At 47.4% G+C, this 53,235-nt stretch carries 54 protein-coding genes, 1 rRNA gene and 1 riboswitch (1 of these 56 cut by a window edge); of the genes, 41 read left to right on the top strand and 14 right to left on the bottom strand.

Features of this window, described 5'->3' with window-relative positions:
* The 4 genes from rrf to HFE01_RS23570 form a co-directional block, all read left to right on the top strand.
* Positions 1 to 75 (top strand): 5S ribosomal RNA (gene rrf / locus HFE01_RS27785); the annotation flags it as partial.
* Between the two features lie 215 nt (positions 76 to 290).
* Complete coding sequence (locus tag HFE01_RS23580; protein WP_107735063.1) at positions 291 to 1,283, top strand: ketoacyl-ACP synthase III; 993 nt, start codon at positions 291 to 293, stop codon at positions 1,281 to 1,283.
* 132 nt (positions 1,284 to 1,415) lie between these two features.
* Complete coding sequence (locus HFE01_RS23575; RefSeq protein ID WP_107735064.1) at positions 1,416 to 3,551, top strand: DNA topoisomerase III; 2,136 nt, start codon at positions 1,416 to 1,418, stop codon at positions 3,549 to 3,551.
* Between the two features lie 98 nt (positions 3,552 to 3,649).
* The gene (locus HFE01_RS23570) at positions 3,650 to 3,787 is read left to right on the top strand and encodes a hypothetical protein (RefSeq protein ID WP_167438489.1); all 138 of its coding nucleotides are present in this window, start codon (positions 3,650 to 3,652) and stop codon (positions 3,785 to 3,787) included.
* Positions 3,788 to 3,969: 182 nt separating this feature from the next.
* Here HFE01_RS23570 and HFE01_RS23565 read toward each other — a convergent pair whose 3' ends face one another.
* Together HFE01_RS23565 and HFE01_RS23560 are read right to left on the bottom strand one after the other, a co-directional pair.
* A complete protein-coding gene (locus HFE01_RS23565; protein WP_019686167.1) occupies positions 3,970 to 5,130 on the bottom strand; it encodes a type II asparaginase in 1,161 nt (386 codons plus the stop codon).
* Between the two features lie 361 nt (positions 5,131 to 5,491).
* Complete coding sequence (locus tag HFE01_RS23560) at positions 5,492 to 5,620, bottom strand: DUF4023 family protein (RefSeq protein WP_013369463.1); 129 nt, start codon at positions 5,618 to 5,620, stop codon at positions 5,492 to 5,494.
* A 194-nt stretch (positions 5,621 to 5,814) separates the two neighbouring features.
* Here HFE01_RS23560 and HFE01_RS23555 point away from each other — a divergent pair, with 194 nt between their 5' ends.
* The 5 genes from HFE01_RS23555 (at position 5,815) to purB (ending at position 10,219) form a co-directional block, all read left to right on the top strand.
* Positions 5,815 to 6,078, top strand: a complete 264-nt coding sequence (locus HFE01_RS23555) for a DUF1294 domain-containing protein (protein ID WP_013369464.1) — start codon at positions 5,815 to 5,817, stop codon at positions 6,076 to 6,078.
* Positions 6,079 to 6,226: 148 nt separating this feature from the next.
* Complete coding sequence (locus HFE01_RS23550) at positions 6,227 to 6,661, top strand: universal stress protein (RefSeq protein WP_013369465.1); 435 nt, start codon at positions 6,227 to 6,229, stop codon at positions 6,659 to 6,661.
* Positions 6,662 to 7,010: 349 nt separating this feature from the next.
* Positions 7,011 to 7,112, top strand: a riboswitch (purine riboswitch).
* A gap of 148 nt (positions 7,113 to 7,260) precedes the next feature.
* The gene (gene purE / locus HFE01_RS23545; protein WP_013369467.1) at positions 7,261 to 7,746 is read left to right on the top strand and encodes a 5-(carboxyamino)imidazole ribonucleotide mutase; all 486 of its coding nucleotides are present in this window, start codon (positions 7,261 to 7,263) and stop codon (positions 7,744 to 7,746) included.
* The gene (gene purK, locus HFE01_RS23540) at positions 7,743 to 8,918 is read left to right on the top strand and encodes a 5-(carboxyamino)imidazole ribonucleotide synthase (RefSeq protein WP_017426166.1); all 1,176 of its coding nucleotides are present in this window, start codon (positions 7,743 to 7,745) and stop codon (positions 8,916 to 8,918) included. The genes purE and purK overlap by 4 nt, the downstream gene beginning before the upstream one ends.
* A 2-nt stretch (positions 8,919 to 8,920) precedes the next feature.
* A complete protein-coding gene (gene purB, locus HFE01_RS23535) occupies positions 8,921 to 10,219 on the top strand; it encodes an adenylosuccinate lyase (RefSeq protein WP_031462891.1) in 1,299 nt (432 codons plus the stop codon).
* 280 nt (positions 10,220 to 10,499) lie between these two features.
* Here the strand turns inward: purB and HFE01_RS23530 are convergent, their stop codons facing one another.
* Positions 10,500 to 10,652: a hypothetical protein gene (locus HFE01_RS23530; RefSeq protein ID WP_167438490.1), complete on the bottom strand. Its 153-nt coding sequence runs from the start codon at positions 10,650 to 10,652 to the stop codon at positions 10,500 to 10,502.
* 189 nt (positions 10,653 to 10,841) lie between these two features.
* On the opposite strand from HFE01_RS23530, the gene HFE01_RS23525 reads away from it, so the two are divergent.
* The 14 genes from HFE01_RS23525 to HFE01_RS23455 all read left to right on the top strand — a co-directional run bounded on the left by HFE01_RS23525 (position 10,842) and on the right by HFE01_RS23455 (position 25,516).
* Positions 10,842 to 11,723: a phosphoribosylaminoimidazolesuccinocarboxamide synthase gene (locus HFE01_RS23525; protein ID WP_016819767.1), complete on the top strand. Its 882-nt coding sequence runs from the start codon at positions 10,842 to 10,844 to the stop codon at positions 11,721 to 11,723.
* 58 nt (positions 11,724 to 11,781) lie between these two features.
* Complete coding sequence (gene purS, locus HFE01_RS23520) at positions 11,782 to 12,027, top strand: phosphoribosylformylglycinamidine synthase subunit PurS (RefSeq protein ID WP_013308797.1); 246 nt, start codon at positions 11,782 to 11,784, stop codon at positions 12,025 to 12,027.
* 4 nt (positions 12,028 to 12,031) lie between these two features.
* Positions 12,032 to 12,721, top strand: a complete 690-nt coding sequence (gene purQ / locus HFE01_RS23515; protein ID WP_016819768.1) for a phosphoribosylformylglycinamidine synthase subunit PurQ — start codon at positions 12,032 to 12,034, stop codon at positions 12,719 to 12,721.
* A complete protein-coding gene (purL, locus tag HFE01_RS23510; RefSeq protein ID WP_107735066.1) occupies positions 12,699 to 14,942 on the top strand; it encodes a phosphoribosylformylglycinamidine synthase subunit PurL in 2,244 nt (747 codons plus the stop codon). Before purQ ends, purL begins: the two co-directional genes overlap by 23 nt.
* Complete coding sequence (gene purF, locus HFE01_RS23505; protein WP_017426172.1) at positions 14,927 to 16,408, top strand: amidophosphoribosyltransferase; 1,482 nt, start codon at positions 14,927 to 14,929, stop codon at positions 16,406 to 16,408. Before purL ends, purF begins: the two co-directional genes overlap by 16 nt.
* Positions 16,409 to 17,122: 714 nt before the next feature.
* Positions 17,123 to 18,163 (top strand): phosphoribosylformylglycinamidine cyclo-ligase, encoded by a 1,041-nt coding sequence (purM, locus tag HFE01_RS23495; protein WP_019686171.1) that lies wholly within the window; start codon positions 17,123 to 17,125, stop codon positions 18,161 to 18,163.
* The gene (purN, locus tag HFE01_RS23490; RefSeq protein ID WP_107735067.1) at positions 18,163 to 18,777 is read left to right on the top strand and encodes a phosphoribosylglycinamide formyltransferase; all 615 of its coding nucleotides are present in this window, start codon (positions 18,163 to 18,165) and stop codon (positions 18,775 to 18,777) included. Before purM ends, purN begins: the two co-directional genes overlap by 1 nt.
* Before the next feature lie 130 nt (positions 18,778 to 18,907).
* Positions 18,908 to 20,452, top strand: a complete 1,545-nt coding sequence (purH, locus tag HFE01_RS23485) for a bifunctional phosphoribosylaminoimidazolecarboxamide formyltransferase/IMP cyclohydrolase (RefSeq protein ID WP_016819773.1) — start codon at positions 18,908 to 18,910, stop codon at positions 20,450 to 20,452.
* A gap of 63 nt (positions 20,453 to 20,515) precedes the next feature.
* Positions 20,516 to 21,781, top strand: coding sequence for a phosphoribosylamine--glycine ligase (gene purD / locus HFE01_RS23480; protein ID WP_016819774.1), 1,266 nt, complete (start codon positions 20,516 to 20,518; stop codon positions 21,779 to 21,781).
* Positions 21,782 to 21,905: 124 nt separating this feature from the next.
* A complete protein-coding gene (locus HFE01_RS23475; RefSeq protein WP_016819775.1) occupies positions 21,906 to 22,583 on the top strand; it encodes a TetR/AcrR family transcriptional regulator in 678 nt (225 codons plus the stop codon).
* 99 nt (positions 22,584 to 22,682) lie between these two features.
* Complete coding sequence (locus HFE01_RS23470; RefSeq protein ID WP_016819778.1) at positions 22,683 to 23,540, top strand: transporter substrate-binding domain-containing protein; 858 nt, start codon at positions 22,683 to 22,685, stop codon at positions 23,538 to 23,540.
* A gap of 85 nt (positions 23,541 to 23,625) precedes the next feature.
* Positions 23,626 to 24,273, top strand: coding sequence for an amino acid ABC transporter permease (locus tag HFE01_RS23465; RefSeq protein ID WP_016819779.1), 648 nt, complete (start codon positions 23,626 to 23,628; stop codon positions 24,271 to 24,273).
* A 14-nt stretch (positions 24,274 to 24,287) separates the two neighbouring features.
* Positions 24,288 to 25,037 (top strand): amino acid ABC transporter ATP-binding protein, encoded by a 750-nt coding sequence (locus HFE01_RS23460; protein WP_016819780.1) that lies wholly within the window; start codon positions 24,288 to 24,290, stop codon positions 25,035 to 25,037.
* A 53-nt stretch (positions 25,038 to 25,090) separates the two neighbouring features.
* Entirely contained in the window at positions 25,091 to 25,516 is a 426-nt protein-coding gene (locus HFE01_RS23455; protein ID WP_044787193.1) for an OsmC family protein, read from the top strand.
* Positions 25,517 to 25,690: 174 nt separating this feature from the next.
* Here HFE01_RS23455 and HFE01_RS23450 read toward each other — a convergent pair whose 3' ends face one another.
* The 5 genes from HFE01_RS23450 to HFE01_RS23430 form a co-directional block, all read right to left on the bottom strand.
* Entirely contained in the window at positions 25,691 to 26,668 is a 978-nt protein-coding gene (locus HFE01_RS23450) for a FecCD family ABC transporter permease (RefSeq protein ID WP_107735068.1), read from the bottom strand.
* On the bottom strand, positions 26,665 to 27,669 hold the full coding sequence (locus HFE01_RS23445; RefSeq protein ID WP_107735069.1) for a FecCD family ABC transporter permease: 1,005 nt from the start codon (positions 27,667 to 27,669) through the stop codon (positions 26,665 to 26,667). Before HFE01_RS23445 ends, HFE01_RS23450 begins: the two co-directional genes overlap by 4 nt.
* Positions 27,666 to 28,646, bottom strand: a complete 981-nt coding sequence (locus tag HFE01_RS23440) for an ABC transporter substrate-binding protein (protein ID WP_016819783.1) — start codon at positions 28,644 to 28,646, stop codon at positions 27,666 to 27,668. The genes HFE01_RS23445 and HFE01_RS23440 overlap by 4 nt, the downstream gene beginning before the upstream one ends.
* 204 nt (positions 28,647 to 28,850) lie before the next feature.
* Entirely contained in the window at positions 28,851 to 29,579 is a 729-nt protein-coding gene (locus tag HFE01_RS23435) for a response regulator (protein WP_107735070.1), read from the bottom strand.
* Positions 29,572 to 31,224 (bottom strand): ATP-binding protein, encoded by a 1,653-nt coding sequence (locus HFE01_RS23430; protein ID WP_243208245.1) that lies wholly within the window; start codon positions 31,222 to 31,224, stop codon positions 29,572 to 29,574. Before HFE01_RS23430 ends, HFE01_RS23435 begins: the two co-directional genes overlap by 8 nt.
* Before the next feature lie 182 nt (positions 31,225 to 31,406).
* Between HFE01_RS23430 and HFE01_RS23425 the strand changes: the two genes are divergently transcribed.
* Positions 31,407 to 31,700, top strand: a complete 294-nt coding sequence (locus HFE01_RS23425) for a putative quinol monooxygenase (RefSeq protein ID WP_017426184.1) — start codon at positions 31,407 to 31,409, stop codon at positions 31,698 to 31,700.
* A 45-nt stretch (positions 31,701 to 31,745) separates the two neighbouring features.
* Complete coding sequence (locus HFE01_RS23420; protein ID WP_107735072.1) at positions 31,746 to 32,570, top strand: aldo/keto reductase; 825 nt, start codon at positions 31,746 to 31,748, stop codon at positions 32,568 to 32,570.
* 71 nt (positions 32,571 to 32,641) lie between these two features.
* Here the strand turns inward: HFE01_RS23420 and HFE01_RS23415 are convergent, their stop codons facing one another.
* Together HFE01_RS23415 and HFE01_RS23410 are read right to left on the bottom strand one after the other, a co-directional pair.
* Positions 32,642 to 33,298 carry an SdpI family protein gene (locus tag HFE01_RS23415; RefSeq protein ID WP_017426186.1) on the bottom strand — a complete coding sequence of 219 codons (657 nt, stop codon included), beginning with the start codon at positions 33,296 to 33,298 and terminating at the stop codon, positions 32,642 to 32,644.
* Complete coding sequence (locus HFE01_RS23410; RefSeq protein WP_107735073.1) at positions 33,295 to 33,606, bottom strand: autorepressor SdpR family transcription factor; 312 nt, start codon at positions 33,604 to 33,606, stop codon at positions 33,295 to 33,297. The genes HFE01_RS23415 and HFE01_RS23410 overlap by 4 nt, the downstream gene beginning before the upstream one ends.
* 213 nt (positions 33,607 to 33,819) lie before the next feature.
* Between HFE01_RS23410 and HFE01_RS23405 the strand changes: the two genes are divergently transcribed.
* The 7 genes from HFE01_RS23405 to HFE01_RS23375 all read left to right on the top strand — a co-directional run bounded on the left by HFE01_RS23405 (position 33,820) and on the right by HFE01_RS23375 (position 41,268).
* A complete protein-coding gene (locus tag HFE01_RS23405; protein ID WP_107735074.1) occupies positions 33,820 to 34,431 on the top strand; it encodes an alpha/beta hydrolase in 612 nt (203 codons plus the stop codon).
* Positions 34,432 to 34,504: 73 nt separating this feature from the next.
* On the top strand, positions 34,505 to 34,729 hold the full coding sequence (tlp, locus tag HFE01_RS23400) for a small acid-soluble spore protein Tlp (RefSeq protein WP_016819791.1): 225 nt from the start codon (positions 34,505 to 34,507) through the stop codon (positions 34,727 to 34,729).
* Positions 34,730 to 34,966: 237 nt separating this feature from the next.
* Positions 34,967 to 36,259: an ABC transporter substrate-binding protein gene (locus HFE01_RS23395; RefSeq protein WP_016819792.1), complete on the top strand. Its 1,293-nt coding sequence runs from the start codon at positions 34,967 to 34,969 to the stop codon at positions 36,257 to 36,259.
* A 27-nt stretch (positions 36,260 to 36,286) separates the two neighbouring features.
* Entirely contained in the window at positions 36,287 to 37,249 is a 963-nt protein-coding gene (locus tag HFE01_RS23390) for a carbohydrate ABC transporter permease (RefSeq protein WP_016819793.1), read from the top strand.
* Positions 37,250 to 37,252: 3 nt separating this feature from the next.
* The gene (locus tag HFE01_RS23385) at positions 37,253 to 38,092 is read left to right on the top strand and encodes a carbohydrate ABC transporter permease (RefSeq protein WP_016819794.1); all 840 of its coding nucleotides are present in this window, start codon (positions 37,253 to 37,255) and stop codon (positions 38,090 to 38,092) included.
* 332 nt (positions 38,093 to 38,424) lie between these two features.
* Positions 38,425 to 39,711, top strand: a complete 1,287-nt coding sequence (gene ilvA, locus HFE01_RS23380; protein ID WP_031462902.1) for a threonine ammonia-lyase IlvA — start codon at positions 38,425 to 38,427, stop codon at positions 39,709 to 39,711.
* A 357-nt stretch (positions 39,712 to 40,068) separates the two neighbouring features.
* On the top strand, positions 40,069 to 41,268 hold the full coding sequence (locus HFE01_RS23375; RefSeq protein ID WP_107735076.1) for an MFS transporter: 1,200 nt from the start codon (positions 40,069 to 40,071) through the stop codon (positions 41,266 to 41,268).
* An 86-nt stretch (positions 41,269 to 41,354) separates the two neighbouring features.
* Here the strand turns inward: HFE01_RS23375 and HFE01_RS23370 are convergent, their stop codons facing one another.
* Positions 41,355 to 41,798 carry an Lrp/AsnC family transcriptional regulator gene (locus HFE01_RS23370; protein ID WP_017426192.1) on the bottom strand — a complete coding sequence of 148 codons (444 nt, stop codon included), beginning with the start codon at positions 41,796 to 41,798 and terminating at the stop codon, positions 41,355 to 41,357.
* 170 nt (positions 41,799 to 41,968) lie between these two features.
* On the opposite strand from HFE01_RS23370, the gene HFE01_RS23365 reads away from it, so the two are divergent.
* The 5 genes from HFE01_RS23365 to HFE01_RS23345 all read left to right on the top strand — a co-directional run bounded on the left by HFE01_RS23365 (position 41,969) and on the right by HFE01_RS23345 (position 47,730).
* Positions 41,969 to 43,135 (top strand): serine hydrolase domain-containing protein, encoded by a 1,167-nt coding sequence (locus HFE01_RS23365; protein WP_107735077.1) that lies wholly within the window; start codon positions 41,969 to 41,971, stop codon positions 43,133 to 43,135.
* 234 nt (positions 43,136 to 43,369) lie between these two features.
* Positions 43,370 to 44,344: an arabinan endo-1,5-alpha-L-arabinosidase AbnA gene (gene abnA / locus HFE01_RS23360; protein WP_016819796.1), complete on the top strand. Its 975-nt coding sequence runs from the start codon at positions 43,370 to 43,372 to the stop codon at positions 44,342 to 44,344.
* Between the two features lie 217 nt (positions 44,345 to 44,561).
* Positions 44,562 to 45,629 carry a FecCD family ABC transporter permease gene (locus HFE01_RS23355; RefSeq protein WP_374984059.1) on the top strand — a complete coding sequence of 356 codons (1,068 nt, stop codon included), beginning with the start codon at positions 44,562 to 44,564 and terminating at the stop codon, positions 45,627 to 45,629.
* On the top strand, positions 45,629 to 46,654 hold the full coding sequence (locus HFE01_RS23350) for a FecCD family ABC transporter permease (protein WP_019686184.1): 1,026 nt from the start codon (positions 45,629 to 45,631) through the stop codon (positions 46,652 to 46,654). Before HFE01_RS23355 ends, HFE01_RS23350 begins: the two co-directional genes overlap by 1 nt.
* 128 nt (positions 46,655 to 46,782) lie before the next feature.
* Positions 46,783 to 47,730, top strand: a complete 948-nt coding sequence (locus HFE01_RS23345) for an ABC transporter substrate-binding protein (RefSeq protein WP_017426197.1) — start codon at positions 46,783 to 46,785, stop codon at positions 47,728 to 47,730.
* 162 nt (positions 47,731 to 47,892) lie between these two features.
* Here HFE01_RS23345 and HFE01_RS23340 read toward each other — a convergent pair whose 3' ends face one another.
* Complete coding sequence (locus tag HFE01_RS23340; RefSeq protein ID WP_029514841.1) at positions 47,893 to 48,324, bottom strand: hypothetical protein; 432 nt, start codon at positions 48,322 to 48,324, stop codon at positions 47,893 to 47,895.
* A gap of 195 nt (positions 48,325 to 48,519) precedes the next feature.
* On the opposite strand from HFE01_RS23340, the gene HFE01_RS23335 reads away from it, so the two are divergent.
* The 3 genes from HFE01_RS23335 (at position 48,520) to HFE01_RS23325 (ending at position 50,802) form a co-directional block, all read left to right on the top strand.
* On the top strand, positions 48,520 to 48,819 hold the full coding sequence (locus HFE01_RS23335) for a hypothetical protein (protein WP_025364061.1): 300 nt from the start codon (positions 48,520 to 48,522) through the stop codon (positions 48,817 to 48,819).
* 274 nt (positions 48,820 to 49,093) lie between these two features.
* A complete protein-coding gene (locus HFE01_RS23330; RefSeq protein ID WP_016819801.1) occupies positions 49,094 to 49,918 on the top strand; it encodes an alpha/beta hydrolase in 825 nt (274 codons plus the stop codon).
* A 92-nt stretch (positions 49,919 to 50,010) separates the two neighbouring features.
* The gene (locus tag HFE01_RS23325) at positions 50,011 to 50,802 is read left to right on the top strand and encodes a dioxygenase family protein (protein WP_019686186.1); all 792 of its coding nucleotides are present in this window, start codon (positions 50,011 to 50,013) and stop codon (positions 50,800 to 50,802) included.
* Between the two features lie 72 nt (positions 50,803 to 50,874).
* On the opposite strand, the gene HFE01_RS23320 is transcribed toward HFE01_RS23325, so the two are convergent.
* On the bottom strand, positions 50,875 to 51,798 hold the full coding sequence (locus tag HFE01_RS23320; protein WP_019686187.1) for a hypothetical protein: 924 nt from the start codon (positions 51,796 to 51,798) through the stop codon (positions 50,875 to 50,877).
* Positions 51,799 to 52,151: 353 nt separating this feature from the next.
* Positions 52,152 to 52,670 carry a DoxX family membrane protein gene (locus HFE01_RS23315; protein ID WP_013369513.1) on the bottom strand — a complete coding sequence of 173 codons (519 nt, stop codon included), beginning with the start codon at positions 52,668 to 52,670 and terminating at the stop codon, positions 52,152 to 52,154.
* A 250-nt stretch (positions 52,671 to 52,920) separates the two neighbouring features.
* Between HFE01_RS23315 and HFE01_RS23310 the strand changes: the two genes are divergently transcribed.
* Positions 52,921 to 53,235, top strand: the 5' portion of a protein-coding gene (locus HFE01_RS23310) for a DUF3048 domain-containing protein (protein WP_107735083.1). Its footprint extends 780 nt past the window's final position; only the first 315 of its 1,095 coding nucleotides appear in the window; the start codon lies at positions 52,921 to 52,923; the stop codon falls past the right edge of the window.

Here is a 53,235-nt window from a genome sequence, read left to right as displayed (position 1 = left end):
AACACGACCGTTAAGCCCTCCAGCGCCGATGGTACTTGGACCGCAGGGTCCTGGGAGAGTAGGACGTTGCCAAGCAATAAGTAAAAAGGACCATGATCTTTTTGAGATCATGGTCCTTTTTTGTGTTAAATATCAGTAGAATTTTTAATTAGTTTAAGTTAGTTATAAGTTCGACTGAATCTGTGGATATTAGCTAGTAAATAGATAGACATTTTTTAAAGAAAATTAGTACCAGGTATTAGTATCTGGTGTTATAATATGAATAAGGATTATAAAGGAGAGTGATCAGATTGTTGAATTCAAAAGCAAAGTTAACGGCCCTTGGCACTTATGTACCTGAACGGATTTTGACGAACGCCGACTTGGAGAAGCTTGTGGAGACTAGTGACGAGTGGATTGTACAGCGAACGGGTATGCGGGAACGACGAATCGCGGCCGAAGATCAGTATGTATCTGATTTATGTATACAAGCTATTAAACGTATGGTTAACCTTTATAACGTAAATGTGGACGATGTTGACATGATCATTGTAGCGACGAGTACACCTGATTACTATTTTCCAAGTACGGCTTCCCGTATTCAGGCTTATTTTAATATTCCCAATACAGGGTCAATGGATGTTAGTGCTGCATGCGCAGGTTTTGCCTATGGACTTCATTTGGCAAATGGTCTGATTACGGGTGGTCTACATCGCAAGGTTCTAGTGATTGGAGCCGAAACATTATCAAAAATTACAGATTATACGGACCGGACGACATGTGTTCTTTTTGGAGATGGAGCAGGGGTTGCACTTGTTGAATATGACGAGGATGAAGGGTCGTTTTTGACTTCAGATATAGGAACCTTTGGGCAAGGAGGAGCACATCTTTATCGTGCAGGATTATCTAACTATTTGGATGGAGAGAAGCTGCAAGATAATGGTTTTATCGCTCAAAATGGACGTGAGGTTTATAAATGGGCTGTACGTTCTGTCCCAGCAGGAATCGAGCGATTAATGGATAAGGCAAATATGGGGAAAGAGGATCTTGACTGGTTTGTACCTCATAGTGCTAATCTGAGAATGATTGAGTCCATATGTGAAAAGAGTGCAGTACCTTTAGAAAAGACGCTGACGAGTGTAGAGTTTTATGGCAACACTTCGGCGGCGTCCATTCCGTTGGCTTTACAGTGTGGATTGGATGATGGGCGTTTAAGATATGGACAACATGTAGTGTTATATGGATTCGGGGGAGGCCTGACGTATGCGGGTCTGTTAATAAAATGGAGTGTGCCTGATTTGTAAGCTGCTAACTAATGCATGAGCAATAGTAATAGTGTGTAAAGATCGTGTTAATAAAGAGACGTTGGTTGGCATTAGATTTATCGTAAGATGGCAGGATGGTATAATTAACATTATGAGAGAAAGGAGCGTAACATGAAGGTATTGGTATTGGCAGAAAAACCATCCGTGGCCAGAGAGATTGCACGTGTGATGGGCAGCCGTGAGAAGCATAAAAGTTATATAGAAGGACCTAAGTATGTAGTGACATGGGCTTTGGGTCATTTGGTCGGATTAGCAGAGCCTGAGGATTACGATTCTAAGTATGCGAATTGGAACTTAGAGGACTTGCCCATTCTTCCGAAGAACTCCAAGTTAAAGGTATTGCGGGAGAGCAATCATCAGTTCAAAGCTGTACAGCAGCTGATGAAACGACAGGACATTGGAGAACTTATCGTGGCAACAGATGCTGCTCGTGAAGGAGAATTGTTGGCGCGTTGGATTATACAAATGGCAAACTGGAGGAAGCCTTTCCGGCGTTTATGGATTTCCTCGCAGACGGATAAGGCAATTAAGGCAGGTTTCGCGAAATTATTGCCTGGCCAGCAGTTTGATCGTTTATATGAATCGGCTCGCTGTAGGGCTGAAGCAGACTGGATGATTGGTCTCAATGTAACCCGCGCGTTAACGGTTCGTTATAACGCCCAGCTTTCGGCTGGAAGAGTACAGACACCGACACTGGGGATGATTATGGAACGTGAGAAAGAGATCACCCAGTTTCGTTCTCAAGAATATGATACGTTGACGGCGGATTTTGGTCATTTTCAGGCAACATGGCGTGCAGAAAATGGGGATTCACGTATGTTTGACCGTACTCAGGCAGAGACTTTGCGCCGCAGGCTTGAGGGGGCCAAAGGTACAGTTGTGAGTGTTAAAAAAAGTGAAAAAAGCGAGCCTCACCCGCTCGCATATGACCTAACTGAGCTGCAAAGAGATGCTAACCAGCGCTACGGCTTCTCGGCCAAGCAGACGTCTAATGTTCTTCAGCGTCTATATGAGCAGCATAAGCTGGTGACTTATCCACGTACAGACAGTCGTTATCTTACCTCCGATATGGTGGATTCCCTTAAGGAAAGGCTCAGTAGCGTAGCCGTGGGTCCGTATACTTCTTTAGCACGTCCGCTATTGCGTAACAAATTGCCAATCACAAAACGAGTTGTAGATGACAGTAAAGTCACAGATCACCATGCGATTATTCCTACTGAGCAGACGTTATTGCTTAATCAGTTAAGCCCAGAGGAGCGTAAGCTGTATGATCTCATTGCACGCCGTTTTATCAGTCTGTTCTACCCACCTGCACGTTATGATGCTGTAGCTGTATCGGTCATGGTGGGGCAGGAAACATTTCAGGTAAAAGGTACAACCATAAAAGATAGCGGTTGGCGTGCTGTGTATGACGAAAGTCATTATGAATTGGACGAGGAAGAGACAGATGATCGTGAAAGTAATGGACGGGTCGTTATTTTGCCTGAACTGAGAAAAGGAGACTCCGTCCAATTGCAGCGTTGTATTGTACGTGCTGGAAGAACGATGCCACCGAAGCGCTATACAGAAGCAGCCCTGCTGGCTCAGATGGAAAAGCATGGCCTGGGTACTCCAGCCACCCGTGCAGATCTGATCGAGAAACTCGTCAGCTCGGATACGATAGAGCGCCAGGGGAACGTGATGCATCCAACTGGCAAAGGCAAGCAACTGATCGAGCTGGCGGCTCCACAGCTGCGAACGCCCGAATTGACGGCACAATGGGAAGCGGAGTTAGAACGGATCGCCCGTGGTCAAGGACAACCTGAGCCATTTTTGAATTCTATCCGTGCTATGGCGAAAGAATTGGTTTCTACTGTGAAAAATAGCAGCGCGGAGTACAAGCCACATAACATAACGAATAGCCATTGTCCGGATTGTGGTACAAAGTTGTTGGAGAAAAAAGGTAAGAAAGGGAAGTTTCTTGTATGTCCAAGTGCGGATTGCGGTTACCGTCGTTCAGGCGAAAAACGTTTGTCCAATCGACGTTGTCCACAGTGTCATAAAAAAATGGAAATGAAAGAGGGCAAGGCAGGTTTGTATGTAAGATGCTTATCCTGTGGCATTACGGAGACGCTGGATAAGGACAAGCAACGGGTAAACAAGCGGGAACAGCAAAAGCTGGTAAAACAGTTTGAAAAGAAGGAATCTTTTGGCTCCAGCTTGGGTGATTTGCTAAAAGCAGCAATGGAGCAAAAGCAGGGCGAATAAAGATTCCCAGAGCGTGCTTCAAGCTACACAATTAGCAGGCGTATGTCGGTATAAAAAAGCTTACTCCTTGGCATGGTAATCCGAGGAGGTGAGTATTTATGCCCAAACATAAACCGCTTAAAATAAAAAATCAGCAAAATAAATCAAGTATACTGGAGGAAGAAATCGCTGCTCATCCAGAGAAGCAAGCTAAATATCCTCCAAGCTTGAATGGGATTCCCAAACAGCAGTCTTAATGCTACCTGTAAGGGAAAACGAATGGCTGTATAAGACCAAGACGTTTGGATACCAGATGTAATCGTTATGGGTGCCAGACATTGTCTTGCATAAAAGAAGCAGCAGTACGGTGGTTAACCGTAACTGCTGCTTCTTTTTTATAATAATGAAGTTATATTTATTTGGTTTGGAATAACTGCCCTTAGTATTCATTAAAGAAAGATTGAATTTGATTAACATCATGCGTCTGGGTCAAAGCGAGCATGAGTAAAATCCGTGCTTTTTGCGGATTGAGCGAATCGGTGGACACAAAGTTCGATGCTGCGTCTTTTGTCGATGGGGACACAACTCCACTTCCTACGCGGCTGGAGCGGGCAATAATAACTCCTTTTTTGCCTGCGGCCTCTGCGCCTTCTGAGGAGGTCTTGGATAAGGAACCATTACCGGAACCAGCGACCACTATGCCCTTGGCGCCAGCTGCTACGGCAGCATCATACAGGTAGCGACCGTTGTTTTGATACTCGTATAAAATATCTACTTGCGGCAGCTGGGTGAGATTAGAGACGTCGAATACAGAAGAAGTCGTATGCTTATGAGTGGATTTGTTGTAGTAGTATACTTGATCACCCACTACAGCTCCAAGGTAGCCCTGCTCCACAGACTTGAACGTATCGACTGCAGTTGTGTTCGTTTTTGTGATGTATCTTGCTGCACCGATGCGATCGTTCAGCAATACGAGTACACCTTGGCCTTTGGAGGCCGAAGCTCCGGCAACTTTTACAGCATTATAAAGGTTGAATGGACCATCGGCACTGATGGCAGTAGCTGGGCGCATAGAGCCAACAACAACTACAGGCTTATCGCTCTTAACGACAAGGTTAAGGAAGTATGCCGTTTCTTCCAATGTATCTGTACCATGGGTAATGACAATACCGTCTACATCGTCTCTGGCAAGCAGCTCGTTGGTGCGTTTGGCAAGTTTTAAGAGGATTTCATTATTAACATCGGGGCTACCCACGTTAACCACTTGCTCACCACTGACATTTGCAATACTTTTCATCTCAGGAACGGCATTGATTAAGGTTTCAACACCTAATGCGCCTGCTTTGTAGCCAGTTGTATCCGTGTTGACGGAGGATGACCCTGCAATGGTCCCTCCTGTGGCTAGTATTTTAATATTGGGTAAATGATTAGTTTGTGGATTTTCAGATTTGTCTGAAGTTGTAGTGTTAGAAGTAGATACCGTTGTGCTGGTTGTAGCTGCTGCCGCAGCGTTAGCAGTAAATCCACCACTCCATAAGGTACTTCCGAGAATAAAGCCGGCCAACAGGGGAATCATTGTCATTTTTTTCATGTTAGTCATATAAAGCTCCTCTCCAATCTTAAACCTTGAAATATTAATGATAGATTAACTGACAAATATTTTGTCGAATTACGTTAATATCACGCATTATAGGGTGTAAAATCGTTTTTAGTCAATATATATGTTAGAAAATATAACTTTAAAACTCGTTTTTATATATGTAATCGCTTTAAATACAGCTAAATGAAAAATGTTTATAAAAGAAAGCAACAAGCAGAAATCTCATAAGGAGTCTGCTTGTTGCTTTTGATAAAAGGTGAACAACTGAGTATACCTTTAATTTCATTTAATGAGAGTGACAAGGTGAAGTTGATGTTTTACGGTATTTACATGGTTCTACAGTTGAATACAGATCCCATGATCAGGGGTTTTTGCTATGCTGTTTTGTTGGCAAGCTAGCGCTGGGAGTTCCTTTTCCTTGTTTACGGTTACGTTCTGCCTTTTTTGCATTTTCTCGTAGCTTTTCAACGTATTCATGGGTGCTTTCCATCGTAGTTCCTCCTTTAAGACAAAATAAATGCACTCGGGAATTGCCCTCATACACCGTTACTATTTCCGCAAAAACGTTTTCCCAGTCAGAGAAGGCGTTGTTTCTATAAAAGGGGTGAGGTTATAATGAAGAAGAGAGCCCTATATAAGTCCTAATACCTGAAACTGGTACGGTGTGCAAAAGGAGGAGAGACATTGCAGACAGGCTTGTTGGTATGGCTACTGTTCATTAATGCAGTAGGCTATCTGGTAATGTCGGAAGATAAAAAGAGAGCACGTAAACACCGTGATCGTGTACCTGAACGGACGTTGTTTTTGCTGGCCCTGATCGGGGGCGCATTGGGTGTACTCATTGCGATGTACCGCAAACGCCATAAAACACGGCATATGACCTTCAGATTAGGTATTCCTGCGTTGCTATTCATTAACGCATTGCTCTATGGGTATTTTTTACGCTAAGGCTGGGAGTTTAGCTTCTCATAGGGAAGTTTAATGATGATTGAGAAGGCTATTCTCAGCCATTACATGATGTATGAAGTGAACAACCACAGGAATACATAATTTCAGGCTTTGATTTAACAAACTGAATTCGGAAGAGGTGCGTATTATGCTATTTTCAAAAGTATTGCTTGCTTATGACGGTTCGGATGCTTCCAACAAAGCTTTATTGAAGGCGGCTGAATTGGTGAAGGCATCACCCTCCTCGAAGCTTGAGGTAGTGACAGCATTCGATTTCCCGCGGATTTTTATGGGCGAAGGTTTGGCTCCAATTCCAGCTTCGGTGAATAAAGAGTATTATGATTTGGCTGAGCAAACTACGGATGAAGTTAAAAAGCGGCTTGCTGAGCAAGGTGTAGACGCCAAGGTAGAGCTGATTCAAGGCTCGCCGGCCGAAGTGATTTTGGATTATGCCAATGAGAATGGCTTCGATGTGATTGTGATTGGCAGTCGCGGATTGGGTGGTATTCGTGAATTTGTATTAGGTAGCGTAAGTCACAATGTGGTGCAGCATGCACGTATCCCCGTGTTGGTCGTAAAATAACGAAGTAAAAAAGCAAAAGTCGGATCACTGCCTGTACAGGAAGTGCCGGCTTTTTATTTTTGTTGGAAAGATGTATTGCTGGCCGTTACCAGTGTAGGTAGAGTGATAGCTAAATATAATACAATAGTCCTGAGGTATGCATATAAAGGGCTTGGTTTTTGTTAAACACGAACATTAAATTGTATCATTATGACAATGTTCGTTTTCAAGTTGACACAGGGTGTAGGGAATTGTTAAACTATGAAGTGTATTGTCGATAAAAAATGAACTTTAGGTACAATTTAATTAGGTACACATGTTGGAGCCGAAATCCATCACGATTATGCTGGGAAAGTATATCGTTGGGTATGGAGTAAGCACAATCCTGACTCGTATAATGCCGGGGATATGGCCCGGAAGTTTCTACCTGGAAACCTTAAATTTCCGGACTACGGGAGACATACGGCTGAAGCCGCATTGGATGCGGTGGAACAGGCTTGCTTTTGGCATGCCTTTAAGAGGCTCTGTCGTTTGTTTTTTCGTAGTCCGGTGTCTTGAAAATAACGTTATTTTCGAGTGCCGGATTTTTGGCGCTTATTGATAAACAGGGAGTGAAGGACATGTCAGTGCAGGTCGCTGTCATTATGGGCAGCACATCAGACTGGGACACCATGCAACATGCATGTGCTGTGCTGGACGAGCTTGAAATCGGATATGAGAAAAAAGTAGTATCAGCCCATCGTACACCGGATTTAATGTTTCGTTTTGCAGAAGAGGCCGCCGGGCGCGGACTAAAGGTCATTATTGCTGGTGCGGGTGGGGCTGCACATCTGCCAGGAATGGTGGCTGCGAAGACCTCCTTGCCAGTGATTGGTGTGCCTGTTCAGTCGAAGGCTCTGAATGGTCTGGACTCCCTGCTCTCCATTGTGCAGATGCCGGGTGGTATTCCAGTTGCCACTGTGGCAATCGGTAAGGCAGGCTCTACCAACGCAGGGTTGCTGGCTGCACAAATATTAGGTGCTTTTGACGAAAAGATAAGTCAGCGGGTTGTGGCAAGACGCGATCGTATCCGTGACGAGGTACTGGAAGGCAGTGACTCGCTATGAATGAAGCATGTGAATCCGCTGGCCGTATTCGCCCTCCTGGCACAGTGATTGGAATTTTGGGAGGCGGACAATTAGGCAGAATGCTTGTACTGGCAGGAACAAACCTAGGCTATCGCTTCGTGACACTGGACCCTGCACCGGATAGTCCGTGTGGACAGGTGTCAGAACAAATCCGTGCTGCCTATGATGATGAGCACGCGGCCAGAGAACTGGCTGAACGGTGTGACGTGATCACGTATGAGTTTGAAAATGTGGATGCGGGTGTAGCCGCACTTTTGGAACAGGAATCCAGTGTACCGCAGGGCAGCAGTCTTTTGTACACGACACAGCATCGTCTGCGGGAAAAACGTTCTATTGAAGCAGCTGGTGTTCCTGTTGCTCCATATCGTGAAATTAGCAGTCCTGCCGATATGGTTCAAGCGGTAGCCGAACTGGGTGTGCCGTGTGTGCTCAAAACAGCAGTCGGCGGTTATGATGGCAAGGGCCAAGTGGTCATTCGCCAATCGGAGGAAGCCACGAATGCCTACGAGCAACTGGCTGGAAGCGGTGCGGAACTGGTGTTGGAACAGTTCATCCGTTTTCGCTGCGAAATCTCGGTGATTGTAGCTCGCAGCACGAACGGTGAAGCCAAAGCCTTTCCACCTGCGGAAAACATCCACGTGAACAACATTTTGCACACGTCGATTGTACCCGCACGCGTACCTGAAGCTGTCCAGGAGGAAGCACGCAAATTGGCGCTGGCTGTGGCGGAGTCATTGGATGCGGTGGGACTGCTAGCTGTGGAGATGTTTGTCACCGAAGACGGACAATTATACGTTAATGAGTTGGCACCACGACCCCATAACTCCGGCCATTACACGATGGAGGGGTGCGCCACCTCGCAATTTGAGCAACATATACGTGCGATTTGTGGTTTGCCACTGGGCAACACGAAGCTGCTGACTCCGGTGGTGATGGTCAATGTACTAGGTGAGCATTTGGAGGACGTAATTCGAAGATTCGGACAATCAGATGCTGAAGCTGAAGGATTGAGTGTTGTACCAAAGCTGCATTTGTATGGAAAAAGTGAAGCCAAGCCAGGCCGAAAGATGGGACATATTAATCTGTTGTGCCAGGATACGGAACAAGCGCTGGAATGGATTGATCAAACCAATATTTGGGGGAATAAATAGTCATGATCGAACGCTATAGCAGACCGGAAATGAGAGCGATTTGGACGGAAGAAAATAAATTTAAAGCTTGGCTGGAAGTAGAACTGTGTGCCTGTGAAGCATGGGCTGAGTTAGGGGTTATCCCAAAAGAAGATACCGTGGCTCTGCGTAAAAATGCAAGCTTTGATATTGAACGGATCTATGAGATTGAGCAGGAGACAAGACATGATGTCATTGCTTTTACCCGCACGGTATCCGAAAGTCTTGGCGACGAGCGCAAATGGGTACATTATGGCCTAACCTCTACAGACGTGGTTGATACGGCTCTGGGCTATCTGTTAAAGCAGGCGAATGAAATTCTGGAACGAGATATTCTGAATTTTATTGAAATTTTGAAGGAAAAAGCATTGGCTTACAAGCACACACCGATGATGGGACGTACACATGGAGTGCATGCTGAGCCGACCACATTTGGACTGAAAATGGGCCTGTGGTACGAGGAAATGAAGCGCAATCTGGAACGTTTCCGCTATGCTGCTGACCAAGTACAATACGGTAAAATGTCCGGTGCGGTCGGAACATACGCCAACATCGACCCGGCTGTGGAAGAATTCGTATGCCGCAAGCTCGGCACCAAGCCTGCCCCGATTTCTACACAAACGCTCCAGCGCGACCGTCATGCTGAATACATGGCCACGTTGGCGTTGATCGCCACATCGTTGGACAAGTTTGCTACAGAAGTCCGTGCATTGCAAAAGAGTGAATTCCGTGAGGTGGAAGAAGCTTTTGCCAAAGGTCAAAAAGGATCTTCCGCAATGCCACATAAACGCAATCCGATCGGAAGTGAAAACATCTCCGGTCTGGCACGTGTGATTCGTGGGCATATGGTATCGGCGTATGAGAACGTAACGTTGTGGCATGAACGCGACATTTCGCATTCTTCTGTAGAACGTATCATTCTGCCGGATGCAACGATGCTGCTGAACTACATGCTGAACCGTTTTGGCAATATCGTGAAAAATCTGACGGTCTTCCCTGAAAATATGAAGCGCAATATGGCGCGTACGTATGGTGTACCATTCTCCGGCCGCATTATGACGAAGCTGATCGACAAGGGCTTTAGTCGTGAAAAAGCTTACGATACCGTGCAGCCGCGTGCGATGCAGGCATGGGAAGAGCAACGCCAGTTCCGCGAAATTGTCGAGGCGACTCCGGAAATTACTGCCGTGCTCAGTCCGGATGAAATCGAGGATGCGTTCAACCCGGCTTGGCATTTGAAGAACGTGGATACGATCTTTAAAAAGCTGGGATTAGGGGAGTAAGAGGGAAGGTTGGCGCTTGGGAGAGGATCAGGAGCGTGATGAGTCCGCTGCGCGAACGGATCGTTCTTCCGATTGCTGTTGCCCCTGGATTCCTGAATTGGAAAACCTACTAAGGTTGGAATCCAGGGGCAAAGGCAAACGCTAACGCTTCTCCAGAACGATTCCGTTCGCTCCGCTGCTTCCAGCACCAACCACGTATGGGAGCAGAACTAGGGAAGATGCGGTACATAAGATGCCGCACCTTCCCAAGAGCGATGGAAAAGCGTGTTCCACTGCTTTTCTATCGCAGACCACGTGCTCGTGAGGCCTGCCGAATTTGCGCAGCAAACAGCCCGCAGTCCTCACGAGCACGCACAGGCTCAAGAAGCGAAGCCTTGAGCCAGCCGTTCGCACCAACGTAAAAGCGTTGCTGGATGAGGGCTTGTGCGAACAAGCCTTCATCCAGCGAAACGCGCTCACTTCACCATAGCTACAAAATACACGCCCTCACCTTGCCCATTAGCCAACCCTTGCGGGAGTCCCGAGGGCAGCAGCCCTGGGGGTCCTCCCTGAGGGGAGGATTTAGGAGGGGCAAAGGTTCGATTTAGGAGGGGCCATACTCTTTTGAAAGAGGTGTAATGAAATGTCATTGTCTACCGCCGAAGGTCTGATTCATGCGCCGCTTTTGTACAAAGGCAAAGTGCGTGAGTTGTATGATCTCGGAGAACATTTTCTGATTGTCGTGACGGATCGGATTTCAGCTTTTGATTATGTGTTGGAGCCGCCTGTACCGGAAAAGGGGAATGTTCTGAACAAGCTCAGTACTTTCTGGTTCGAGCAGACGAAAGACCTGCTGGAAAACCATGTCGTGCATACCGATGTAAACAAGCTCGGACATGTCATCGACGAACAGAATAAAGAGCTGCTTAAGGATCGGATCATGGTCACGCTGAAGGCTGAACGCATCGACATCGAGTGTGTGGTGCGCGGATATATTACCGGAGGCGGCTGGCGTCAATATGAACAGACCGGTGAGGTAAACGGTATTCCATTGCCTAAGGGGCTACGTAAGAATGAACGCTTTCCCAAGCCTCTATTTACACCGGCTGCCAAAAACGATGTCGGTCACGACGAGGACATTTCCCTTCATCAAATGAAGGAACTGGTCGGGGCCCAGCTAACCGGTGAACTTGAGGAAAAAAGCTTGGCATTGTATGAATTTGCGCGTGCTTTCTGCGAAAAGCGAGGAATCATTTTAGCGGATTGCAAGTTTGAGTTTGGGCTTGTTGATGGCAAGGTGATTTTGATTGATGAAATTTTCACTCCGGATTCATCTCGTTTCTGGGCACAGGAGAAGTATGAGCTGGATGTTGAGATTGATAGCATGGACAAGGAGCCGGTGCGAAGCTATTTGGCCGCCTCCGGTTGGGACAAGAACAGCAAGCCCGATCCATTGCCTGCTGAGGTCGTAGAAGAAACAACTGCAAGATATACGGATATTTGGCGGCGTCTGACGGCACAGTAAATAGTAATCATAATTCAACCAATAGGATTCACTCATTCGGAGGAGGAACTGAAGGAACATGATGAAAGCAACAGTCTATGTCACGATAAAGCAAAGCGTTTTGGACCCGCAGGGGGTCGCGGTGCAAGGCGCACTGCATTCTATGGGTTTCGGAGAAGTGGACAGCGTCAGAATTGGTAAGTATATGGAACTGAATCTGGATACAACAGACCGCGAGAGTGCAGAGAAACGCATCATCGAGATGTGTGAAAAGCTGTTGGCCAACACGGTCATTGAAGACTACCGCTACGAACTGGAGGGCTGATTCCATGAAATTTGCAGTTCTGGTTTTTCCGGGCTCCAACTGTGATATTGACTGCTATAAGGCGATAGAGGACACGGTCGGTGAACCTGTCGATTATGTTTGGCATACGGCAACGGATCTGTCACCTTACGATTGTATTCTTGTTCCGGGAGGCTTCTCCTACGGGGATTATCTGCGGTGTGGTGCGATTTCCCGGTTTGCTCCAGTGATGAAGGAAGTAGCCAAAGCGGCTGCCGAGGGCAAATATATTTTGGGGATTTGCAACGGTTTTCAAATTTTGACCGAAGCCGGGCTATTGCCAGGAGCTTTGCGCCGTAATCTGTCGATGAAATTCCTTTGCCGTGATACGGTGTTGCAGGTTGCGAATAACCAAACGCCTTTTACAAGAGATTATGCTGCTGGTGAAGAGATCATTATTCCGATCGCACATGGTGAAGGCAACTATTACTGTGATGATGAGACGCTGGCTCGTTTGCAGGCGAACAATCAGATCGTATTTACGTATAAAGATAATCCCAATGGTTCCATGACGGATATTGCAGGGATTTGTAATGAACAAGGTAACGTGCTGGGCATGATGCCCCACCCGGAACGCGCGGTGGACGCATTGCTTGGAACGGATGACGGCAAACGTATGTTTACATCTATTTTGAATGCTTGGAGGGATCGTCATGGCGCAGCAAGTGTCCGCTAAGGAACCGACGGCAGAGCAGGTTGCCGAACATAAACTGTATCAGCAGATGGGTGTGTCGGACAGTGAATATGCGCTGATCTGCGAATTTATGGGGCGTCAGCCGAATTATACGGAGATTGGCGTGTTCAGTGTTATGTGGTCAGAGCATTGTGCTTACAAAAACTCCAAGCCGTTGCTGAGACGTTTCCCGACGAGCGGACCGCGAGTTCTGATGGGACCCGGTGAAGGAGCAGGGATTGTTGATATTGGAGACAACCAAGCAGTTGTATTTAAAATCGAAAGTCATAACCATCCATCCGCTGTAGAGCCTTTCCAAGGGGCAGCAACTGGGGTAGGCGGCATCATCCGTGATATTTTTTCCATGGGCGCAAGACCTGTTGCCGTTTTGAACTCGCTGCGTTTTGGCAAGCTGGAGAGCGACCGTGTGAAATATTTGTTCGAGCATGTGGTATCGGGTATTGCGGGCTACGGGAACTGTATCGGTATTCCGACCGTGGGTGGAGAGGTTGTATTTGACGAAAGCTACGAAGGCAATCCGCTCGTTAATGCAATGTGTGTTGGACTGATTGACCACGATAAAATCCAACGTGGTGTGGCAAAAGGGGTTGGTAACCCGGTGTTCTACGTAGGCCCACCAACAGGACGTGACGGGATTCATGGAGCAACTTTCGCATCCGTTGAGCTGACAGAGGAATCCGAAGCGAATCGGACTGCGGTTCAAGTAGGCGATCCATTCATGGAAAAGCTGGTTATGGAATCATGTCTGGAACTGATCGACAGCGGTATTGTACTGGGTATTCAGGATATGGGCGCAGCGGGACTTACCTGCTCCAGTGCTGAAATGGCAAGCAAGGCGGGCAACGGTCTTGAGCTGTACCTGGATCAGGTACCGCAGCGTGAAGAGGGCATGACACCTTATGAAATGATGCTGTCTGAATCACAGGAGCGTATGTTGTTCGTTGTTGAGCCTAAGGATGAAGCACAGGCGCTTGAAATTTTCGAGCGTTGGGGCGTCATTTGTGCCAAGGTCGGTAAAGTGACGGATGACGGTCGTTTGCGTTTGTTCCATCACGGTGAAGTGGTGGGTGATATGCCAGTGACGGCGCTGGTTGACGAGTGTCCGATCTATGACAAACCTTCCGAAGTTCCTGCTTATTATGAGCAAAATGCTGCGATTGACACACTTCGGTATGCAGAAGTAACGGACTTGAACGGCGCGCTGAAAAAGGTGCTATCTTCACCAAGTGTAGCTAGCAAGAAATGGGTATACGAGCAATATGATTACATGGTTCGTACCAGTACGGCCGTTCGTCCGGGTTCGGATGCAGCTGTAGTGACCGTACGTGGCACCCGCAAGGGACTTGCTATGACTACAGATTGTAACGGACGTTATGTATATCTGGACCCTGAGGTAGGTGGACGGATTGCAGTCAGCGAAGCAGCTCGTAACATTGTATGCTCCGGCGGAGAGCCTTTGGCGATTACGGACAATCTGAACTTTGGTAACCCTGAAAAACCGGATATTTTCTGGCAAATGGAAAAAGCCGTAGACGGTATGGCAGAAGCTTGCCGTGTACTGGATACACCTGTTATCGGGGGCAACGTTAGCTTGTACAACGAAAATGCCAAAGGTTCGATCTATCCGACGCCTGTAGTCGGAATGGTCGGTCTGGTACATGATACAGATCATATTACGACACAAGGCTTCAAAGCCGAAGGCGATGTCATTTTCCTAGTGGGAGAGACGAAGGCTGAGCTAGGAGGCAGTGAGTTCCAGGCTGTCGTGCACGGTGTATCCGAAGGACGTCCGCCTGAGCTCGATTTGAATGTAGAGAAAAAACTGCTGACAGCGGTGCTAGGAGCGATTCAGGCCGGATTGGTACAATCCGCACATGATCTCGCAGAGGGCGGATTAGCTGTAGCGCTTGCCGAATCCGGCATTAGCGGCGGATTGGGAGCGCAGGTTAACGTAGAAACGTCTTTGCGCCCTGACCATGCTTTATTCAGCGAAAGTCAATCCCGCATTTTGTTATCTGCATCACCGGATAAAGCGTCTGCTCTGGAAGCACATCTGCGTGGACTGGAAGTACCAGTTACCGTATTGGGAAAAGTTGAAGGATCACAATTGACAGTTGAGGTGAACGGACAACCCGCTTTGAACGAGGCAGTCGCCAGTTTGAAGCAAATCTGGGAGGATGTCATTCCATGTCTGATGAAATAACAGCACGGACGTTGTGGACTGGAGATTATTATAATGAAGGCTCAGGTAAAGAGGGGCTGTTTGATAAATTAAAAGAGGAATGCGGCGTATTCGGGGTGTACAGACACTCCGATGCCGCTTCCCTAGCCTATTACGGCTTGCACGCGCTTCAGCATCGTGGTGAAGAAAGTGCAGGGATCTGTGTGAGCAGTGGCGACGAATTCCATTATCATCGTGGAATGGGACTTGTCAAAGAAGTATTTAATAAAGACTTAATGGCTTCGTTGACAGGCGATATTGCCATAGGACATGTGCGCTATTCGACAAGTGGAGACAGTAAGCTGACGAATGCACAGCCTTTGGTGTTCAAGTATCGTGATGGTGATTTGGCGGTAGCGACGAACGGAAATATCGTAAATGCTTTGCAAATTCGGCATGAACTGGAGCAGGGTGGGTCTATTTTTCAAACAACCAGCGATACCGAAGTAGTAGCACATTTGATCGCTCGGTCGTCCAAGGATTTAGTGGAGGCTGCCAAGGATGCATTAAAGCGTATTGTCGGTGGGTTTGCTTTCCTTATTATGACCAATGACAAGCTACTTGTGGCTTCTGATCCCAACGGCTTGCGTCCATTGACGATGGGCAGATTGGGCGATGCTTATTTGTTTGCATCCGAGTCTTGTGCCTTGGAAACCATTGGTGCAGAACTGTTGCGCGATATCGAGCCAGGTGAACTGCTAGTTCTGGATAAAAACGGACTGCACGAAGACCGTTATACGGAAGATAAGCAGCGTAAAGCGCTGTGTGCGATGGAGTATATTTATTTTGCTCGTCCTGACAGTGACTTGAATGGTTCTAATCTTCATGCAGCACGCAAACGAATGGGCAGCCAGATGGCGCTAGAGGCTTTTGTCGATGCAGATTTGGTTACCGGTGTACCGGATTCCAGCATATCGGCTGCAATTGGTTATGCAGAACAAACAGGTATTCCCTATGAGCTGGGCATGATTAAAAATAAATACACTGGACGTACCTTTATTCAACCGAGTCAGGAGCTGCGCGAGCAGGGTGTGAAAATGAAGCTGAGCGCCGTACGCCGTGTTGTTGAAGGTAAACGGGTCATTATGATCGACGACTCTATCGTTCGGGGCACCACATCTCGTCGAATCGTAAATATGCTGCGGGATGCGGGCGCTTTGGAAGTACATGTACGAATTACCTCACCGCCTTTCAAAAACCCGTGCTTCTACGGTATCGACACACCGGACCGTCGGGAACTGATCGCTTCGTCCAAAACCGTGGAGGAAATTCGGCAAGAGATTAACGCCGATTCGCTCTATTTTATGAGCGCAGAGGGATTGATTGCCGCGGTAGGCGGACATAACGAACAGGATTACAAGGGCGGTTTGTGCCTGGCTTGTTTCGATAATGATTATCCGACACAGGTAGATTTTAAAGGCGAAGAAAAGTTCGGGTGTAGTTGTTAATATAGGAACAAAAGAGGTACAGAGGTGCATGGAGGCATGGGATGGCGGTTCTGAGGAGACCACTCCGCGTGTGTAAGGTTCTTACGATCGCTGTTGCCGCTGGATTCTTGGAGTGGAATAACCCCTTACAGGGTTAGAATCCAGCAGCAAAGGGGAACGTTTTCGCTTCTCCAGAATCCTTCCACTCGCTGCGTTCCTCAGGTGTTCAGCATTTTGCAGCAGTGCCTGTACCTCTTCTGTTCCCACGGGGAAGAGAAGAGGTAAGGCTGTTAAAAACTCATGGCATAACTATTTCATGCCATGAGTTTTTAACAGGCGGCTTGTAAAGCCGCCTGTGAGCCAGCGAAGCGAGGCTCAGGCAGCAGGCAGGGCGGAAGCTGCCTGCCTCAAGGGCCAAAGAAGTAAGCCGCCCGTTGGCGCTGCTCACTTCTTTGGCCCGGCACGTCCCCGCCTTTGCGAAGCAAACAGTCCGGGACGTGCCCCCGCCGCCGTCACTACCAAAGGCGGCCACGCATCAAAGCGTGTCCTTGTGAATTGCGGAAGACCCGCAATTCACAATGGAAAACACGCGACGCTCATTACGAACCACCACCAAGCAGCACCCAATCCTACGCATCTGACCGACTCTTGAGGGGTCCAGGGGGAGCATCCCCATGGAATCCTCCCTGCTAGGGAGGACTTAGGAGGGTCAATCATTTGAAGGAGTGTTCATGAATGTCCGAAGCATACAAAAACGCAGGGGTAGATATCGCTGCTGGTAATGAAGCAGTAGAACGGATGAAAAAGCACGTAAAACGTACCTTCCGTCCGGAAGTGCTCACGGACTTGGGCGGATTCGGTGCGTTGTTCGGCCTGAATAAAGATAAGTACGAGGAGCCTGTACTCGTTTCCGGTACTGACGGTGTCGGCACGAAGCTGAAGCTTGCTTTTGCAATGGATCGTCATGACACCATTGGCATTGATGCAGTTGCGATGTGCGTAAACGATATTGTCGTCGGAGGCGCAGAACCTCTCTTTTTTCTAGATTACCTTGCTTGTGACAAGGTTGTGCCCGAGAAGATTGAAGCTATAGTCGCTGGAATCGCAGAGGGCTGCCATCAGTCAGGGTGTGCGTTGGTCGGCGGCGAAACCGCAGAAATGCCGGGGATGTACAGTGAGGGCGAATATGATATTGCTGGCTTCACCGTAGGGATTGTAGATAAGAGCAAAATCATTAACGGTAGTTCTATTGCTCCTGGAGATACCGTAATCGGGCTGGCTTCCAGTGGTGTTCACAGTAATGGCTTTTCACTGGTTCGCAAGCTGTTATTGGAACAGCAAGGCTATGATTTGCATGATGAAATTGAAGGCTTGAACGGCAAGCTGGGTGATGTACTGCTGGAGCCTACGAAAATTTATGTGAAATCTGTGCTGGCGTTGCTGGACAAGGTAAAAGTAAAAGGCATGGCGCATATCACGGGTGGCGGTTTTATTGAAAATATCCCTAGAGTGTTACCGGATCACGTCAATGTGGATATACAATACGGCACTTGGCCGATTCTACCGATCTTCCAGCTCATGCAGGAAAAGGGCGAAATCTCTAACAAAGACATGTTCACTACCTTCAATATGGGGATTGGAATGGTGATCGTTGTTGAGGCAGAGCACGCACAGACCGCATTGGAAGTTCTAAAGGAACAGGGTGAAGCTGCGTATGTGATCGGAAAAGTAACGGAAGGCAGCTCGATCGTGACCTTTACGGGAGCCGAGGTATAATGGGCAATTACCGGATTGCTGTTTTTGCATCAGGCGAAGGGACGAACTTTCAGGCATTGGTGGATGCGGCCGCACGGGGTGAACTGGGCGGCGCCTCGGTAGAACTACTTATCTGTGACAAGCCTGCGGCTCCGGCTGTAGCTAGAGCACAGAAAGCTGGAATTGCCTGTCATACTTTTCGCCCTAAGGAATATCCTGCCCGAGAAGACTATGAGCGTGAATTGGTGGCTTTGCTGGAGCAGAAATCGATTGACCTCATCGTGTTAGCAGGCTATATGCGTTTGCTATCCAGTGTCATGGTTGATGCCTACGCTGGGAAAATCATCAATATTCATCCGTCGCTGCTTCCGGCATTTCCAGGAAAGGATGCTGTTGGGCAGGCATTGGCCTATGGAGTCAAGGTAAGCGGGGTCACCGTCCATTTTGTGGACGGCGGGATGGACACTGGTGCGATTATTGCCCAATGTGTCGTAGAAGTTCACGATCATGATACAGCGGAATCCTTATCCGCAGCCATTCAATCCGTGGAACGTCAGCTATATCCAGAGGTAGTTGGTAGACTGGCTCAAGGCAAAATCCAATTGAATGGCCGCAAGGTGAGCTCACTTCTTTAAAGATAACTGTAATTTGTCATATCATTGTCATAACAAGGATACTGTACAGGCATTTTCCGATATTTCTCGGGAAATAAATTGATAGAAGAGAAATTTGCAAAATTCTGAAAGAGCTAAAGGAGGAGACAGGGTGAGTATTAAAAGAGCGCTCGTCAGCGTATCAGATAAACGGGGAATCGTGGAGTTTTGTCGCGAGTTGTCCAAATTGGGTGTGGAGATCGTTTCGACAGGGGGAACGAGCAGCTTGCTGTCGAAGGAGGGCATTCCTGTCATCGGTATTTCAGAGGTAACGGGATTTCCAGAAATTATGGATGGACGTGTTAAAACACTCCACCCTGCGGTACACAGCGGTTTGCTGGCTGTTCGGGATAATGAAGAGCATCAGCGCCAGATGAAGGAGCTTGGATTGGATTATATCGATCTGGTCGTTGTGAACCTGTATCCTTTTGCGGAAACGATCGCCAAACCCGGTGTAACTTATGAAGACGCGATTGAAAATATTGACATCGGCGGACCAACAATGCTTCGTTCTGCGGCAAAAAACCATGCTTTTGTCAGTGTAGTGGTCGATGCGGATGACTATAGCACTGTACTGGAGGAAATACGTAAGGATGGTGACACGGAGCTAAATACTCGTAAGCGTTTGGCTGCAAAAGTATTCCGTCATACGGCGTCATACGACGCTTTGATTTCCGATTACTTGTCGAATGTGACAGGTGATCCTCTGCCTGAGCGTTACACTGTAACCTATGAAAAAATTCAGGATTTGCGTTATGGCGAAAATCCCCATCAACAGGCGGCATTTTATCGTGAGCCTTTGGCGGCCAAGGGTACACTAACAACAGCGAAGCAACTTCACGGTAAAGAGTTGTCTTACAATAATATCAATGATGCGAATGCAGCTCTGCAAATCGTCAAAGAATTCAGCGAGCCGACAGTAGTTGCAGTTAAGCATATGAATCCTTGCGGTGTGGGAATTGGCGGCAGTATTTATGAAGCGTACAGCAAAGCTTACGCAGCTGATCCAACCTCGATTTTTGGCGGCATTGTCGCGGCTAACCGGATTATTGACGGCGATACAGCAAATAAGCTGAGTGAAATCTTTTTGGAAATTGTATTGGCACCGGGCTTCACGAAAGAAGCATTGGAGATTTTAACGAAAAAGAAAAATATCCGTTTGCTTGATCTGGGTGAGCTTTCCCCATCTGAGGCGAAGAGCCGTTTCGTCGTGACTTCCATTGAAGGCGGCATGGTTGTTCAGCAAAATGACGTTCATGCTGTGGACCCGGATGCACTTACGGTTGTAACAGAGCGTACGCCATCCGAGGAGGAACTGAAACAACTTTTGTTTAGCTGGAAAGTGGTTAAACATGTGAAATCCAACGCTATCGTACTGGCGGCAGATAATATGACTATTGGCGTAGGCGCAGGACAAATGAACCGTGTCGGAGCAGCCAAGATTGCGATCGAGCAGGCCGGTGACAAAGCAAAAGGTGCCGTATTGGCATCGGATGCATTTTTCCCGATGGGCGATACGCTGGAGTTGGCAGCTAAAGCAGGCATTACAGCAGTCATTCAGCCGGGCGGTTCCATTAAAGATGAGGAATCTATCAAGGTTGCTAACGAATATGGCATTGCTATGGTCTTTACAGGCGTACGTCATTTCAAGCACTAAGTTGTGTGAGTTGTGGATGCAGCACACCTGAACGATCATAATGGGGCGGGAGGAATCACCTGAATGGATATTTTGGTTATCGGAGGGGGCGGCCGCGAACATGCAATTGTGTGGGCGCTGAAGAAAAGCCCCAAGGCCGGACAAATCTATTGTGCGCCAGGTAATGCTGGCATCGGACAATTAGCGGAGTGTGTGCCGATTCCGGTGAGTGACTTTGACGCACTGACAGAACTGGCGGAATCCAAAAAAGTCGGACTTGTCGTAGTGGGCCCCGATGATCCGTTGGCAGACGGCATTGTGGATGCCTTTGAAGCGAAGGGCATTCCAGTATTCGGACCGCGTAAAAATGCGGCGGAAATTGAAGGCAGTAAAATCTTCATGAAGGATTTGCTACACAAATATCAAATTCCGACAGCAACTTATCGCAAGTTTTATACCTATGAGGAAGCACATGCCTACTTGAAGGAACAGCCTATTCCAGTGGTCATTAAGGCCGATGGACTGGCAGCAGGCAAAGGAGTGACAGTTGCTTACTCGATGGAAGAAGCGGAAAAGGCGCTGTCCGATATTATGGTAGCGAAGGTTTTTGGAGAAGCGGGTGCACAGGTCGTGATTGAGGAGTTCCTTGCTGGACAGGAAATGTCGATTCTCTCCTTTGTGGATGGTGAAACGGTTCGTCCAATGGCAGCGGCCCAAGATCACAAGCCGGTTTTTGACGGTGACAAAGGACCGAACACAGGTGGCATGGGAACGTATTCCCCGTTGCCTCACATATCCAATTCTATTATCGAGGAAGCCTTTGAGACGATTATTAAGCCGACGGCCAGGGCTATGGTTGCTGAAGGACGCCCGTTCCGTGGTGTTTTATTTGCTGGACTGATGATTTCGCCGGACGGCAAGCCGAAGACCATTGAGTTTAATGCACGTTTTGGTGATCCAGAAACACAAGTCGTATTGCCTCGTCTAAAATCCGACCTGCTCGATATTTTTCTCGCTGCCGTGAACGGTACACTGGATCAGGTGGAGATCGAGTGGAAGGATGAAGCTGCGGTGTGTGTCGTGCTGGCATCCGGAGGTTATCCCGCAGCTTACGCCAAAGGGGTACCTATCCATGGACTGGATCAGGCTGACGAAGCCATCGTGTTCCATGCCGGAACAGACATCAACGAACAGGGTGAGTGGGTAACGAACGGCGGACGCGTATTAGGTGTGGTTGGTTTGGGACGTGACATTGCCGAGGCACGGGACAAAGCTTACGAACAGGCGGCTCATATTACCTTTGAAGGCAAGCAAAACCGTACAGACATTGCGGCAAAAGCATTGCTATAACAGCAATATATAGGATAAGAGGACCTCTGCGGAGGTTCTCTTTTTTCGTTTGACAAAAGTATACTTATCCTATAGGATTAAAAATACAAAACTGACTGACTGATCAATCGGGAGGAGGAAACCCATGCAGCCACGCAAGGCGAAGCAATCCAAAACCCTTTCGAATGACTCACCTGTTGATCACGGGGGAGAAGAAACAGACCGCAGGACTCAGCTTCTTCACATTGCGTTAAAGCGGTTTGCTGAGCAGGGTTACCACCAAACGAAGATTTCAGATATTGTGGTGGAGGCAGGAGTAGCTCAAGGCACATTTTATTGGCATTTTAAAAGTAAAGAGGCTCTGGCGCTGGAGATTATCGCTACAGGCCGTGAACAGCTTTTGTCAGCGATCGGGCAGGGGTATCGCCGTGATGCAGGAACGCTGGCTGATATGGTCAAGGCATCGGAAGCGCTGTTTGTCCGGCTATTTCATTTTGCATTGGAGAACCGTTATCTGATGGGTTTGCTGCTGATCGGCAGTGGTGTCGATGAACCCGTGCGGCAGAGTATCCGTGAGACCAGGACTGCAATGGAGCTTGCATTCCGGCGCAATATGGAGAGAGCAATCGAGCTGAACATGTTGCCTGCCGAATTAGATGTCGAATTAAGGGCAGCACTACTCATGAGCATGATCGAAGGGATCATTATACGCTGGTTATTCGGTTCAGAGGGAACACATGACCACATCAAGCAGGTATCCGCTACAAGATTGGCAGAAGAGGCTGCTAATTTTGAATTTTACGGACTATTAGGTCAAAGCTAGACGGTCAACATCGCATGAATGAGTAGTGGGCAACAAATAATATAGCCAAATTACACATACAAACTTAAACATTTACATCTAGACAGGAGAGAACGATACATGAAAAAACGTAAAAAAGGATTCTTGGTGACCACACTCATGGCTCTGGCATTGTTCAGCCTTGTGCTGAGCGCTTGCGGTACCAAACAGGAAGCTTCCAATGCCGGAACTGGAACGGGCAGCAATAATGAAGCAGCCGCCAATCAGCTCGAAGCCATCAAGAAGGCCGGTGTAATGAAGGTAGGCATGATGGGCACTTACCCACCGTACAATTTCTTGAACGACAACAAGGAGTTGGACGGGTTTGATGTGGATATTGCCAAAGAGTTGGCGAAACGGATTGGAGTAAAAGCGGAATTCACGGCCCAAGAATTTTCGGGATTGATTCCAAGTCTGCAAAAGAAAAAATTCGATGCAGTGGTTAGCCAGGTTGCGATTACAGAGGATCGCAAGAAGGCCATTGACTTCACAGATCCGTATATCACCAATAATGTGAATATTATCGTGAATAGCAAAACAAATGACATTACGAAGTTGGAAGACTTTAAAGGCAAAACCATTGGTGTCGGCTTGGGGACAAATGATGAATCTTATCTGCGCAACGAAGTGCTGCCAAAGGTAGGCGATTTTGAGATCAAAACATATGATGATGTCATTACTTCATTGAAGGATCTAAACTCTGGTCGTATTGATGCAACAATTAACAATCTATATGCTCTCAAACCCATTATCGACAAAAACGGGTTCCAAATTAAAGCCGTAGGCGAGCCGATTAAATCAGACCTAGCAGCTGTAGCCATTAACCAGAAAACTCCTGAGCTCAAGGAAGCCTTGAACAAGGCTCTGAAGGAAATGAAGGAAGACGGCACTTACAAAACAATTTTCAAAAAATGGTTTGGCGAGGAGCCAAAAGAATAACGTAAGCCTGTTACAGGCGTCTGGCTCCAGTCTTGGCTTTTATGCTGACATGGGGCCACTCGTCTGAAAGAAGGGAATATAATCGATGCTAGAATTAATGTGGGAGAACGTCCCTTTTTTATTGAAGGGCGCTTATTATACGCTGTATATAACGATTGTTTCTATGCTGTTTGGTTTAATTATTGGTTTGATTGTTGCTGTAGCGCGCTTGAAGGGGAATCGACCTGTTCGGTGGCTGGCTCGTATGTATGTATCGATCATCCGGGGAACGCCGGTTTTGGTGCAGATTGCGGTCATTTATTATGGTCTGGATGATTACGGAATATCTTTCGGATCGTTAACGGCTGCTTGTCTCGCGCTTAGTATTAATACAGGGGCGTACTTATCGGAGACGTTCCGTGGAGCTATTTTAGCCGTACCACAGGGACAGACCGAGGCTGCTTATGCGACGGGAATGTCGCCTGGTCAAACGATGTGGCGTATCATTCTTCCACAGGCGTTGCGCATTGCAATTGCACCGATGGGGAATACGTTCGTGGGTATGCTTAAAGAAACGTCGCTTGTGTCGGTTATCGGGGTTAGTGAATTGATGCGACAGGCACAGCTTTTACAGGCGCAGTATTTGCGCTACATGCCGTTTCTGCTCGAAATTGCCCTGATGTACTGGATTATGAGCATTGGATTCTCCGCTATACTGGAGCGGGTGGAAAAGCGTCTGGCTCGAGCTTATTAAGGTGGAGATGATAGATGATGATAACAACAAACGGATTAGGTAAACGATTCGGACAGGTAGAGGTTCTGAAAAGCATTGATTTTCAGGTTGCCGCTCGTGAAATCGTCGTATTGCTCGGTCCCAGCGGCTCAGGTAAAAGTACCCTGCTGCGTTGCCTGAACGGACTGGAAGAGTTGTCTTCTGGCAAGTTTGAGGTGAACGGGATTGAGGTTAATGCTATGGCTCCTGTTCGTGCCCGCCAAGCAGCCATTCGTGATATTCGCAAGCAGACGGGGATGGTGTTCCAGCAATTCAATCTGTATCCGCACAAAACAGCTATCGGCAATGTCATTGAAGGACTGCTGACAGTTAAGAAAATGCCGCGCGACAAGGCTATGTCTATCGGACAACAGCTGCTGAAGCGGGTGGGGTTACTGGATAAGCAGGATGTACATCCATCTCGTCTGTCCGGTGGACAGCAGCAACGGGTAGCTATTGCACGTGCACTGGCGATGGACCCGGCGATCATGCTGTTCGATGAGCCGACATCGGCGCTTGATCCCGAACTCGTGGGTGAGGTGCTGGGGGTTATGCGGGAGTTGGCTCAAGACGGAATGACGATGGTCGTCGTGACGCATGAGATGAAATTTGCCCGCGAGGTGGCCGACAAGGTTGTATTTATGGCGGACGGTATCATTGTGGAAGAGGCTGCGCCACAGGCATTTTTTGATGCTCCCCAGCATGAGAGGACACAAAAGTTTTTGCGTCAAATTAGCGAATTTTAAGTTAGATCGAGAATAAATCATAGATCACTAAGATGGAAAGAAGGCAATTGATTATGAAAGTATCTACTACTTGGCACGGCAAACGCGCATTTACATCGGAAGGACCATCCGGTTATTCCGTAGGGATGGATGCTACGGCGGCTTATGGCGGCGATGGTAAAGGGATGACACCGATGGAACTGCTGCTTGCAGGTCTGGCGGGATGTATCGGTATTGATATTACGATGATTTTGGATCGTTTTTTGTCGGACATTACTCGAATTGATATTGATGCAGAAGGTACACGCAAGGAGCAAATGCCAACAGGATTTACTGCGATTGATCTGACGTTCCACGTAGATGGAGATATTCCAGATTACCGCGTATGGAAAGCGATTCAGATGGGGAAGGAAAAATATTGTGCAGTATCTGATTCCTTAAAAGCGGAAATTCGGATGCACCTCATTTTGAATGGAACAGAAGTACCCTATCCAGCGTAAGCGTTAAGGGGTGAAGAGAGCCAGCTTGTGTTATATACAGGAGGGCTCTCTTTTTTTATGTTGTCTGACAATATGACGCATAATGAAATCTTGTGTGTGGAATGCATATCGAAGTTACTGTACGATGAATCGTTTAGAAAAGAAACCAATCAGCGGATCGGTGTACAGGTTTCCTTATCCGCTGCTTTTTTGTTTGCGTTCCCGCAGCAAGAGATACAGGAAATAGGGCGCGCCAATTACGGCTGTCACGATGCCGGCGGGGATTTCGAGTGGCGGCTTCAGCCCCCGTCCGAGCGCATCGGCAAGGACGAGGATCAGGGCACCGATCATGGCTGCGCCGGGCAATAGATAGCGGTGGCGATTACCAAACAATCGCCGTGCCAGATGTGGTGCCAGCAGCCCTATAAAGCCGATGGAGCCGATGGCAGCGACACAGGCAGCAGCTAAGGCCACAGATACGGCCAGCAGTCCTGTGCGCATACGCTTCACGCTAAGTCCCAAACCAGCGGAGCTTTCCTCATCCAGACTCATAATATCCAGCTTGTGCTGTAGTGTATAGGCGAGAGGCAGCAATACAATTAACCATGGCAAAAGCCCATATACTTCATCCCAGCCTTTGCCCCACAAGCTTCCAGCTAGCCAAGTCAGCGTATCGCTGGCTTCGAGTGGATATTTGACCAGAATATAATCGGTCGCAGCCTGGAAGATAGCACCTACCGCCAGCCCGGTTAAGGCTAGCATATTAGGACGCATGCCTCCCCTCATCGAAAGCTGTACGAGCAGTAGTGCAGCTAACCCGGCACCGACAAAGGCAGCGACAGGCAGCAGCGCCACCGGGGATGAGGGGAGCAGCACGATAACGAGAACCGCCGCAAAGCCGGCTCCCTTGGACACACCCACTACATCCGGTGAAGCCAGTGGGTTGCGGATCATGCCTTGCAGCAGCACGCCAGCTACTGCAAGGCCAGCACCAGCCATGATGGCCAGCAGGCCACGAGGCAGTCGATAATGGTGAACGATGAACCAGGAAGAGGCATTTGGGTCAGTCAGTGCCGTGATCAGCTCAGCGGGTGTAATGTAAGTGCTGCCCACGCCAATAGCAATAAAAGAAATACCTAGCATGAGCACGAGTAAAATCCACAGCTTTTTCATCGTGAAGCCCTCCCGTTCTTGTGCGCCAGGTATAAAAAGAAGGGCGCGCCGACCAGCGCGGTTACGATACCAACGGGCGATTCATAAGGAAAGGCAATAAATCGTCCAAGCACGTCTGCATATGTCAGCAGCAGAGCTCCGCAGATTGCAGACAGGGGGATGACCCGTTTGTAATTGTCGCCTGTAAACATCTTGATGATATTCGGCACCATTAGGCCCACAAAACCGATGGACCCGGCTACCGCTACAGCAGAGCCTGCCAGCATAATAACTGAGACCGAGGCCAGTAAGCGGACAAGCCGTACGTTTTGTCCCAGTCCCTGTGCGACCTCTGTACCAAGGCTAAGCACAGATAGCGAGGGGGACAGCGCCAGTGCAAGGATCATACCGACGGCGAACCATGGCAGCACCAGACGCGTGTCGGCCCAAGTAGACCCGTCGATGGCGCCAGCGAGCCAATATAGTACATCGGATATCTGCTCGTTGAACACGAGCAGTCCCTGAGTGACAGAGGCCAGCAGCAGATGCACAGCCATCCCGGCAAGAGCCAGCTTGACTGGCGTCATGCCCGCCGTTCCGGCCAGCGCATATACGAAGGAGCCACCTGCGATCGCTCCGGCAAAAGCAAAATAAATGCTGCCGGACGACCCGATATTCGGCAGCAGCACGACCGACAGGACGACAGCCAGCGAAGCGCCAGAGCTGACCCCAAATACCTGTGGCGAAGCCAGCGGGTTGCGCGTGATGGCCTGCATCAGCGCTCCGGCCACGGCAAGCCCGGCGCCGACGATCAGACCAATGACGGCACGTGGCAGGCGTATCGTCAAGATAATGAGCTGATCCTTGGACGGATGCTCGGTGAATAGTGCAGTCAGCATGGTGGGGATGTCCATCCTGACTGGGCCAATCGCCACGCTCAGCAATAGTCCAGCCAGCAGCGCGAATAGAAGTGCAAAGAAGACCGGCTTATTTAGCCGGTCGCGTAAGGCTTGTCCGATCAACGGGAGCCGTCTCCTTTAGTTTGCGCGGGATACAGAAGCGAAATCGCTTGCTCCAGTATTTTCTCGGCAGAGCCGAGTCCACGGTACCGGGTCCACAGTGCCCGGTTTACTTCGTAAACTTCCCCTTTTTTCACGGCCGTAATGTTTTGCCATAACGGATTTTGCTTCCATTCTGCAAGCAGCTTCTCATCGGCTTCCACTAAGAAGATCACGTCCGGATCAGCTTGTGCAATCTGCTCCAGTGTCAGCTTGACTGTAGGCTCGCTTGTATTTTGAAGGGCATTGTGGATGCCTGCTTGCTCCAGCAGTTGTCCATCAAAAGATGAAGCGCCGTGAGCCGATAGTGAATCAGAACGAAATACCCCAAGCAATACGCTACGTGACTCACCAGCTTGGATGCCTTCTTTCAGCTTTGCCATTGTAGCTTTATGTGCTGCGAGAATTTGCTCACCCTTTTCCTTCTCACCCAACGCGTCAGCGATAACGCCGAAGGATGCCAGGTTTTGCTCATAAGAGGAATTGCGGCTCTTTAGAACAATGGTAGGAGCAATCTCACTTAGTTCTTTGTATATGCTCTTATGACGATTCAGATCAGCAATAATCAAATCGGGCTTCAAAGAGCTGATCGTTTCCAGGTTCGGCTGTTTGCGTGTGCCGACAGGTGTAAAGTCGATTCTTTTGCCAAGCAGCCCATCGATATCATCATCATTTTCCTGAGCTATGCCGACAGGCATCACGCCCAGTTGGGTAGCAGCATCGACAAAAGAGAATTCCAACGTCACGATTCTTTTGGGTTTGCCTGTAACTTTGGTTTCTCCCATCTCATGTTTGATCGTTCGAGTGTCGCCTGTGGTTTGAGGTGCTGCTGCGTTATTATTTTGTGACTGGCCTCCACATCCCGCCATAACGGCTGTCAGTAGTACCAGAATCGCTGCAAGCAGCACGCCTGTGCGTAGTGGCTGTTTCGGTGTTGCCATATGTTGTCCCCCGTTCCAAATATGCTTACCAGAGAAACTGATAATCATTATCAATTAACTAACTGTTGACCATTCTAGCAACCGGGAAAGGGGACGTAAATAATGTGATCATTTAAACCGTTTTAGCCTATTATGAGAATTAAGTTCATTAAAATCACAAGCGAGATGAGAGGATGGAAGAGACCAGACGTATGAATTGGTGGTTTATGCATTTTCCTGCCGTCTGCGATAGATACGCTCCGGTCTGCCGACAGTTCCGTATACCTGATCGTGGTGAGCATCGCCACTTTCCACTAAATATTCCAGATACCTTCTGGCGGTAGATCGGCTCATACCTAGCTCAATTCCCACTGTACCCGTAGTTACCTCACCTCGTCGGTTCAGGAGATCAAGCACCTTTTCGCAAGTGACTTTATCAATGCCTTTGGCCCATAGCTCTCCTACTCCGTTACCCGTCATCCGACCCGTGCCCGCGCTTTGAAGCAGACGGTCAATTTCCAATTGCTCCACCGTAGAGTGTTCTTCTTGCCATGTTGTGACTTGGCGGCGGAAACGAGCATATTCCTCTAAGGTCGCCCGCAATCTCTCGAATACGAGCGGCTTTACGATAAAATCAAATACGCCTGCTCGAACCGCTTGTACCACAGTTTCAGCTTCTTTGGCGGCAGTCAGCATAATGACATCTGTATCTGGATAGTGTTGCTTGATGAACGATAGTAGGGTTAGACCATTCGTATCGGGAAAATAAACATCCAGCACGGCTAAAGAAGGACGCAGAACATCTAGTTGAAGCTTTGCCTCAAATTCGTTCGTTGCTATTGCACATACGGTGAACCCGTCCACCTTTTCAATAAATCGTCGGTTAATCTCCGCAATTCGCGGATCATCTTCAATAATAAGAACCTCAATGTCCGATAATACCCGCTCATTCATGGCCGTAACCTCCTTTTACATCATGATTCGTGTCTGTTCTAATTAAAGGAATGTATACTTCAAAAATGCTACCTCCACCAGGCCGTTCATGTACTTTTATGGAGCCACTCATTCGTTCGGTGTACTCCTGCACGAGAGCAAGACCATATCCGTGTCCTGCCTCTGCTTTAGTTGATGCTCCCTTAACGAACAGTTTTTCCTGGATATCCTCCGAAATACCCGATCCATTATCCATAACTTCGACGACGATGGCTTCAGTCATTTCTTCAAGCCGGAACCAGACCTGTCCGTCAGGTATAGAGCCTATTGCAACTGCTTCCATAGCATTGTCCAGCAGGTTTCCGGCAATGGTAGCAAGAAGCGACCACTCCAACGCAGGAGACGGGGTTGAAAATGCTCCTTTTATATATGAATGGAGTACAATCCCTTTTTCCAACGCCTGTTTTTTCTTGCTGATCAGCAGGCTGGCGATGATTGAATCGGGTGAAAGAGAAGACGAAACGGAACTATGTACACGATACTCTTCCGATTCCTGAGTAATAAAGTCCACTGCTTCGTCATAACACTCCAACTGAATCAGGCCGGATATGAGATATAGCCGATTGGTATATTCATGTGTTTGTGATCGTAACACGTCCGCATAATCCCTGACCTCTGTCAACTGCCGCGTCATGCGAAGCAGCTCTGTTTTGTCACGCAGGCTGGCAACGGTGCCTAGCATTCGTCCGAATCGATCCTTGATCGGTACACGGCTGACGACTACGACTCGTTGTTGGATCTCAATTTCCTCATTGAATACGTTTTGTTCCTGATCCGGCTTCATGCTAGGATTCTTTTCGATAAAATCTGTAGCAAGTACATCTGCCAGCTGATATGCCGCGCCCGCCAAGTGACGAAGCTCGCATCCATAGAGGCTAGTTTCCGGAGGAAGACCAAGCAAACGGACGGCTTGTGGATTGGCAAGTGTGACTTGTCCACTGCTATTAACCGCGATAATCCCTTCACCTATGGATTCGAGAATGGCTTGCTTTTCCTGATACAAACGTCCAATCTCCACTGGCTCCAGCCCATGCAGTTCGTGCCTTACCCGTCGTGCTATAACCAGACTTCCTAATATGCCGATCATTAGCGCGCCTACCATGAACCACAGCCATGTATATGTGTATGTACGAATATTTTGCGCCACATCTGTCATCAGGAAACCTACAGAAACGAGTCCGATAGCTCGGCCTTGTTCATCATAGACTGCGGTTTTGGCTCGCAGTGACGGTCCGAGGGAACCGGTGGATTCCGTAATAAAGGAATGTCCTTGCAGCACCTTATTATTCAGCGGGTCCATCATAGGCTGCCCGATGCGTTCCGGGTTAACATGCCATTGCCGAATGAGATGACGATCTGCAATCGTAATAAAATCAGCGCCGGTGCTGGCTTGGACAGGTTTCACTGCTTCGTTGATCCGAACACGTAATTGCGTCGTGTCGGTCTGTTCTAGAGCATCCCTGACCTGTGCATCTACCGCAAGCGCATTGGCCACAGTCAGTGCCCTTTTCCCAATCTCTTCGTACAAGGCGGAGGTAATCATATAACGCAAGGATAATCCCAACAGCCCGGTAACGACTAGCACTAAAAGGGATATGAATACCATTAATTTTGTCTGAAAACGCACATGCCTTCACCGCCATTAAACAAAATATAGGAGCAGTTGATCAGCGGATAAACACCCCAATATGAATCATTTTACTGTATTCCAGAAACGGCCGCACTTTTAATCTATCGAAAGAATGGTCTATAATAGAAATAGTTACATAATACGAGGAGGAAAATATTATGATTATTATTCATGCAGATATGAAAGTTTTACCAGAAAAGAGAGAGACCTTTTTGCAACAAACCCAAGGGTTGATCAGCGCATCACAAGCTGAAGAAGGCAATGTACGCTATACGTTAATGCAGGATTTGAATGATCCCAACGCATTTACGATGGTTGAAGAGTGGAAGGATGCTGCTGCTGTAGATTTCCATAACAAGTCTGCCCATTTCCAGGCATTTGTTGCTGCAGCTAAAGAATTGTTGGCTGCTCCGCTTGAAGTGAATGCTTTTCAGGATGCAACTAAACTGTAATCATCCCGTTGGATAATTTATAACTAGGAATAGGAGGAGATAGACATGGGGAACATTGCGGATACAGCTTTACTAAATAACGGAGTTCAGATGCCTTGGCTTGGTTTTGGTACGTACAAGGCGGAAGGCAATGAGGTCTACGAAGCAGTCAAAACAGCTATTGAGGTCGGTTATCGTCACATTGATACCGCGGCGATCTACGGCAATGAGGAACTGGTCGGACAAGCCATTCGTGACAGTGGAGCGGACAGAGACAATCTGTTTGTGACCACTAAGCTATGGAATCAAGATCAGGGCTACGATTCAACACTGCGTGCTTTCGAGGAAAGCCGCAAGCGGTTGGGCCTGGATATCATTGATCTGTACCTTATCCATTGGCCTGGCAAGGACAAGTACAAGGAAACTTGGAAGGCGTTCGAACGGCTGTATGAAGAAGGAAGCGTACGCGCGATTGGAGTAAGCAACTTCCAAATTCACCATCTCGAAGACCTCCTGAAAGACAGTAATATTGTACCTGTCATTAATCAGGTAGAGCTTCACCCGCGTCTGACTCAGCAGGAGCTGCATCAATACTGCCGGGAACACCAGATCCAGCTTGAATCGTGGAGTCCTCTGATGAAGGGGAAACTGACGGAGCAGCCAGATATCGTTGAGATTGCCGCCAAATACGGCAAAACGACTTCTCAGGTTATTTTGCGTTGGCATCTGGATCGGGGAATTGTGACGATTCCCAAATCGGTTACCGCGCATCGTATCCGCGAAAATGCCGATTTGTTCGATTTTGAACTGACAACTGAGGATATTAACCGAATTAATGGTCTTCATCTGGATGAGCGTGTGGGTACTCATCCCGATAAGCTGTTGTTCTAATTGAATATGTAGATGTACAAAGAACCTCCCATTCTGCGTTTATCGTGGTTTGGGAGGTTCCTTGTTTATCCCTACTGATGATTTATTTTGCGATGCAGTAGGAAGGAGTAGAGTACAGGAATGACGACGGATATAAACAGCCCGGTGAGAAAAATGACGGTGCCCGCCACTCCATCGACCCATGCCGCTACCAAGCCCGAAGCACCACCGAGCATCATCATAGGTCCGCCCAAACGGTGCGTTTTACGCCATACCTCCGGATTGGACAGAGTCCATGGCGTGCGAATACCGAAGGTATAGTTTGGCTGTACCTGAGTCATATAATTACCCAGCACCAGCAGCATCAGACCCAGCACTCCATAAAGGATCGTAAGCATCTGTAGCCGATAATTCAGGTTATACAGCAGCATTCCCCAACCGGCTATAGCGAGAATGAGCGAAGTGCCTACACGCGTAACCTCATAGGCTTTAGTAAATTTCTTGAAATTTGCTCTGTTGGGGTCCATGTAGCGAGATAGCCGAAGGAGCAAAGGCACCAGCCCCAATAGCACCAGCATGAGAATAGAACTGTTTTTACTCATATACCCGTCTGCGGTATTGTCCATGCTAAAATGAGAGGCCAGCACATCGGGAAGCCGGTTATACAGTAGTAAAGCGCCTATAGCAGGTGATAAGGCAAGCAAAGTCGTCAAAACATCCGTCAAGCTCCAACGTGTTCGGAACTTCATTCAGACCCCTCCGTATCCTTAGTATCATTCGAAGTTGGTTTTACAGGGGCATCCGATTGGGCGATACTGAACATCCAGCCGATGACATCCGCCACAACTGTTGTATGCAAGGTGTAAATAATGCTTTGCCCCTGTCGCTCATCCAGCACAAGCCCCGCCTGCTTCAGCAAATTCAGATGGTGGGATATACTGGGCTTGCTGATTTGAAAATGCTCAGCGACGTCGCCCGCGCTCATGCTTTTCTCTTTCAAAAGCTGCAGTATTTTGCGCCGGGTCGGATCAGCCAAGGCTTTGAAGGCATCATTCAAAGTTTGCTCACTCCTTTAGATATTTAGATAATTCTCTAAATATCTAATCACATAGTAAAATAAAGCTATACTACATGTCAATGGAACAAGACATCATTTTAGAAAAAATTAACGAGGTCAATTATGTTTGTATAAAGCAGTGAAATGGGCTATAATCTAATTATACAAAAAATAAGATTCTTAATTTAAAGTTAATTAGAGGAGGGAATAGATATGAAACACGTCTTTCGTGAAGGAAATGATCCGCAAGCTCCGGTTATTTTGCTGTTGCACGGTACCGGCGGGAATGAACAAGACTTGCTACCATTGGCTGATTTGGTTGCACCAGGCGCATCTGTGTTAGGTGTGAGAGGTAATGTGCTGGAAAATGGAATGCCGCGCTTCTTTCGCCGTTTGGCAGAAGGTGTGTTCGACATTGAGGATCTCGTATTTCGTACCAAAGAACTAAGCGAATTTGTTGATTCAGCTGCAGAGCAATATGATTTTGACCGTAACAACGTGGTGGCTCTGGGCTATTCCAATGGAGCCAACATAGCGGCCAGTATGCTCTTCCATGATGCAAAAGCGCTGCGTGGGGCCATTCTCCATCATGCTATGGTGCCATTGCGAGGGCTGGAACTGCCGGACTTGAACGGTGTCCCTGTATTTCTGTCTTCCGGTGAAAATGACCCGATTGTTCCAGCGGCGGAATCTCAGGAGCTGCAATCCCTGCTGGAGGAGGCCGGAGCGCAGGTGGAAGCCTACTTGGAACGCAATGGTCATCAATTGACTCGCACTGAAGCCGAAGCCGCAGGCCGATGGTTTGGAAAGCATTTTAATGTATAAAATAACTCGATAACGATCAAGCTACGGTTTAGCGCTCTAGTGAGCGATTCTATGATTAGGAGGCGTCAAACCGATGGCAAAACCGGATAATCGAGCAGATAATGTGGAGCATTTGCAACAAAATATTCAGAATACATTGCAGAATCTTCATGAGGCTGAAGGATATCTAAACGAATTTTCCTCTGAAATCAGCAATGAGGAGCGTCAGCAGATCGAAGAAAAAAATAATCGTCGTAAACAAAGTATTAGATCATTTCGAGAAGAAGTGAAAGACGAAGCAGCACATTCGCAAGAGTAGTTAACATAGCGCGACCCAACTCCGAGTTTCAATTGGAGTTGGGTCGTTTTTTTATGCAGAAATCATCATATTCCCATCCAATTCATTTTCCCCCTATAATGCAATGAGATCTGTTTTACACAAAAACGAATTTTTTTTGAATAATATTGTTGTAAACTAATTTGTATTGATGTTAAATAATAAAAGAAAGCGCAATCATTTACGAATTAGGATTTCATCATGCGAAGGGGGAAGGATATGCTGCTGCGAAGAAAAAGCATGGCTTTGATGCTTATGGCGGTGGTTTTGATGGCTGGACTGCTGCAAGGTTGTTCTTTCAAGACTGATGAAAAGGATGGGCCGGGAACAGAACTTGTATTATGGACATTCAATGAACTGCATGAGAAGTTTTTTCTGCAAATGGCTGACCAATGGAACCAACAGCACCCTGATGAATTGATTAATTTGAAAGCGAATACATTTCCTTATGACAACCACCACAGCAAGCTCTCGATTGCGTTGCAATCAGGGGTGGGAGCGCCGGATATCGCGGATATTGAGGTCAACAAAATTGGTAATTTCCTCAAAGGAATACCGCAATTGGTCCCGCTCAATCCGGTGATTGACCCTGAGATCAATAACATTGTGCCTTCCAGAGTACAGATTTACGGCAAAGACGGTAAGTATTACGGCATTGACTTTCACGTTGGAGCCGAAGTGATGTATTACAATAAAGAGATTATGGATCAGGCGGGGGTAGACCCGGATTCCATCGTTACCTGGGCAGACTACGCTGCTGCTGGCAAGCAAGTGCTGGCCAAAACGGGCAAGCCGATGGCGACCTTGGAGACCAATGACCTGTGGAGCTACTGGCCGATGATCTCCCAGCAAAATTCAGATTTTTTGGATGACAAGGGCGAGTTGACGCTGGATAACGAAACCAATATTAAAACACTTGAGTTTCTCCAACAGATGATAAAAGACAAAATCGCTATTCCCGCACCGGGTGGCGGGCATCATATGGAGGAATACTACGGGTTTATGAACAAAGGCGGGGCCGCTTCAGTGTGGATGCCGATGTGGTATATGGGACGTTTTACGGATTACATGCCTGACTTGAAAGGAAAAGTCATCATTAGACCGATGCCGGCGTGGGAAAAAGGCGGCTATCGCTCAGCAGGTATGGGCGGAACCGGAACGGTAGTCACGAACCAATCGAAGCACCAGGATTTGGCGATGCGTTTTCTAGCCTTTGCCAAGCTGTCCAAGCAAGGGAATGTGGAGATTTGGAAGCAACTAGGGTTTGATCCCATCCGCAGTGAAGTGTGGACTATGCCGGAAGCCAAAGCCAAAAATAAATTTACGGATTATTTCGGAACGAATATTTTTGATACGCTGATCGAAGTAAAAGATGAAATTAATGCGGTGCATATTGGACCGAAAACGCCTGACATCGCCAGTGCTGTACGTAATAAAATACTTTATCGGACACTACAGAGTGGCGAAGATCCAGCCACGGTGCTGCATGAGCTAGCAGATGAACTGAGATAGACCCCAAAAGGAAAGGGAGTGAGATTCATGGCAACGCCCGTTCATACGAACGCTAATGTACCGACAGGTCAGCCGCCAAAAACTCAGCGTCCGACCAGAAGCCAATGGAGCCGCTTTATTCATTCCAGTCGTACGGCACCGTATGTATTTGTCCTTCCATTTTTACTGTCCTTTGCGCTGTTTTTTGCGTATCCGGTCATCTCGACGGTCATTATGAGCTTTCAGGAAGTCTTGCCTGGGATAACAACTTATGTTGGCCTGGAAAATTATAAGGATTTAATGAATCCTACATTTGGAAAAGCAATATTGAACAGCGTCCTGTACACGCTGCTTACACTGGTCGTGCTGATTCCTCTGCCACTGGTACTGGCGGTATTGCTAAATTCGCCTAAAATGCCGGGTAGAGGGCTGTTTCGCTCCGTAATGTTTATACCCGCACTCACCTCAGTGGTGGTAGCAGGAACAATCTTCCGACTCATGTTCGGGGAATTGGATGGTTCGCTGATGAACTCCCTGTTGGGGATATTCGGTCTTGAGCCTTACAAATGGCTAATGAATGCGAACACCGGCTTTTTAGCGTTGATCGTGTTGGCCTTATGGAGATGGCTGGGGGTAAACATGCTGTACTACATGTCGGGGTTACAGAACATTCCTCCCGAGTTGTATGAAGCTGCTCAGATCGATGGGGCCAGCCGCTTTGATTCATTTTGGCGGATTACGATTCCTATGCTAAAACCCGTGACAATCTACGTATTTACGATCAGTATTTATGCCGGATTGTCCATGTTCACCGAGAGCTATATGCTGTGGAACGGAAACAACTCTCCGAATGATATTGGATTGACGATCGTTGGCTATCTCTATCGCCAAGGTCTGGAACAGAACAGCATGGGCTTTGGAGCAGCGGTAGGGATTGTATTGCTCGTATTCACATTAGTACTGAACCTGATCCAGCTCAAATTTTTTGGCATGTTTCGGAAGGAGGATTAAGCGATGGCTCAGAAACAAAAAGGCCCGTTATCTGCATTTCTCGTTGTCCTGTTCATTCTGTTTGCCGGGTTCGCCCTGTTTCCGCTATTTGCCGTGACGCTTGCCTCATTCAAGCCATCAACGGAGTTGCTGCGCTACGGCTTGAATCTCAAGCTGGAGTGGGCCATCATGTCCTTAAAAAACTATGCGTTTATCTTTCAGGGGACGACGGATTATTTTCAATGGTACTGGAATAGCCTTGTCATTACTATCTTGTTTACGGTGTTATGTCTGATATTGTCCGCGATGGTCGGGTATGGCCTGGAGATGTATCGTTTTAGACTGAAAAATGTGATTTTTACACTGGTGTTGGTCGTGATGATGATCCCGGTAGAAATTATTATGCTGCCACTTTACAAACTCATGATCGGTATGAAGCTGATCAATACGGTATGGGGTGTGATTTTGCCATTTGTCGTCGCACCGATTCCGATCTTTTTCTTCCGTCAATATTTAAGCGGGGTACCCAAGGACTTTATGGATGCTGCACGGGTTGACGGCTGTTCAGAGTATGGTATTTTTGTGCGGATTATGATGCCTCTGATGGCACCTGCCTTTGCGGCAATGGCTATTTTACAAGCTATGAACAGTTGGAATAACTTCCTGTGGCCGATGATCGTATTGCGTACTAACGACATGCTGACACTGCCAATCGGTCTGTCCAGTCTGCTGACGCCATATGGCAACAATTATGATGTGTTGATTGCCGGTTCAGTCCTGGCTATTTTGCCGATTCTCGTCGTGTTTCTGTTCTTCCAGCGTTACTTTATTGAAGGGATGACTGCAGGCGGGGTAAAAGGATAATCATTGCGGTGCTGAATGAGTCGACTGAAGACAAGAAATGTATAGAGTCAGGAAAGGCGGGTCGGGCATTGTCTCGGCCTGTTTTTTTATGAACTCAATGATTTTCATTCTCATTTTCATGACTATCAACTGCACAAGCTATAGGTAAACGTGGTATGATGTTTGAAAGATTTCAAATACAGCACTTTGCATAATTCGATTCCTAACGCTCAAAAGTTTAATATATAGACGAACTAAACCGATTCGATCTATATATTACTGATTTGAAATCGCTCTTGGGATTTATGCAAAATGCTCAATACAGAAATATTCAGGCGGAGCGTGGAGAACCTATGGAACCAACAGAAACCCAGAAAACTGAGCCGGCCACAGCGTCAACCGTTGGCATGGAGGATATTGTACGGGCGCATCATATGCTGCGTGAGGTGATTGTTCGTACACCTTTACAGAGGGATGCCGTCCTATCGGCCAAATATAACTGTAATGTGTATCTGAAACGAGAGGATCTCCAAGTTGTGCGGTCCTTTAAAATCCGTGGAGCTTACAACATGATCCGCAGCCTAACTCCTGAGCAAATGGAAAAAGGGATCGTGTGCGCGAGTGCGGGTAATCATGCGCAAGGTGTGGCTTTTTCATGTAACGCGCTTGGCATCCACGGTAAAATATTTATGCCGAGCACAACGCCCAATCAGAAGGTGAAGCAGGTACGTCGCTTTGGCGGAGACAGTGTAGAGGTCATTTTGACCGGAGATACGTTTGACGATGCTTATGACGAGGCCATGAAGGTATGCAGCGAACAGGAAATGACCTTTATCCACCCGTTCGATCAACCGAAAATTATTGCGGGCAATGGCACGATTGCGATGGAAGTGATGGAGAGCCTGGATACACCTGCGGACTATATGTTCGTGACGATTGGCGGCGGCGGTTTGGCGGCAGGCGTAGGCACATATGTTAAAACTGTGAATCCGACCACCAAAGTAATCGGTGTAGAACCCTTGGGCGCAGCATCGATGACGGAAGCGATGCGTTTGAACAAGGTCGTTACACTGGAGCACATAGACAAGTTTGTTGACGGGGCTGCGGTGAAGCGAGTAGGTCAGTTAACATATGACATTTGTAAACATACCTTGGATGATATTGTGAAGGTACCGGAAGGCAAGGCATGTACAGCGATTCTGGCGCTGTATAATGAAAATGCGATTGTTGTGGAGCCCGCGGGTTCGCTGCCTGTAGCAGCACTTGATCTGTATCGTGAGCAGATTCAAGGCAAAACAGTAGTCTGTATCGTTAGTGGTGGCAATAACGACATTGATCGTATGCAGGAGATTAAGGAACGCTCCCTGATTTATGAAGGACTAAAACATTATTTCATGGTTAATTTCCCGCAAAGAGCAGGGGCACTGCGTGAGTTTCTTCAGGATGTGCTTGGACCGGACGATGACATCACAAGGTTTGAGTATACGAAAAAGAATGATAAGGAAAACGGCCCGGCGCTGGTCGGCATTGAGTTGTTCCACAAGGAGGACTATCTTCCTTTAATTGAACGAATGAATCGCAAGGGGATTCAATATACGGAATTGAACAAAAATGAGAATCTGTTTAATATGCTAATCTAAAAAGGAGCCTACGGGCTCTTTTTTTTGTATGTGCAATGTTATTGTAAAAAGAAAATAAACCATTAGACTGGGAACGGCATTAAGCTACCGGGCAGGATAGCTGGTTCGCGAAAAATAATAATGACTACTGTTAGGCGCAATAAGGTACGCCTATTTTTAATCTAGGGTAAGGAAAACTACTGTATTACATTTTTGCTTTTAAAATCATGGAATTTTCGTGAAAATAAAAGTATTTTCCTCTTAATTCACTTCATCCCCCTTTAATCATCCATGTAAAAAAGTGTTTTATTTATATAAGCTTATACGGAAGCGAAAGCTTTTTTAAGCGGCAAAAAATAAATAAAGGAGATTTTTTTCGTGAACTTAAACACTGCTCTTATAAGAAAAGGCGGTGCAAATGTGTCGTCTTCCAAACGTCTCCCGTGGGTCGGGTTGCTGGCTTTAGCCATGGCGGGATTCATCTGCATTCTTACGGAAAGCCTGCCTGCTGGATTACTGCCGCAAATTGCACAGGATCTAGGGGTCACAGAAGCTCTTGCCGGACAATTGGTTACTCTCTATGCGGTTGGATCTCTTCTGGCCGCCATTCCTTTGACAACGGCTACCCGTGGGTGGAGGCGCCGACCGCTTCTGCTGCTGTGCATCATCGGCTTTCTTGTATTTAACACCATCACCGCGTTATCTTCCGTTTATGAGCTGACGCTTGTCGCGCGTTTCTTCGCAGGTGTCTCAGCAGGTGTTCTGTGGGGGATGACGGCCGGTTATGCGCGGCGCATGGTGCCTGATTCGCTGAAAGGAAGAGCGATGGCCGTAGCCATGGTCGGCACCCCGCTGGCATTGGCGCTGGGCGTTCCGCTTGGTACTTTTTTCGGAACATATACTGGGTGGCGTCTCATTTTCGGAGCTGTATCATTACTGGCTGCAGCCCTTATTGGCTGGGTGCTCTGGAAGGTGCCGGATTATGCAGGTGAGCCTGCCGGTGACCAACTCCCTTTTCACAAGGTTTTCCTGATTCCCGGTGTACGGACGATTCTGTTTGTCGTTTTGGCATGGGTACTAGCTCATAATATTTTGTACACTTATATTGCACCGTATCTTGCGGAAACCGCGTTTGCTCAGCGAGTGGATTTGGTTCTTCTTATTTTCGGAATTACCTCGGTAGTCGGCATTTGGGTGATAGGCATGCTGATTGACCGTTTTCTAAGAATGCTGGTTTTAATCAGCATCACAGGATTTGCTTTGGCTTCTGTAGCCTTGGGAATAGGAATAAATCAACCTGAAATCATCATTCTTGGTGTTACGGCGTGGGGGCTTACGTTTGGCGGGGCAGCCACTTTACTACAAACAGCAATAGCACAAGCTGGGGGAAAAAGCGCAGATATAGCCCAATCGATGCTGGTTACTGCATGGAATGTGGCAATCGGCGGAGGAGGCATTATCGGCGGGCTTCTTCTCGAACTGCTTGGAGCCGGATTTCTTCCGAGCTCATTAATCATCCTACTGCTTCCCTCTTTGCTTGCAGTTTGGCTAGCTAAAAAGCATGGCTTTCCTTCCTAAAGAAATCCATGAGTATGTGTAACATAAGCAAAAAAATGAATCCGCTGCATGGCGGATTCATTTTTTTGGGATTAGAGAATTACATCTTATGCAAGCAAATTCGTTTCTCCAATGAAATTTTTATAAGCGATCGGTGAAGACATTACGATCAGAGTCGTATAGGTTCCGTATTGATCGCACCGGTTTTCAAACTCTTCCAGCTCCTGGGTTGTTTCCGTAAGGACCTTCAATAAATAATTATGCTCTCCGCTTATCCGGTAACATTCCGTTACCTCCGGTGATGAACGACAAAAATCAAGGAAAGGATAGCAATTCCGGGTCCGAACAAGCATATAGGCTGTGCATTGCTTACCCACTTTTTGCGAAGAAATGACGGTTCGATATTCCTCGATAACCCCCTTTTCTTCCATGCGTTTTACACGTTCCGTTACGGCTGGCTGAGACAGTCCCACCAGCTTTCCTAAATCTGTCATTGATAATCTTGCCTGGTTCTGCAAATGGAGCAGGATGTTTTTATCGATTTCGTCCAAAAAAATCGACTCCTTTGTTTTAAAAGTTATTTCTTTCAAATACCTTTAGAATCCTCGAAAATTTCTTTATTTAACTTGTTTGTTTTATGCAAGACGAAAGAAATTATTTATATAATAAACACACTTGCTATAAATAATCAAGTAAATTACAGCAGGAGAGGATGAGAAGCATGAGAAAAATAGATCTGGAATTGCTGCATAAAAGCGTCAATGAGGTAATTGACCACACACTTGAGGAAAAAAGGATTGTGGGTACCGTTGTCCAAATTGCATTAGGCGGAAACCTTGTTTACAACAAACCTGCTGGTTGGGCCGACCGTGAGCAGAAACGACCGATGCAGGAGAATGCTTTGTTTAGATATGCTTCGGTAACCAAGCCGATCGTGTCAACGGCAGCCTTAGTATTAATTTCGCAAGGGAGATTGCAGTTAAACGATCTGGTTGAAAAATGGTTGCCCGCCTTTCGTCCCAAACTGCCAAACGGAAAATATGCCTCCATGACCGTTCACCATCTGATGACCCATACCGCCGGCTTAACCTACCGTTTCTTCCAGGAAGAAAAGGGAACTTATGAGCTTGCCGGGGTATCGGACGGCATGGATCTGGCGGGAATTACACTTGAAGAGAATCTGCAAAGACTCGCTTCTGTCCCACTTCTATATGAGCCGGGGAAAATGTGGAGGTATTCCATAGCAACAGACGTGCTCGGACTGGTCATCGAAAAGGTAACTGGAATGCCGCTAAGTGAAGCTGTACGGTTGCTTGTAACTCATCCGCTTTCCATGATGGACACGGATTTCAAGGCCGTGGATACGGACAGATTGACCACGGCTTACGCAGACAGCGCTGGAGAGCCCCGGCGCTTGCAGGATTTTGATACCGTTCCTTTCGTGGAGGGGACGGCAGGATTCCTCCTTTCACCTAACAGATTTACCGATAAGACAGCTTATCCTTCCGGAGGAGCCGGCATGATTGGCAGCGCAGGAGACTTTCTTAAACTGCTGGAAGCTTTGCGGCTGGGAGGAAATCCGATTCTGCCTCAGGCTCTTGTCGCAGAAATGACAACCAATCAAATTGGTAACCTTGTGATGCCCTATTGGCCGGGTAGAGGCTTTGGACTTGGTTTCACGCTGCTTAAAGACCCAGCGGATGCCAATACACCGGAATCGCCGGGAACATGGCGGATGGGCGGTACCTATGGTCACTCCTGGTTTGTTGATCCGAGTGAGGAGCTTAGTGTTGTAGCGTTCACCAATACAGCACTTGAAGGAATGTCAGGCAGGTTTACAACGGAGCTGTGCGAATCTGTCTACAAGGGTATTCGAGGAGTTAAGTAAAGAGTAAAAACGTTATCTTGAACAAATATTCGGAATCAACAATTCCAGTCTAGAACTATATTTTCTTCATACAGTTATGCGTAGTTTATGAATTTCTTTTTATTTGAAATAAAGCGTTTACAAAAATGAAGTTAATAGGTTAATATATGTGTAACTTCATAAGCGAAAACACTAACGTAATAGACGTATCACCAAATTTCTCATTATAAGATACTTATTCGGAGGTGCGAAAGAATGTTGAAAGCATGGAAAAAATCAGTACAGGGTAAATTCGCCCGAACAGCGTTTGCTGCCGTAACTTCGGCTGCTTTGTTGCTGTCCGTGGTGCCGTCCACATCGGCCGAGCATTGGGCGTTAACAGGCGATGTGGCAGTACATGATCCATCCATCACGAAGGAAGGCAATGCATGGTATATTTTCTCCACAGGACAGGGAATACAGGTTCAAAGATCAGATGACGGCCGTAATTTTTACAGATTGCCGCAAATATTCTTGTCGCCGCCATCATGGTGGAAATCGTATGTACCTAAACAAACCCCAAATGATGTGTGGGCACCGGATGCTCAAAAGTACAATGGACGTGTGTGGGTGTACTATTCCATTTCTACTTTTGGGTCTCGTACTTCGGCCATTGGCTTGACTTCAGCAACGAGCATTGGCGCAGGAAGCTGGAGAGATGATGGACTGGTGCTGCGTACAACGGATTCTGACGATTATAATGCGATTGACCCGAATCTGGTCATTGACGCTTCCGGTAACCCGTGGCTTTCCTTCGGTTCATGGAATACGGGCTTGAAAGTGACTCGACTGGATAAAAATACGATGAAGCCTACGGGTCAGATTTATTCTATTGCTAGACGTACAGCTGGTGGTTTGGAAGCACCGCATGTTACATACCGCAATGGCTATTATTATCTGTTTGCTTCCATTGATAACTGCTGCAAAGGCGTGAACAGTAATTACAAAATCGTTTATGGTCGCTCCACCAATATCACTGGGCCATATGTGGACAAGAGCGGAAAAAGCATGATGGACGGCGGTGGAACGATATTGGATGCGGGGAATGATCGCTGGAAGGGACCGGGCGGACAATCTGTCTATAACAACAGTGTGATTGCGCGTCATGCCTATGATGCCACCGATGGCGGAAATCCAAAGCTGCTGATTAGTGATTTGAAATGGGATTCCGCAGGCTGGCCTACGTATTAAATAGAGGATTACTTGAAATCATTTACAGCGATCTCACATAGGTATATCTAAAAACTGTTCCTCCTAATGGGGGAACAGTTTTTGGCTTGCAATGTCATAGAAACATGCTATTATGTATCAAGTTGATAATCATTATCATTGACGTTATCGTAATGAGAGCCATGGTGGCTTTCAGGTATGGAGGGAGTGACCTCACCGAATGCAGTCTAAAGACAGCATGGACAAACATACAGCTTCGACAGAGAGGAACGCTCCTGAAGTAGCCTCTGTAGCCCGTCCGGTGCTCCGAGCGGGTAGGATTCGGCAGGCGTTGTTGTTTACAGCTTCTGCTGTATTGTTGACCTTGGCCATATTCGCTGCCATTTCTTTTGGAGCCAAAGACCTGACCGTAAGCACGGTGTGGTCGGCAGTATTCCACTATGATCGTTCGCTGATGACACACAGGATCATTCATGAGCTGCGATTGCCGCGTGTACTCGGTGCAGCTATCATTGGGGCTGCCCTGGCGGTTGCAGGCTCTCTGATACAAGGCATTACACGCAATCCGTTGGGGGATACAGGTGTGCTGGGCATTAACGCAGGAGCGATGTTTGTAGTTGCAGTGAGTTTTGCTTTTTTCCCCGATCTACCTTATGGGACGTTAATTATATTGTCGTTCCTGGGGGCACTGATGAGTACCTTACTGGTATTCGGGCTGGGGGCATCCGCGCCGGGAGGACTGACACCCATGAGACTAACGGTGTCTGGAGCTGTGACAGCAGCCTTGTTAGGTTCCATGACTTCGGGAATTGCGATTTATTTTGATCTAAGTCAGGATCTAGCCTTCTGGTATGCGGGTGGTGTTGCCGGAATCAAATGGTCGCAGCTTAAGATTCTTGCGCCGATTTTGCTTATTGTGATCGCTTGGTCTATGGGGCTCGCACGCTCCATTTCATTGATTTCAATGGGCGATGAGGTAGCATTGAACCTGGGACTAAATCTCCGGCGTATCCGGCTGTTGGGGTTGCTGACTGTGGTGGTCCTGGCTGGGCTATCCGTATCGGCTGCCGGGGCCATCGGCTTTGTAGGCTTGGTCGTTCCACATATTGCTCGCAAGCTGATCGGTGTGGATTATCGCCAGATCGTACCATTGTCTGCAATATTGGGAGCCGTGCTGCTAGTGCTGGCTGATTTGGGAGCGAGAATGGCGAATCCACCGGAGGAGCTAGCTATTGGAATTATGGTGTCTTTTATCGGAGTACCTTTTTTCCTCTTTCTCGCTCGTAAGGAAAGGAGGGAATTATAGTGAGTCGCTCTCTAGGGACAGGGGATACAAGAACGACCAAGGCTTGGCTCGTTTGCTTCGTATTGGCTGGAATCAGCTTTGCTGTTCTTGTGCTGGGTTTGAATACCGGAACGATTCGTATTCCACCGCTACGCGTGCTGGATACACTGTTTGGCGGCGGGAGCGGACGTGATCATATGGTTCTGTTTGAATACCGTCTGCCGCGGATTGTTGTAACAGTGCTGGCTGGAGCGGGACTGGGTGCAGCCGGGGCAGTCATGCAGGGCTTATCGCGAAACGCACTCGCAGATCCGGGAGTGCTGGGCCTTCATGCGGGGGCTGCGTTGGGCCTGGTGATGTATGTTAGCTTTTTTCGCGATCTGGAAGGATCAGTAGCCTTGTTCATTCCCTTGTTTACCTTTGCAGGAGGTGTCGTTGCGGCGGTACTGATTGTTATGTTGTCCTATAGTGGCAGCAGAGGAATCGTGCCTGTGCGATTGATTCTGTCCGGTATCGGTGTAGCCTCAGGGCTCAGCGCCATAACGCTGTATTGGTCGTTGCGGCTGGATGAGGATACGTACGCATTTACCGCACGTTGGTTGGCTGGCAGCGTATGGGGACGGGACTGGATACATGCAGTGGCTTTACTACCGTGGATTGTCATTGTATTGCCCTATGTTCTATCTCAGACACGTAGCCTGAATAATCTGTCGCTGGGTGATGAGACCGCAGCTGGAATTGGTACAAGTGTGAAGCGCCAGCGCTTAATACTGCTGGGCGCAGCAGTGGCTCTATCGAGCGCCAGCGTATCCATGGCCGGAGGCATCGGTTTTATTGGGCTGATTGCGCCTCATCTGGCTCGCCGTCTGGTTGGACCGATGTATCAGCATTTGCTGCCAGTAGCCGCTTTGGTCGGGGTCGTTATTCTGGTCACAGCAGATACGATTGGTCGTTCGGTATTTCAGTCGAATGCGATTCCAGCAGGTGTAGTGGTTGCTGTGATAGGAGCTCCGTATTTTTTATTCTTGTTATCCCGAACCAAATGACAATAGGATTAGGTTACATATGAAATCTAAAGCTGCACATGATGCAGCGTGCGGAACAACAACGAAGTAGAAGTTTTGACGATTTAACATTATAAAATAGAGCTTCCATAGTATAGGAGAGAATATTCATGAGAAAAAATAGATTTGAGGGTTCAGGGCTTAAACGTTCATGGGTAGCCCTGTCTCTTGTGGCATGCATGATCATGCTGTCCGCTTGTGGACAAGCAGCAGACAAACAGGCTAGCGATACGAAAGCGGACGATAGTGCCCAAACCACCATTAGTGCGGATTCGCGTATTGCCTCAATGTCTATTCATTTGACGAATAATCTGCTGGCATTGGGCATTACTCCAGCAGGTTCAGTTATTGGTGGAGATGTGAAGGATTTTCTGCCCCATGTAAAAGATCGTCTTCAAAATACTCGTAAGCTGGGAGTTGTCACAGACCCCGATATGGAAGCGGTACTGGAACTTCAACCTGATCATATCTTCCTCGACAAAAAATATTCAGGAACTGATGTGGCCAAGTTTGAAAAAATTGCACCAACCGAGGTTTTTGATTTGGATGAAGGTACATGGAAAGATCAATTGAAAAAAATAGCTGCCATGGTTAAACATGAAGCACAGGCAGACACTTTTCTGAAAGATTATGATACACAGAGGGAACGGGTCAAAAAGCTCATTCATTCCAAAATCGGAGACGGGACTGTCATGGCTGTACGTGTCACAGCGAAAGAAGTTCGTGTCATGGGGATGAAGCGTCCAGTAGGACCGTTATTGTATCAGGACTTAGGCTTGAAGCCAGCCAAAGGTGTGGAAAAGATCAACAAGGCCTACCAGGTTGTATCCCAAGAGGTTTTGCCGGATTATAATGCCGATGCCATCCTGGTTATTATTAGTAAAGGTACGGATGCGCAAAAGGTATACAAGCAGCTGGAGGGGAATACAGTATGGCAAGGACTTAAGGCTGTGAAGCAAGGTCATGTCTACATGCTGGACGGACAGCCTTGGCTGGACTATTCCGCGATGGGGCACAAAATTGCATTGGATAATGCAGAACAACTATTTTCCAAATAAATGCTAAAGTACAGCAAGCCGTATTTCCCATGCATCTTCTTGCAGGTGGGGATACGGTTTTTCTGACGATCCCAAGCTTCAAGTGAGATGGCTGATTGCAAATAAAAAGGAGCTGCTACGATTCCGTTATGAGGCAGCTCCAGCACTGTGAGAATTGCGAGGTTATGAATGTTTTTTACGCAAAAAAATCGGTTTGAGTCCAATAAAGCCAATAGCCGCCAGCACTAAATTCATCCATGGTGAGATTTTGAATACCGGCAGCACACTGCGCAGCGCAAGTCCGGCGACAAGAATGACAACAACCAGTACTACATACATCAAGATAGATTTGAAATTCATTTGGGGTTTCACGGGAGCATGGTCTGGTTGTTGTGTCTCCTCGCCTTCTTCCGGACGATCCATGAAATTCATCAGTGCTTCAACCAGCAGAATGGCACCTGCGGCGATGATGATGAGGGTGGAAAGGCTAATTTTTTCAAAAGGTTTGATATCCCCGCCTGTAAATGTGATAAACCAACCGATAATCGCCTGTGTCAAGAAAAACATGGACAAGGCAACCCATGCAATAAGCGTATAATTTTTTGCTTTATTCATTGCTTCCTCCTGCTTTATGATCGTATTCCAAGCTGATGGAATCGCCATTTTGTAACAAAGACAGTATACGTGAGGAAACGCCGGATGGCAAAAGGCTTATCCATTATGTATATTACCGCCGCATTCTCCTCAAACTGGATACAGGGTGAGCGCATGGAGCAACCTGAATATAAAACGTTGAGAGGATGTGGCATCATGGAACTGGAGAACCAGGCAGATTATTCGGTCCAAAAACGACTGACAGGTGCTCCGAACGGGAACAGTGGGGGAGCCTTGCTTGCAAACGTGAGTCACCGGAGCGTTCAAGGGACATCTCCAACGTACCGTATATTGGACGATACTGAATTGGCTGAGGACACAGAATTTGCAGGTGAACTGGGTGAACAGAGCTACCGCAGCCTGTGGCATGAGGATCAAAATAACGGCGCCTCTTGTAAACTGGAGTGGGAGGGACGAGTCGAAACCCACCAAATGTTCAGGCACAGCTACGAATAACAAGTCGTCTACTTTAATGTAGAGATTGCACTCTAATAAGCGAGTAGTATGGCGTTCTCCGGCAAGCATTGGGGAGCGCCATTTGTTTACTTCCATATCGGTATGAACTGACAGGTTGACAAGGAAGCAGGGCGATGATAGACTGACTTTACTATAAAACTTATTAAACTTATCGGAATTAAAGTGAATGAACATTCTGGATGGATATTCCACGTTACTATATGAGCTTGAATGATGAAATGCTGTAATGAAGCTTGAAACAGGGGGAATCAGGATGGAACGGCAAATTGGAATTCGTTTTGAAAATGAGGAACTGGCCGCTACAATTCATTATCCAAACCGTACAAATGAGGGAGAGCGTCAAAGACGTGTTCCACTCGTTGTTATTTGCCACGGTTTTGTGGGCAATCGAATCGGAGTCGATCGATTATTTGTCAAGACTGCGCGTGAACTGGCTGAAGGGGGGTATTTTGTACTGCGCTTTGATTTTGCCGGTTGTGGAGAAAGCACTGGTGAATACGGCAAGCAGGGGCTCGAATCCATGATCAATCAGACACGCACTGTGTTGGATTACGCCGTGAATTGCGCGGACATTGACCCGACTAAGGTGACGTTGATCGGTCACAGTTTGGGGGGCGCAGTTGCCCTTCTCACAGCTGTTCGGGACAAGAGAGTACAGAACCTGGTCCTTTGGTCAGCTGTCGGCTATCCATTCAACGACATTGTCAAAATTACGGAGCGAAGCGTATACGACGAATCTGTTAAAACCGGTCATGCAGACTACCTGGGCTATAAGTTCACACCAGCTTATTTTGAGTCATTAGCTCAATTCCAACCGTTCCAGGAGGCCGTTAAATTTAACGGTGATGTGCTCGTTATTCATGGCACCTCGGATGATATCATTCCTGTGGATTATGCGTTTCTGTTTCAAAAGGTGTTCTGGATGCGTCCAGAAGGACGCTGTGATAAGGAGATTATTTTTCAGGGAGATCACACTTTCTCATCAGGTAAAGAGCGGCAACAGCTGATTGACCGCACACTGGAATGGCTGGATGAACAAGAAAATATTCAACGGGATTGGCAGCATTGGATGATCTGATTTCAGGGTGTAACGGTTTGTATTGGAAATTGTGCCTCCGCCGGAGTAAAATGAAAGAGTAACACTATACTGGCGTGTGGAGGTTGGCAGCGATGACATTACCCTCAATTTTTGTTGCGCATGGTTCACCGACACTGGCTGTAGAAAATAACGCATATACCAGTTTTCTTGCAAAGCTGGGCGCGAGCCTGCCCCGACCCAAAGGAATTGTCATTTTTTCCGCGCATTGGGATAGCCCCGATCAATGTATCGGCGCGGATGATCAGCATGCAGCGTTGCACGATTTCTACGGCTTTCCTGAAGAAATGTACACTCTTGATTACCCTGCACCAGGCGATCCAAAGCTGTATGAGGAGATAGGGCATCTGTTCAGTCAGCATAACCTGTTCCACCAGCCGGTTCGGAACCGGGGACTGGATCATGGAGTATGGGTGGTTTTGCGGCATATATATCCTGATGCGGACATACCGGTCGTACCCTTATCCATTGATTCACGGCGCGATCCTCAGGAGCAATACGAGATTGGACGGATGCTGGCGCCACTGCGTGATCAAGGGATTTTGATCCTCGGTAGTGGAGGTTTGGTCCACAACTTGCGGACACTCGAGCAGACGAGTGAGCCAGCCGATTGGGCCGTTCAATATGATGACTGGATCGCACAGCAGCTTCAAGACTGGAATTTGCGTCATCTGTTCCAATATGACAAGAAGGCTCCGTATGCCAAGCAGGCGGTTCCTTCGTATGGAATAGAGCATTTTTCACCTTTGTTTTACGTGATGGGAGCTGCCGATCATGATCGCTCCGCGCGTAAGCTTTTTCAGTCGTATGTCCTTGGCTCATTAAGCCTGAATTGTTGGGTTTTTGGTCAAGAAACTAATCTGTAAATGTAAGAAAAAGAACTTCCGAAACCACATGGTGTGTGGGGTTGGAAGTTCTTTTGGTGTATGCTACTTTGATTAATTAGCAGGCACGTTCTTTTTTAGCCAGGTGGATACTTGCGAAGTTCGCTTATCTTCATTTTGATCTAGTAGTGTCATAAATGCCTTCAGCTTTTGAATGTAGGTACTCTTCGAATCCCTGTTGCGTTGAATGACGAGCTGATACCCTTTTTTGGCATTGGGGCGAATCTTCCCGGTGTCATCATCGAATAGTGGTGTATTGTTCGTACCATAAAAAGTATAGAAGAAATAGAGATCATGTAATGATTTGACTGCCTGTGTACGATTGGAATGTGGATATTGGGTTATAAATGACTCTTGCGCCAGCACCCTTCCGGCTAACTGTTGATAACCGATGTGTAATGCCGCATCCTTGGTAGCCGGCTGTCCAGATTCCGTTGCCATGATGTCAATATAGCTGCGGATATCTGCGGTAATGTCATTTCCGAATACTTTATATTTTTCATAGTTGATGACTGGGTAAAACATGCCTTCTGCGGTTTCAAGTTTGTAGCCGGCATCTCTTGATTGAGTGAGTAATTTTTTCAGTTTTGCATCGTTTGTCCGACTGATTACATTAGTGAACGAATCACCGGGTTTATAGACTTGATTAATCTTAGTTTGAACAGAGGTCGGATATAAGGTCTGTGCATATGAATCCAATTGCTGTTTCTGTGCATTTTCCAAGTGTAGTGCTAGGATGGTAGCTTGAGAGGCCGGAATGGATTGGATATGCTTTTGTAAATAAGTGAATGCCTGAGGTAGCTTGCCTGGTTGGCGTAGTAGCTGCTCGAAGGTTTTCGAAATATGTTGCACACCTTCTGCTAGAGATATTGTAGTAGATGTCGCTGCTTTGGCTGATGTCGTAGATCCCAATCCGATCGTCTGTACTGTGAAAGTTACTGCTGCGAGCATGAGGTAGGCTTTGGTGATTTTTTTCATGATATAACCCTCCATTGCGTTCTTTGATGTAACTGTAGTGTACAGGGTAAATGTATCGTGAACATTCCATGTTGTATCCAACTTGTAAACGTTTGTGGGGGAAGATGAATCCGAAAAAGGAGTCTCCAAGTCAGAGTGGACTTGAGGACTCCTTTGTTCATTTAAATAGAGGAGGGGTAGCATGGTCACACATACAAGCAGCATAGCTGCACAAAAACACCGAAGAGAAGGAGCATAGCTGGCAAAAAACACCGAAGAGAAGGAGCATAGCTGCAAAAAACACCAAAGAGAAGCAGCATAGCTGCACAAAAAAACAACCATTAGCCAGAGGATAACGGTTGTTTTTTGGATAGTTAAGCTATTTTTCGATTGGGGTCCGTTTGATAAGTATCTTTATTTTTACCAAACAGTCCACGCAGGAAGGGCAGTACCCAACGGTCAAAGCCGATTCTTCCGGCATTTGCACCAGCAACGATAAGGAAGATTTCAACCAACAGGTAGATTGCATTGGTGCTTACTGTACCCGAGAACAGGAACGAGAAGTTCATAACCATAGCCATCAAAGTAGCCAGTGTAGTCAATGTACCAAGCAGTAGGCCAACCCCGACCAAGAACTCACCCAATGGGATCAGGACGTTGAACAAACCGACATTCGGCAGGGCAAAGGCTTCAAGGAACGATCCCCACCAGCCTTGTACAGCGGGATGATCTCCACCTGTTTTAGCAATGGCCCCCGAGATAAATCCACCTGCATCGAATCCGCCAGTCAGCTTCTCAAGTCCGTGGGTCATCCATTCATAACCTAGATAAACCCGTACTACAGTCAGCAGCCACATTGCTACTTTGTTCTCACGTAACCAGTTGTTAAACATTTAAACCACTCCTCTTTCTTAATCTATAATGATGGGTTGTATTTCATTTTGTTTGGGATGATCATCTTTGCTACACCTTTATTGTATTAGGTTCAGTTACAGTTATTTGTGATAAAAATCACAAAGTCTAAATATTTTTTAAATTTTAATGTCTTCAGATAAGTATTCTATAGAGAGGTAATGCCTCAATCAAGACAAAAACAGGAAATAAAGCTTATAATGAGAAAAATAACTATGTGGAGGGATGAACTTGTTCGGGCCCATGTCTCAACGAAATCATTGGCTGCGTGTGATGGCCTCAGCTCTGTTATGCATGACAATGATGTCTTGTTCTGCTTTGTCCAATACGGGTGAATCTGAATCCGTTCCCAAACCGACCCAGCAAGAAACAGAGAAAAAGGTGCTTGAACCGCCTAAGGAGCCATCTGTTCCGGCATTTACAGCTCCGCTTACCGGGCTTCCGGTGGAGCAGCCTGTTATAGAGCGGCCGCTGGCTGTCATGATTAACAATTCTCCGGCTGCGCGTCCACAGGCGGGGCTTAGCCAGGCAGACATGGTATATGAG

This window comes from Paenibacillus sp. EKM10P (assembly GCF_011800655.1).
Lineage (GTDB): Bacteria > Bacillota > Bacilli > Paenibacillales > Paenibacillaceae > Paenibacillus > Paenibacillus polymyxa.
Note: the sequence above shows the minus strand (reverse complement) of the source record. Positions and strands in the feature narration are given on the sequence as shown.

Coding starts and splice junctions, on each gene's coding strand:
- HFE01_RS23330 (WP_016819801.1), top strand. CDS start 49,094: ATGGAACGGCAAATTGGAATTCGTTTTGAAAATGAGGAACTGGCCGCT.
- purE (WP_013369467.1), top strand. CDS start 7,261: ATGTCAGTGCAGGTCGCTGTCATTATGGGCAGCACATCAGACTGGGAC.
- HFE01_RS23395 (WP_016819792.1), top strand. CDS start 34,967: ATGCTGCTGCGAAGAAAAAGCATGGCTTTGATGCTTATGGCGGTGGTT.
- HFE01_RS23405 (WP_107735074.1), top strand. CDS start 33,820: ATGAAACACGTCTTTCGTGAAGGAAATGATCCGCAAGCTCCGGTTATT.
- ilvA (WP_031462902.1), top strand. CDS start 38,425: ATGGAACCAACAGAAACCCAGAAAACTGAGCCGGCCACAGCGTCAACC.
- HFE01_RS23460 (WP_016819780.1), top strand. CDS start 24,288: ATGATGATAACAACAAACGGATTAGGTAAACGATTCGGACAGGTAGAG.
- HFE01_RS23335 (WP_025364061.1), top strand. CDS start 48,520: ATGGAACTGGAGAACCAGGCAGATTATTCGGTCCAAAAACGACTGACA.
- HFE01_RS23440 (WP_016819783.1), bottom strand. CDS start 28,646: ATGGCAACACCGAAACAGCCACTACGCACAGGCGTGCTGCTTGCAGCG.
- HFE01_RS23320 (WP_019686187.1), bottom strand. CDS start 51,798: ATGAAAAAAATCACCAAAGCCTACCTCATGCTCGCAGCAGTAACTTTC.
- purL (WP_107735066.1), top strand. CDS start 12,699: ATGGCGCAGCAAGTGTCCGCTAAGGAACCGACGGCAGAGCAGGTTGCC.
- abnA (WP_016819796.1), top strand. CDS start 43,370: ATGTTGAAAGCATGGAAAAAATCAGTACAGGGTAAATTCGCCCGAACA.
- purS (WP_013308797.1), top strand. CDS start 11,782: ATGATGAAAGCAACAGTCTATGTCACGATAAAGCAAAGCGTTTTGGAC.
- HFE01_RS23465 (WP_016819779.1), top strand. CDS start 23,626: ATGCTAGAATTAATGTGGGAGAACGTCCCTTTTTTATTGAAGGGCGCT.
- HFE01_RS23345 (WP_017426197.1), top strand. CDS start 46,783: ATGAGAAAAAATAGATTTGAGGGTTCAGGGCTTAAACGTTCATGGGTA.
- HFE01_RS23550 (WP_013369465.1), top strand. CDS start 6,227: ATGCTATTTTCAAAAGTATTGCTTGCTTATGACGGTTCGGATGCTTCC.
- purD (WP_016819774.1), top strand. CDS start 20,516: ATGGATATTTTGGTTATCGGAGGGGGCGGCCGCGAACATGCAATTGTG.
- purM (WP_019686171.1), top strand. CDS start 17,123: ATGTCCGAAGCATACAAAAACGCAGGGGTAGATATCGCTGCTGGTAAT.
- HFE01_RS23525 (WP_016819767.1), top strand. CDS start 10,842: ATGTCATTGTCTACCGCCGAAGGTCTGATTCATGCGCCGCTTTTGTAC.
- HFE01_RS23575 (WP_107735064.1), top strand. CDS start 1,416: ATGAAGGTATTGGTATTGGCAGAAAAACCATCCGTGGCCAGAGAGATT.
- purQ (WP_016819768.1), top strand. CDS start 12,032: ATGAAATTTGCAGTTCTGGTTTTTCCGGGCTCCAACTGTGATATTGAC.
- HFE01_RS23420 (WP_107735072.1), top strand. CDS start 31,746: ATGGGGAACATTGCGGATACAGCTTTACTAAATAACGGAGTTCAGATG.
- purN (WP_107735067.1), top strand. CDS start 18,163: ATGGGCAATTACCGGATTGCTGTTTTTGCATCAGGCGAAGGGACGAAC.
- HFE01_RS23455 (WP_044787193.1), top strand. CDS start 25,091: ATGAAAGTATCTACTACTTGGCACGGCAAACGCGCATTTACATCGGAA.
- HFE01_RS23470 (WP_016819778.1), top strand. CDS start 22,683: ATGAAAAAACGTAAAAAAGGATTCTTGGTGACCACACTCATGGCTCTG.
- HFE01_RS23425 (WP_017426184.1), top strand. CDS start 31,407: ATGATTATTATTCATGCAGATATGAAAGTTTTACCAGAAAAGAGAGAG.
- HFE01_RS23565 (WP_019686167.1), bottom strand. CDS start 5,130: ATGACTAACATGAAAAAAATGACAATGATTCCCCTGTTGGCCGGCTTT.
- HFE01_RS23390 (WP_016819793.1), top strand. CDS start 36,287: ATGGCAACGCCCGTTCATACGAACGCTAATGTACCGACAGGTCAGCCG.
- HFE01_RS23365 (WP_107735077.1), top strand. CDS start 41,969: ATGAGAAAAATAGATCTGGAATTGCTGCATAAAAGCGTCAATGAGGTA.
- purK (WP_017426166.1), top strand. CDS start 7,743: ATGAATGAAGCATGTGAATCCGCTGGCCGTATTCGCCCTCCTGGCACA.
- HFE01_RS23385 (WP_016819794.1), top strand. CDS start 37,253: ATGGCTCAGAAACAAAAAGGCCCGTTATCTGCATTTCTCGTTGTCCTG.
- HFE01_RS23315 (WP_013369513.1), bottom strand. CDS start 52,670: ATGTTTAACAACTGGTTACGTGAGAACAAAGTAGCAATGTGGCTGCTG.
- HFE01_RS23560 (WP_013369463.1), bottom strand. CDS start 5,620: ATGGAAAGCACCCATGAATACGTTGAAAAGCTACGAGAAAATGCAAAA.
- HFE01_RS23430 (WP_243208245.1), bottom strand. CDS start 31,224: ATGGTATTCATATCCCTTTTAGTGCTAGTCGTTACCGGGCTGTTGGGA.
- HFE01_RS23415 (WP_017426186.1), bottom strand. CDS start 33,298: ATGAAGTTCCGAACACGTTGGAGCTTGACGGATGTTTTGACGACTTTG.
- HFE01_RS23355 (WP_374984059.1), top strand. CDS start 44,562: ATGGACAAACATACAGCTTCGACAGAGAGGAACGCTCCTGAAGTAGCC.
- HFE01_RS23450 (WP_107735068.1), bottom strand. CDS start 26,668: ATGAAAAAGCTGTGGATTTTACTCGTGCTCATGCTAGGTATTTCTTTT.
- purB (WP_031462891.1), top strand. CDS start 8,921: ATGATCGAACGCTATAGCAGACCGGAAATGAGAGCGATTTGGACGGAA.
- HFE01_RS23570 (WP_167438489.1), top strand. CDS start 3,650: ATGCCCAAACATAAACCGCTTAAAATAAAAAATCAGCAAAATAAATCA.
- HFE01_RS23340 (WP_029514841.1), bottom strand. CDS start 48,324: ATGAATAAAGCAAAAAATTATACGCTTATTGCATGGGTTGCCTTGTCC.
- HFE01_RS23475 (WP_016819775.1), top strand. CDS start 21,906: ATGCAGCCACGCAAGGCGAAGCAATCCAAAACCCTTTCGAATGACTCA.
- purF (WP_017426172.1), top strand. CDS start 14,927: ATGTCTGATGAAATAACAGCACGGACGTTGTGGACTGGAGATTATTAT.
- HFE01_RS23435 (WP_107735070.1), bottom strand. CDS start 29,579: ATGAATGAGCGGGTATTATCGGACATTGAGGTTCTTATTATTGAAGAT.
- tlp (WP_016819791.1), top strand. CDS start 34,505: ATGGCAAAACCGGATAATCGAGCAGATAATGTGGAGCATTTGCAACAA.
- HFE01_RS23325 (WP_019686186.1), top strand. CDS start 50,011: ATGACATTACCCTCAATTTTTGTTGCGCATGGTTCACCGACACTGGCT.